Origin of the sequence: Streptomyces sp. NPDC047072 (assembly GCF_040643855.1) — a bacterium.
In the GTDB taxonomy this organism is placed as follows: domain Bacteria; phylum Actinomycetota; class Actinomycetes; order Streptomycetales; family Streptomycetaceae; genus Streptomyces.
This window is the reverse complement of the sequence record NZ_JBEYVC010000039.1, coordinates 1-55,331: the sequence shown is the minus strand read 5'-3', so window position 1 is coordinate 55,331 and position 55,331 is coordinate 1. Positions and strand designations below refer to the sequence as shown.

General features: G+C 71.3%; 55 protein-coding genes and 1 pseudogene (1 of these 56 running past the window's edge). 31 read left to right on the top strand and 25 right to left on the bottom strand.

Annotation, left to right across the window (positions count from 1 at the left end; translation table 11 throughout):
• The 3 genes from ABZ896_RS19170 to ABZ896_RS19160 form a co-directional block, all read right to left on the bottom strand.
• On the bottom strand, positions 1–399 hold the 5' end (the start) of the coding sequence (locus tag ABZ896_RS19170) for an ABC transporter ATP-binding protein (RefSeq protein ID WP_360929893.1). Its footprint begins 417 nt before the window's first position; 399 of the gene's 816 nt are visible here — the first part of the coding sequence; it begins with the start codon at positions 397–399; its stop codon lies beyond the left edge, outside the window.
• 116 nt (positions 400–515) lie between these two features.
• Positions 516–1,529 carry an iron ABC transporter permease gene (locus tag ABZ896_RS19165; protein WP_360929890.1) on the bottom strand — a complete coding sequence of 338 codons (1,014 nt, stop codon included), beginning with the start codon at positions 1,527–1,529 and terminating at the stop codon, positions 516–518.
• Positions 1,526–2,518, bottom strand: coding sequence for an iron ABC transporter permease (locus ABZ896_RS19160; RefSeq protein ID WP_360929941.1), 993 nt, complete (start codon positions 2,516–2,518; stop codon positions 1,526–1,528). Before ABZ896_RS19160 ends, ABZ896_RS19165 begins: the two co-directional genes overlap by 4 nt.
• A 187-nt stretch (positions 2,519–2,705) precedes the next feature.
• On the opposite strand from ABZ896_RS19160, the gene ABZ896_RS19155 reads away from it, so the two are divergent.
• The gene (locus tag ABZ896_RS19155) at positions 2,706–3,530 is read left to right on the top strand and encodes a (2Fe-2S)-binding protein (RefSeq protein WP_360929887.1); all 825 of its coding nucleotides are present in this window, start codon (positions 2,706–2,708) and stop codon (positions 3,528–3,530) included.
• On the opposite strand, the gene ABZ896_RS19150 is transcribed toward ABZ896_RS19155, so the two are convergent.
• On the bottom strand, positions 3,527–3,919 hold the full coding sequence (locus ABZ896_RS19150) for a cupin domain-containing protein (protein WP_360929884.1): 393 nt from the start codon (positions 3,917–3,919) through the stop codon (positions 3,527–3,529). The genes ABZ896_RS19155 and ABZ896_RS19150 overlap by 4 nt on opposite strands.
• 30 nt (positions 3,920–3,949) lie before the next feature.
• On the bottom strand, positions 3,950–4,273 hold the full coding sequence (locus ABZ896_RS19145; protein ID WP_360929881.1) for a carboxymuconolactone decarboxylase family protein: 324 nt from the start codon (positions 4,271–4,273) through the stop codon (positions 3,950–3,952).
• A 165-nt stretch (positions 4,274–4,438) separates the two neighbouring features.
• Between ABZ896_RS19145 and ABZ896_RS19140 the strand changes: the two genes are divergently transcribed.
• The 3 genes from ABZ896_RS19140 (at position 4,439) to ABZ896_RS19130 (ending at position 7,430) form a co-directional block, all read left to right on the top strand.
• Complete coding sequence (locus ABZ896_RS19140) at positions 4,439–5,329, top strand: helix-turn-helix transcriptional regulator (protein WP_360929878.1); 891 nt, start codon at positions 4,439–4,441, stop codon at positions 5,327–5,329.
• A 44-nt stretch (positions 5,330–5,373) separates the two neighbouring features.
• Positions 5,374–6,378 carry an aldo/keto reductase gene (locus ABZ896_RS19135; protein WP_360929875.1) on the top strand — a complete coding sequence of 335 codons (1,005 nt, stop codon included), beginning with the start codon at positions 5,374–5,376 and terminating at the stop codon, positions 6,376–6,378.
• Between the two features lie 173 nt (positions 6,379–6,551).
• Positions 6,552–7,430, top strand: coding sequence for an amidohydrolase family protein (locus ABZ896_RS19130; protein ID WP_360929938.1), 879 nt, complete (start codon positions 6,552–6,554; stop codon positions 7,428–7,430).
• 45 nt (positions 7,431–7,475) lie between these two features.
• Here the strand turns inward: ABZ896_RS19130 and ABZ896_RS19125 are convergent, their stop codons facing one another.
• A complete protein-coding gene (locus ABZ896_RS19125; RefSeq protein ID WP_360929872.1) occupies positions 7,476–8,693 on the bottom strand; it encodes an MFS transporter in 1,218 nt (405 codons plus the stop codon).
• Positions 8,694–8,827: 134 nt separating this feature from the next.
• On the opposite strand from ABZ896_RS19125, the gene ABZ896_RS19120 reads away from it, so the two are divergent.
• A complete protein-coding gene (locus ABZ896_RS19120; RefSeq protein WP_360929869.1) occupies positions 8,828–9,733 on the top strand; it encodes a helix-turn-helix transcriptional regulator in 906 nt (301 codons plus the stop codon).
• Here the strand turns inward: ABZ896_RS19120 and ABZ896_RS19115 are convergent.
• A complete protein-coding gene (locus ABZ896_RS19115) occupies positions 9,666–9,983 on the bottom strand; it encodes a hypothetical protein (RefSeq protein WP_360929866.1) in 318 nt (105 codons plus the stop codon). The two genes, ABZ896_RS19120 and ABZ896_RS19115, sit on opposite strands and share 68 nt — an antisense overlap.
• A complete protein-coding gene (locus ABZ896_RS19110; RefSeq protein ID WP_360929863.1) occupies positions 9,895–10,242 on the bottom strand; it encodes a hypothetical protein in 348 nt (115 codons plus the stop codon). Before ABZ896_RS19110 ends, ABZ896_RS19115 begins: the two co-directional genes overlap by 89 nt.
• 180 nt (positions 10,243–10,422) lie before the next feature.
• Between ABZ896_RS19110 and ABZ896_RS19105 the strand changes: the two genes are divergently transcribed.
• The 13 genes and pseudogenes from ABZ896_RS19105 to ABZ896_RS19045 all read left to right on the top strand — a co-directional run bounded on the left by ABZ896_RS19105 (position 10,423) and on the right by ABZ896_RS19045 (position 22,604).
• The gene (locus ABZ896_RS19105) at positions 10,423–10,887 is read left to right on the top strand and encodes an NADAR family protein (RefSeq protein ID WP_360929860.1); all 465 of its coding nucleotides are present in this window, start codon (positions 10,423–10,425) and stop codon (positions 10,885–10,887) included.
• A 19-nt stretch (positions 10,888–10,906) separates the two neighbouring features.
• Positions 10,907–11,761, top strand: a complete 855-nt coding sequence (locus ABZ896_RS19100; protein WP_360929857.1) for a YwqG family protein — start codon at positions 10,907–10,909, stop codon at positions 11,759–11,761.
• 137 nt (positions 11,762–11,898) lie between these two features.
• Entirely contained in the window at positions 11,899–12,465 is a 567-nt protein-coding gene (locus ABZ896_RS19095) for a dihydrofolate reductase family protein (RefSeq protein ID WP_360929854.1), read from the top strand.
• Positions 12,466–12,777: 312 nt separating this feature from the next.
• Positions 12,778–13,821: an alcohol dehydrogenase catalytic domain-containing protein gene (locus ABZ896_RS19090; protein ID WP_360929851.1), complete on the top strand. Its 1,044-nt coding sequence runs from the start codon at positions 12,778–12,780 to the stop codon at positions 13,819–13,821.
• 50 nt (positions 13,822–13,871) lie between these two features.
• Positions 13,872–14,516 (top strand): (2Fe-2S)-binding protein, encoded by a 645-nt coding sequence (locus tag ABZ896_RS19085; RefSeq protein WP_360929848.1) that lies wholly within the window; start codon positions 13,872–13,874, stop codon positions 14,514–14,516.
• Positions 14,517–14,519: 3 nt separating this feature from the next.
• Positions 14,520–15,500: a xanthine dehydrogenase family protein subunit M gene (locus ABZ896_RS19080; RefSeq protein ID WP_360929845.1), complete on the top strand. Its 981-nt coding sequence runs from the start codon at positions 14,520–14,522 to the stop codon at positions 15,498–15,500.
• Positions 15,497–17,692: a xanthine dehydrogenase family protein molybdopterin-binding subunit gene (locus ABZ896_RS19075; RefSeq protein WP_360929842.1), complete on the top strand. Its 2,196-nt coding sequence runs from the start codon at positions 15,497–15,499 to the stop codon at positions 17,690–17,692. The genes ABZ896_RS19080 and ABZ896_RS19075 overlap by 4 nt, the downstream gene beginning before the upstream one ends.
• An 83-nt stretch (positions 17,693–17,775) precedes the next feature.
• On the top strand, positions 17,776–18,903 hold the full coding sequence (locus tag ABZ896_RS19070) for an XdhC/CoxI family protein (RefSeq protein ID WP_360929839.1): 1,128 nt from the start codon (positions 17,776–17,778) through the stop codon (positions 18,901–18,903).
• Positions 18,904–19,257: 354 nt separating this feature from the next.
• Positions 19,258–19,418 (top strand): annotated as a pseudogene (locus ABZ896_RS19065) (oxidoreductase); the annotation flags it as partial.
• 112 nt (positions 19,419–19,530) lie between these two features.
• Entirely contained in the window at positions 19,531–20,616 is a 1,086-nt protein-coding gene (locus ABZ896_RS19060) for an S-(hydroxymethyl)mycothiol dehydrogenase (protein WP_360929836.1), read from the top strand.
• On the top strand, positions 20,616–21,245 hold the full coding sequence (locus ABZ896_RS19055) for an MBL fold metallo-hydrolase (RefSeq protein WP_360929833.1): 630 nt from the start codon (positions 20,616–20,618) through the stop codon (positions 21,243–21,245). The genes ABZ896_RS19060 and ABZ896_RS19055 overlap by 1 nt, the downstream gene beginning before the upstream one ends.
• On the top strand, positions 21,235–21,609 hold the full coding sequence (locus ABZ896_RS19050; RefSeq protein WP_360929830.1) for a DUF4180 domain-containing protein: 375 nt from the start codon (positions 21,235–21,237) through the stop codon (positions 21,607–21,609). Before ABZ896_RS19055 ends, ABZ896_RS19050 begins: the two co-directional genes overlap by 11 nt.
• Positions 21,610–21,689: 80 nt before the next feature.
• Entirely contained in the window at positions 21,690–22,604 is a 915-nt protein-coding gene (locus ABZ896_RS19045; protein WP_360929827.1) for an SDR family oxidoreductase, read from the top strand.
• Here ABZ896_RS19045 and ABZ896_RS19040 read toward each other — a convergent pair.
• Complete coding sequence (locus tag ABZ896_RS19040; RefSeq protein ID WP_360929824.1) at positions 22,595–23,128, bottom strand: hypothetical protein; 534 nt, start codon at positions 23,126–23,128, stop codon at positions 22,595–22,597. The genes ABZ896_RS19045 and ABZ896_RS19040 overlap by 10 nt on opposite strands.
• A gap of 49 nt (positions 23,129–23,177) precedes the next feature.
• Here ABZ896_RS19040 and ABZ896_RS19035 point away from each other — a divergent pair, with 49 nt between their 5' ends.
• A complete protein-coding gene (locus ABZ896_RS19035) occupies positions 23,178–23,975 on the top strand; it encodes an SDR family NAD(P)-dependent oxidoreductase (RefSeq protein WP_360929821.1) in 798 nt (265 codons plus the stop codon).
• A 2-nt stretch (positions 23,976–23,977) separates the two neighbouring features.
• On the opposite strand, the gene ABZ896_RS19030 is transcribed toward ABZ896_RS19035, so the two are convergent.
• Positions 23,978–25,363, bottom strand: coding sequence for an aminotransferase class I/II-fold pyridoxal phosphate-dependent enzyme (locus tag ABZ896_RS19030; RefSeq protein WP_360929818.1), 1,386 nt, complete (start codon positions 25,361–25,363; stop codon positions 23,978–23,980).
• 122 nt (positions 25,364–25,485) lie between these two features.
• On the opposite strand from ABZ896_RS19030, the gene ABZ896_RS19025 reads away from it, so the two are divergent.
• Positions 25,486–26,181, top strand: a complete 696-nt coding sequence (locus ABZ896_RS19025; protein WP_360929815.1) for a L,D-transpeptidase family protein — start codon at positions 25,486–25,488, stop codon at positions 26,179–26,181.
• A 35-nt stretch (positions 26,182–26,216) separates the two neighbouring features.
• Here the strand turns inward: ABZ896_RS19025 and ABZ896_RS19020 are convergent, their stop codons facing one another.
• From ABZ896_RS19020 to ABZ896_RS19005, 4 genes are read right to left on the bottom strand one after another with little or no spacing between them, the layout of a single operon-like run.
• Positions 26,217–27,416 (bottom strand): Gfo/Idh/MocA family oxidoreductase, encoded by a 1,200-nt coding sequence (locus ABZ896_RS19020; RefSeq protein ID WP_360929812.1) that lies wholly within the window; start codon positions 27,414–27,416, stop codon positions 26,217–26,219.
• Between the two features lie 26 nt (positions 27,417–27,442).
• Complete coding sequence (locus ABZ896_RS19015; RefSeq protein ID WP_360929809.1) at positions 27,443–28,783, bottom strand: extracellular solute-binding protein; 1,341 nt, start codon at positions 28,781–28,783, stop codon at positions 27,443–27,445.
• A 10-nt stretch (positions 28,784–28,793) separates the two neighbouring features.
• Positions 28,794–29,708, bottom strand: a complete 915-nt coding sequence (locus tag ABZ896_RS19010) for a carbohydrate ABC transporter permease (RefSeq protein WP_360929806.1) — start codon at positions 29,706–29,708, stop codon at positions 28,794–28,796.
• A gap of 16 nt (positions 29,709–29,724) precedes the next feature.
• Positions 29,725–30,627 (bottom strand): sugar ABC transporter permease, encoded by a 903-nt coding sequence (locus ABZ896_RS19005; RefSeq protein WP_360929803.1) that lies wholly within the window; start codon positions 30,625–30,627, stop codon positions 29,725–29,727.
• 167 nt (positions 30,628–30,794) lie between these two features.
• On the opposite strand from ABZ896_RS19005, the gene ABZ896_RS19000 reads away from it, so the two are divergent.
• The 3 genes from ABZ896_RS19000 (at position 30,795) to ABZ896_RS18990 (ending at position 33,110) form a co-directional block, all read left to right on the top strand.
• A complete protein-coding gene (locus ABZ896_RS19000; RefSeq protein ID WP_360929800.1) occupies positions 30,795–31,955 on the top strand; it encodes an ROK family transcriptional regulator in 1,161 nt (386 codons plus the stop codon).
• Between the two features lie 107 nt (positions 31,956–32,062).
• Positions 32,063–32,221: a hypothetical protein gene (locus ABZ896_RS18995; RefSeq protein ID WP_360929947.1), complete on the top strand. Its 159-nt coding sequence runs from the start codon at positions 32,063–32,065 to the stop codon at positions 32,219–32,221.
• 64 nt (positions 32,222–32,285) lie between these two features.
• Positions 32,286–33,110, top strand: coding sequence for an EamA family transporter (locus ABZ896_RS18990; RefSeq protein WP_360929797.1), 825 nt, complete (start codon positions 32,286–32,288; stop codon positions 33,108–33,110).
• Positions 33,111–33,122: 12 nt separating this feature from the next.
• Here ABZ896_RS18990 and ABZ896_RS18985 read toward each other — a convergent pair whose 3' ends face one another.
• Positions 33,123–34,487 carry a S1 family peptidase gene (locus ABZ896_RS18985; RefSeq protein ID WP_360929794.1) on the bottom strand — a complete coding sequence of 455 codons (1,365 nt, stop codon included), beginning with the start codon at positions 34,485–34,487 and terminating at the stop codon, positions 33,123–33,125.
• 188 nt (positions 34,488–34,675) lie between these two features.
• Between ABZ896_RS18985 and ABZ896_RS18980 the strand changes: the two genes are divergently transcribed.
• Entirely contained in the window at positions 34,676–35,056 is a 381-nt protein-coding gene (locus ABZ896_RS18980) for a PPOX class F420-dependent oxidoreductase (RefSeq protein WP_360929791.1), read from the top strand.
• Between the two features lie 58 nt (positions 35,057–35,114).
• On the opposite strand, the gene ABZ896_RS18975 is transcribed toward ABZ896_RS18980, so the two are convergent.
• On the bottom strand, positions 35,115–37,853 hold the full coding sequence (locus ABZ896_RS18975) for a hypothetical protein (RefSeq protein ID WP_360929935.1): 2,739 nt from the start codon (positions 37,851–37,853) through the stop codon (positions 35,115–35,117).
• 212 nt (positions 37,854–38,065) lie between these two features.
• On the opposite strand from ABZ896_RS18975, the gene ABZ896_RS18970 reads away from it, so the two are divergent.
• Complete coding sequence (locus ABZ896_RS18970; protein ID WP_360929788.1) at positions 38,066–39,424, top strand: Gfo/Idh/MocA family oxidoreductase; 1,359 nt, start codon at positions 38,066–38,068, stop codon at positions 39,422–39,424.
• 9 nt (positions 39,425–39,433) lie between these two features.
• On the opposite strand, the gene ABZ896_RS18965 is transcribed toward ABZ896_RS18970, so the two are convergent.
• The gene (locus ABZ896_RS18965; RefSeq protein ID WP_360929785.1) at positions 39,434–39,847 is read right to left on the bottom strand and encodes an OB-fold domain-containing protein; all 414 of its coding nucleotides are present in this window, start codon (positions 39,845–39,847) and stop codon (positions 39,434–39,436) included.
• 137 nt (positions 39,848–39,984) lie between these two features.
• Entirely contained in the window at positions 39,985–40,659 is a 675-nt protein-coding gene (locus ABZ896_RS18960; RefSeq protein ID WP_360929782.1) for a TetR family transcriptional regulator, read from the bottom strand.
• A gap of 178 nt (positions 40,660–40,837) precedes the next feature.
• Here ABZ896_RS18960 and ABZ896_RS18955 point away from each other — a divergent pair, with 178 nt between their 5' ends.
• Entirely contained in the window at positions 40,838–41,509 is a 672-nt protein-coding gene (locus ABZ896_RS18955; protein ID WP_360929779.1) for a peptidoglycan-binding domain-containing protein, read from the top strand.
• Between the two features lie 9 nt (positions 41,510–41,518).
• Positions 41,519–42,010 carry a flavin reductase family protein gene (locus ABZ896_RS18950; protein ID WP_360929776.1) on the top strand — a complete coding sequence of 164 codons (492 nt, stop codon included), beginning with the start codon at positions 41,519–41,521 and terminating at the stop codon, positions 42,008–42,010.
• Between the two features lie 18 nt (positions 42,011–42,028).
• On the opposite strand, the gene ABZ896_RS18945 is transcribed toward ABZ896_RS18950, so the two are convergent.
• The 4 genes from ABZ896_RS18945 to ABZ896_RS18930 form a co-directional block, all read right to left on the bottom strand.
• Entirely contained in the window at positions 42,029–44,347 is a 2,319-nt protein-coding gene (locus ABZ896_RS18945) for a SpoIIE family protein phosphatase (RefSeq protein ID WP_360929932.1), read from the bottom strand.
• A gap of 186 nt (positions 44,348–44,533) precedes the next feature.
• Positions 44,534–45,100 carry an antibiotic biosynthesis monooxygenase gene (locus ABZ896_RS18940; protein WP_360929773.1) on the bottom strand — a complete coding sequence of 189 codons (567 nt, stop codon included), beginning with the start codon at positions 45,098–45,100 and terminating at the stop codon, positions 44,534–44,536.
• 60 nt (positions 45,101–45,160) lie between these two features.
• Positions 45,161–45,547 (bottom strand): hypothetical protein, encoded by a 387-nt coding sequence (locus tag ABZ896_RS18935; protein WP_360929771.1) that lies wholly within the window; start codon positions 45,545–45,547, stop codon positions 45,161–45,163.
• 317 nt (positions 45,548–45,864) lie between these two features.
• Complete coding sequence (locus ABZ896_RS18930; RefSeq protein WP_360929768.1) at positions 45,865–46,788, bottom strand: MurR/RpiR family transcriptional regulator; 924 nt, start codon at positions 46,786–46,788, stop codon at positions 45,865–45,867.
• A 170-nt stretch (positions 46,789–46,958) separates the two neighbouring features.
• On the opposite strand from ABZ896_RS18930, the gene ABZ896_RS18925 reads away from it, so the two are divergent.
• Both ABZ896_RS18925 and ABZ896_RS18920 read left to right on the top strand, forming a co-directional pair.
• Positions 46,959–47,120 (top strand): hypothetical protein, encoded by a 162-nt coding sequence (locus ABZ896_RS18925; protein WP_360929766.1) that lies wholly within the window; start codon positions 46,959–46,961, stop codon positions 47,118–47,120.
• Between the two features lie 6 nt (positions 47,121–47,126).
• Positions 47,127–47,528, top strand: a complete 402-nt coding sequence (locus tag ABZ896_RS18920) for a DUF3662 domain-containing protein (protein WP_360929763.1) — start codon at positions 47,127–47,129, stop codon at positions 47,526–47,528.
• Between the two features lie 14 nt (positions 47,529–47,542).
• Here the strand turns inward: ABZ896_RS18920 and ABZ896_RS18915 are convergent, their stop codons facing one another.
• The 3 genes from ABZ896_RS18915 to ABZ896_RS18905 all read right to left on the bottom strand — a co-directional run bounded on the left by ABZ896_RS18915 (position 47,543) and on the right by ABZ896_RS18905 (position 52,251).
• On the bottom strand, positions 47,543–49,219 hold the full coding sequence (locus ABZ896_RS18915) for a phospholipid carrier-dependent glycosyltransferase (protein WP_360929760.1): 1,677 nt from the start codon (positions 49,217–49,219) through the stop codon (positions 47,543–47,545).
• A 93-nt stretch (positions 49,220–49,312) separates the two neighbouring features.
• The gene (locus tag ABZ896_RS18910) at positions 49,313–51,235 is read right to left on the bottom strand and encodes a phosphatase PAP2 family protein (protein WP_360929757.1); all 1,923 of its coding nucleotides are present in this window, start codon (positions 51,233–51,235) and stop codon (positions 49,313–49,315) included.
• Between the two features lie 107 nt (positions 51,236–51,342).
• Positions 51,343–52,251, bottom strand: a complete 909-nt coding sequence (locus tag ABZ896_RS18905) for a BadF/BadG/BcrA/BcrD ATPase family protein (RefSeq protein WP_360929754.1) — start codon at positions 52,249–52,251, stop codon at positions 51,343–51,345.
• 309 nt (positions 52,252–52,560) lie between these two features.
• On the opposite strand from ABZ896_RS18905, the gene ABZ896_RS18900 reads away from it, so the two are divergent.
• Positions 52,561–53,682, top strand: a complete 1,122-nt coding sequence (locus ABZ896_RS18900) for an ROK family protein (RefSeq protein WP_360929751.1) — start codon at positions 52,561–52,563, stop codon at positions 53,680–53,682.
• Positions 53,683–53,958: 276 nt separating this feature from the next.
• The gene (locus tag ABZ896_RS18895; RefSeq protein WP_360929748.1) at positions 53,959–55,281 is read left to right on the top strand and encodes an extracellular solute-binding protein; all 1,323 of its coding nucleotides are present in this window, start codon (positions 53,959–53,961) and stop codon (positions 55,279–55,281) included.
• The last annotated feature ends 50 nt before the right edge of the window (positions 55,282–55,331 follow it).

The window sequence follows — 55,331 nt, the reverse complement described above, 5'->3', positions numbered from 1 at the left end:
GGCGGTGCCGGTGCGCTCCAGAGCCTCGTCGACCGCCTTCTGGTCGGCCGCCGACCATGGGCTGAGCAGCCGCTGGTGCGGATACCGGCCGAGCCGTACGAGCGCCTCCACGGTGATCGCCTCGGGCGTGACCGGCTGCTGCGGCAGCAGGCCCATCCTGAGGGCCAGCGCGCGGGCGGACATCCGGTGGATGTCGGCGCCGTCGAGCGTGACGCTGCCCGCGGCCGGGGCGAGCAGGCGGCTCAGCCCTCGCAACAGAGTCGACTTCCCACAGGCGTTGGGGCCGACGATCGCGGTGACCGCGCCGCCGGGCAGCGTGAGATCGAGCCCGCCGACGACGAGCCAGTCGCCGTAGCGCAGATCGAGGGACCGGGTGGACAGCTGGTTGGGCGTGGACACCCGGGGCTCCTCTGCGGGGGGCTGCGGCGATGCCGTCCGGTTTTCTACGGGGGACCACGGCGGTGCCGCCCGCTCTTCTACGAGGGGCTGCGGCTCTGCCGGCTTCTCTGGGGCGGTCATGCGTGACTCCTGCGGACGGGCGAGCTCTGGCGGAACATCAGGACCAGCAGCCAGGGCGCGCCGAGCGTGGCGGTGACCGCGCCGACGGGCAGCCCCTCGACCGGCAGCAGATGCTGCACGACCAGGTCGGAGGCGAGCAGCAGTACCGCGCCGGTGAGCGAGGCGAGCGCCAGGGACGCGGCGGTCGGCGGCCCCGTCAGGAAGCGCACGATGTGCGGCACGGCGAGCGCCACGAACGTCACCGGACCGGCGAGCGCGGCGGCCAGCGACGCCAACACCACGGCGATGAGCAGGAGTTGCAGACGTGCTGTGGAGGTCCGCAGTCCCAGCGCGCCCGCCGAGTCGTCGCCCAGGTCGAGCACCGCGAGCCTGCGGTGCAGGACGAGGGCGACGGTGAGCACGAGGACCATGGCGCCGCCCGCTCCCCACACCTGGGTCCAAGTACGGCTGTACACCGAGCCGGTGGTCCACTGGAGCGCCGAACCGGCCAGCTCCGCGGGGAAGCGCACGATCATCAGGTTCACGGCCGCCGCGAGTCCCGCCTGGACGGCGAGCCCGGTCAGCACCAGCCGGGTCACGGCCAGCCCCGAGCGCCAGGCGAAGACGCCGAGCAGGAGCGCGGCGAGCAGCCCGCCGGCCAGCGCGCCGACCGGGATCAGGGTCTGCGAGGCCCCGGCGGCGATCAGGGCCACCGCACCCAGCGAGGCGCCGCCGGTGACGCCCATGACGTCGGGGGAGGCGAGCGGATTGCGGAACAGCCGCTGCAACACGCACCCGGCCGCGCCCAGCCCGGCACCGGCGACGATCGCCGCCACCGACCGGGGCGCCCGGAACTGCTGGACCACCAGCACGTCCCCCGGGTCCCCGAGCCCGACGAGCGCCCGCAGCGCGGTGGTCGCGGGGATGCGCATCTCCCCGGTCGTCAGGGAGACGGTGAGCAGTACGAACAGGGCCGCGACCCCGATGCCCGCGTACAGCAGCGTTTTCCTGCGGCCGGTGGCGTACGTCATCGGGCCACCTTCCGGGCCAGCAGGGCGAGCAGGGGCGCGCCGAGGAACGCGGTCACGATCCCGACCTCCAGCTCCGAGGGGCGGATCACCATCCGGCCGAGCACATCGGCCGACAGCAGCAGGAGCGGACCGGCGATCAGGCAACCGGGCACCAGCAGCCGGTGGTCGTTGCCGAGCAGCGGCCGTACGAGATGGGGTGCGGCGAGCCCGATGAAGGCGATCGGACCGGCGACGGCGACCGCCGACCCGGCGAGCAGGACCACCGCGATGCCGCCCGCGAGCCGGATCCGCGCCACCGGGACGCCGAGCGACTGCGCCGAATCGTCGCCCAGGGCAAGGGCGTTGAGGGCGGGGGAGAGGGCGAGGGCGATGACCAGGCCCAGTACCAGCGTCGGCAACACCGGCCACAGGACGCCGAATTCACGGCCCGCCAGCGATCCGGCGAGCCAGAAGCGGGCCTCGTCGAGGGTGCGCTGGTTGAGCAGCATCACCGCCGAGGTCCAGGAGAGCAGGACGAGTTGGAGCACCGTCCCGCCGAGCGCCAGCCGCACCGGGTCGATGTCCCCGGCCCGGCGGGCCAGCGCCTGGGCGAAGAGGGCGGCGCCCGCCGCCCCGGCGAACGCGAACCAGACGTACTGGGCCGGGCTGTCGAGCTTCAGCGCGTAGATCGCGACGACGACCGCGAAACCGGCGCCCGCGTTGATGCCGAGGGTGGTCGGCGAGGCGAGCGGGTTGCGGGTGATTGCCTGCGCAACGACACCGGCGACACCGAGCGCCGCGCCCACGGCCAGGCCGATGACCGTACGCGGCAGCCGCAGCCCGGTCACCACGAGCGCGTCACGTCCGTGGGCGTCGCCGAACAGCGCGTCGGTCACCGTGGACAGAGGTACCGAACGCGCGCCGAGGGCGAGGCTCAGGGCGGCGCAGAGCGCGAGGGCGCCGAGGCCGACGAGGAAGAGGGGCAGGTGCCGGAAGGCAGGCGAGGGCATACCTGTGGCAGGAGCGCCCTGTGGGGTCGCAGTCACGAGCCGTGAGCTTAGGTTAGCCTTCCTTTAGATTTCAACCTTCCGTGTGGATGCTTTGACATGGGGATACCTTGATCGCTCGCACTCCATCTTAGAGGTAAGGTGAGGCTTACCTATCCACTTCTCTGTGGAATGTCTGTGCGGGAGAGCCATGTCCCTGACTCTGAAGACCGAGCCGGTCGACGCGGTCGCCCGTGCCCTCGGTGACGTCTACCGGCGGTTGACGGACGTCTGTGAGGCGCTGACCGTCCGGATCGCGGAGCCGGGGAAGGTGGGAAGGGGCGTGACGGCGGCCGAACTGGCGGCGGACCGGGATGCGCTGGACGCCTTCGTCGAGGCGTCGGCGGTCCGGATTCGCGATCGCTACGGCGTCCAGGTGCGTCCGGATGTCGCCGCCTCACGTGCCCTGCACGACTACGCCTGGACGATCGGGGTCCTGATGGGCGGCCCGTGGTACCTGGAGCGACGCGTCCCCCGCATCCACCCCGAGGACCTCCGTCTGGACCTCGCGTCGGCGACGTACACGATCACGCCCGGAACGTCACTCGCCTGCCTGCCCGACGACTCGCTGGCCGCCCGCCCCGATGTACTGACACTCCCTCAGGAAGGGCTGCTGTGCGCGCAGTTGCGCATGGCGGTGGCCGACCACATGCGCCCGTTGCTGGCCGCGATCGCCCCTGTGGCCCGCCGTCGCTCCCGGGCGCTGTGGGGCATGGTCGGCGACGACCTGGTCTCCGGGATCTGGTATATGGGCCGCATGCTGGGCGAGGAGGCGAAGGCGGTGAGTGCGGCGACGGAGGTCCTCCCGGTCGCGGTCCCGCCGTACCCGGACGGCGCGTCCTTCCGGGAGCTGGAGGGCGGCCACCCGACCCGGACCCGCACGGGCTGCTGCATGTTCTACGCGATCCGCCCGCAGGAGGCGTGCGTGACCTGCCCGCGCACAGGTGATACCGAGCGTCTGAGGAGACTCTCCTAGACGGTCGGCGGGCCGCCGTACTCGGCGTCGGTGACGTGTTCGAGCCAGTCGACCTCGTCGGTCTCCCACAGGGCGATGTGCGTCATGAAGTGGTCCGGGGCGGCGCCGTGCCAGTGCTCCTCGCCCGGCGGCGTCCAGATCACGTCGCCCGGACGGGCCCGGAGGATCTCGCCGCCGCGGGACTGGACCAGGGCGATTCCCTCGACGATGTAGAGGGTCTGGCCCAGGCCGTGGCTGTGCCAGGCGGTCCGCGCGCCGGGTGCGAAGCGCACCGCGTTCGCCCGGGCACGGGAGGGTTCCTCACCGCGGTAGATGACGTCCGCCCACGCGTCTCCGGTGAACCACTGGGCGGGGAGCTTGATCGTGGGCGGCTTGTCCAACAATTCCATGGGTGGAGCCTTCTTGTGTAGGTGGCGTGGTCAGGTGGCGGTCCGCTCGTCGGCGATCCGCTGGAGCTGGGTGATCGCGGTCATCGCGTTGGGCCAGCCGGCGTAGAAGGCGAGGTGCGTGATCGCTTCGGACAGTTCCTCCACGCTCAGCCCGTTCTCCAGCGCCGTGCGCAGGTGGTAGCCGAGTTGCTCTCCGCGGTACAGCGCGGCGAGCACGCTCACGGTGACCAGGCTGCGGTCCCGCGGGGAGAGCCCGGGCCGTTCCCAGACGTCACCGAAGAGGACCTCGTCGGTGACCTCGACGAGCTTGGGCGCGATGCCGGCCAGCTCCTGGGGTGCGGACTGTTTCGCCATGGGACGACTCCTTCGCTGACGCACGGTGTGTGACCCGGGCGGCCCGGGAGCCGCGGCAGCGGCCACCACCGAGGGAACCGCAGGTCCCGCGCGTGCGGAAGGCACGGCTGTTCCAGGTACTGACAGAGCCCCCCTCGTCCGCGACGGCCCGCCTAGCCTGGAGGCGTGAGTACCCAGAGCGACATCCGCGAGTTCCTGGCCTCCCGCCGCGCCAGGATCACCCCGCGGCAGGCCGGGCTGCCCGCGTACGGCGGCAACCGGCGCGTGCCCGGGCTGCGCCGTGAGGAAGTCGCGATGCTCGCCGGCGTCAGCGTCGACTACTACGTCCGCCTCGAACGCGGCCACCTCGCCGGAGCCTCCGAGGAAGTCCTCGACGCCGTCGCGGGGGCCTTGCAATTGGACGAGGCCGAACGCGCCCACCTCTACGACCTGGCCCGGGCCGTCGCCCGACGTCCCGCCCGCCGCACCAAACGCACCCGCGGCCCGATCCCGCAGAGCGTCCTGCGCGTCCTCGACTCCATGACCGGCTCCCCGGCCTTCGTCCGCAACGGCCGCCTCGACATCCTCGCCGTCAACCGCCTCGGCCGTGCCCTGTACTCTCCGCTGTTCACCGAGGGCGCGCCGCGCCCGGTCAACATCGCCCGCTTCCAGTTCCTGGACCCGCACGGCCGGGACTTCTTCCCCGACTGGGAGCAGTCCGTGCACACGACCGTCTCCTTGCTGCGCACCGAGGCCGGACGGGCTCCCGGTGACAGCGACCTGACCGAGCTGATCGGCGAACTCGTCACCCGCAGCGAGGAGTTCCGCACCGTGTGGGCCAAGCACAACGTGCGCCTGCACCACACCGGCCGCAAAGGCTTCCGGCACCCGGTCGTCGGTGAGATCACCCTCGACTTCGACGCCATGGAGCTGCCCGCGCAGCCCGGCCTGACCCTGACCGCCTATAGCGCCGAACCTCATACCCCGGCCCACGACGCACTACAGCTGCTGGCCGCCTGGGCCGCCACCGAAGACGCCTCCACGACCGCGGATCCGGACCGCACCGGCAGCCGCTGAACCGTCCCCCCGCCGGACCTCGATCACCGCAAGGAGCCACCACCATGCACACCCGCATCCTCGGCCAGGGCGGCCAGGGCGGCCAGGGCCTCGAAGTCTCGGCCATCGGCCTCGGCTGCATGGGCATGTCCCAGAGCTACGGCCCCAATCCCGGCACCCGGCAGGACATGATCGCCGTGATCCGGGGCGCCGTCGACCGCGGCATCACCTTCTTCGACACCGCCGAGGTCTACGGCCCCTACGTCAACGAGGAACTCGTGGGCGAAGCACTCGCCCCCGTGCGCGACCAGGTCGTCGTCGCGACCAAGTTCGGCTGGCGCATCGAAGACGGCAAGTCCGTCGGTCTCGACAGCCGGCCGGAGCAGATCAAGCGGGTGGCCGACGCCTCGCTGCGCCGGCTGCGCACGGACACGATCGACCTCTTCTACCAGCACCGGGTGGACCCCGACGTGCCGATCGAGGAGGTCGCGGGCGCCGTCGCGGAGCTCGTACAGGCAGGCAAGGTGCGGCACTTCGGCCTGTCGGAGGCGGGGGCCGCGACGATCCGCCGTGCGCACGCCGTCCACCCCGTCACGGCCGTACAGAGCGAGTACTCCCTGTGGACCCGGGACCCCGAACCCGAAGTCCTGCCCACGCTCGCCGAACTCGGCATCGGATTCGTACCGTTCAGCCCGCTCGGCAAGGGCTTCCTCACCGGCACCGTCGACACCACGACCGCGTTCACCGAGGGCGACATCCGTACGACCATCCCCCGGTTCGACCAGGACAACCTCGCCGCCAACCAGGCACTGATCGACCACGTCACCGTCCTGGCCCGCGCGAAGAACGCCACGCCCGGTCAGGTGGCCCTGGCCTGGCTGCTCGCCCAGCACCCGTCGATCGTGCCGATTCCCGGCACGCGCCGCATCGCACGGGTGGAGGAGAACGCCGCCGCCACCCAACTCGCCCTGTCCGCCGACGAGCTGGCGGACCTGGACGCGCTGGCCACCCGCATCGGCGTCCGCGGCAACCGCTACAACGAGGTCCACATGAGCCTGGTCGGCAAGTAGCAAGGGGCCCGCGCGGGCCGGGAGCGGTGGCTGCGGTGACGGATTCCTCACGCAGCCAGGCGGACGGGGGTGGACGCGCTCCCTCGCCAGGGCTGATCGTGGGAGGCGTGAACGATCACCGTGAGGAACCCGTCAGCCGCACGAGTTCGCGAGCCGCGACGAGTGATGTGACCTTGGAAGCGGAGGCCGGTGAGATCCGCCGGTTCCGGGAACGGCTCGGTCTGCCCGGACTGGTCGACGTCCACACGCACTTCATGCCCGAGCGCGTCCTGCACAAGGTCTGGGAGTACTTCGACCGGCAGGGGTCGCTGACCGGTGGCCTGGCGTGGCCGATCAGCTACCGACAGGAGGAGGCGGAACGGGCCGCTGTGCTACGGCAGTTCGGCGTCCTGGCATTCACCTCGATGCTCTACCCGCACAAGCCCGGCATGGCCCGGTGGCTGAACGGCTGGGCCGCCGACTTCGCCCACCGCACCCCCGACTGCCTGCACACCGCCACCCTCTACCCCGAGCCGGGCGTCGAGTCGTACGTGCGCGAGGCCGTCGAAGCGGGCGCGCGCGTGTTCAAGGCGCATGTGCAGGTCGGCGCGTACGATCCGGCCGACGAACTCCTGCAGCAGGCCTGGGGGTTGCTGGCCGAGGCCGGGATCCCCGTGGTGATCCACTGCGGCTCCGGGCCCGCGCCCGGCAAGCACACCGGCCCCGAGCCGGTCGAACGGGTGCTGGCACGCCATCCGAGGCTGCGGCTGATCGTCGCGCACCTGGGGATGCCCGAGTACGAGGAGTTCCTGGGCATCGCCGAGCGGTACGGGCAGGTCCGGCTGGACACCACCATGGCGTTCACCGACTTCACCGAGGGGTTCATGCCGTTCCCGCGCCACGCCCTGCCCCGGCTCGCCGCGCTCGGCGATCGCATCCTGCTCGGCTCCGACTTCCCCAACATCCCTTATCCGTACGTCCATCAGCTGCACGCCCTGGAGCGGCTCGGCCTCGGTCCGGACTGGCTGCGAGCCGTGTGCCACGGCAACGCGACGACGCTGTTCGGACTGTGACGCAGGGCCCCCTTCAGAGGGCACCGGACGTGTCGCCGTACACCCTCAACGGCGTGTGCGGGCGAGGGCGATCGTGGGGATGAGCGTGAGCGCGGCGATGCCGGTCCCGACCATCGCGGGCCCGGTGGAGCCGAGTGACGAGTCGAGGGCGAGTCCGGCGACCCAGGAGCCGGCCGCGGTGCCGAGGTTGAACGCCGAGATGGTGAGGGCGGAGCCCAGGGTGGGTGCCCTGCCCGCGAAGCGGACGGCGAGGGCGATCAGCACCGGGTTGGCACCGAGCCCGAAGAAGCCCAGCAGAGCGATCAGCACGACCGTGGGCGCCGCGAAGCCGGAGAACAGGCAGATCGCCAGCAGCAGGAGTGCGGTCAGCGCGGCTGCCGTGATCGTCGTCATGTGCGGGCGGGTGTCTCCCAGGCGGCCTCCGATGACCGAGCCGGCCAGGGCTCCGACGCCGAAGCCGACGAGGACCAGCGGCACGAGCCCGGCGGCGATACCGGCCCGGTCGGTCAGCAGCGGCGCGATGTAGGAGTACGCCGACAGCACCCCGCCGGTCGTGGTCGCGCAGGCGGCCAGCGCCAGCCACAGGCGCCCGGAGCGCAGTGCGGCCAGTTCGGTCCGGACCGACACCGTCTGCCGACCGGCGTCGTCGTGCGGGACGGTACGGGCGATGAGTGCGATGGCCGCTGCGGCGAGGGCCGCCAGCGCCCAGAACGGGCCGCGCCAGCCGACGAGTTGACCGGCGAACGCCCCGAGCGGCACCCCGACGACGTTGGCGAGCATCGCTCCGGCGCCCACCAGGCCCAGAGCACGTGAACGCGCGGCCGGGCCCGCGGCGCGGGTGGCGACCACGTTGGCCACCGCCCAGAACGCCCCGGTCGCCAGTGCGGTCAGGAAGCGTGCCACCAGCAGCAGGGCGAAGCCGGAGCCGACCGCGACCACGACATGTCCGACCGCGAAGACGGCCAGGGCCAGCATCAGGGTCAGGCGCCTGGGCAGCCGTAGCGTCAGCATGGCCATCAGCGGCGCACCGACGATCATCCCGACCGCGAAGACGGTGATCAACAGCCCGGTCCGGGCCACGCCGACCTGGAGGTCGTCCGCGATCTCCGGCAGTAGACCCGCCACCACGAACTCGGTCGTCCCCATCAGGAACGTGCCGAGCGCCAGCACGTGGACGACGACCGGCAACCGGGCGGGGGTCTGCTGACCCTCCTCCGCGCGTGTATCCGTGGGTGTGTCGAGGACAGGTCCTCGCGCCGTCATACGTCATCTCCGTCGGCGGTTCGATCGAGGTACGCGTCCCAGGAGACCGGGTTCCTCGGGCCCGAGGAAGGTCGGGTTTATGGGGGGTACAAGCTCGACCTCCCTCAGTGGCGACCGATGGCTACCGTGGAGGCATGGACGAGCGATCCGACAACCGTGCCGAGATCCGGGACTTCCTCGCCAGCCGCCGCGCCAAGATCACCCCGGAGGACGTCGGGCTGCCCACCAGCGGCAGGCGCCGCGTCCCGGGACTGCGACGTGAGGAAGTCGCGGTTCTCGCGGGTGTGAGTACCGAGTGGTACACGAGGCTGGAGAAGGGCCACATCAGCGGGGTGTCCGAGGACGTCGTCGAAGCGGTCGCCAAGGCCCTCCAACTCGACGAGGACGAACGCACCTACCTCTTCGACCTCGCCCGCGCCGCCAGGCCGGCCGGCCGTAAGCCGGCACGCCGTAAGGACGTGCCCGTACCGCCCCGGATCCAGTGGATGCTCGACTCGATGACCCTGTCCGGCGCGTTCGTACGCAACGGTCGTCAGGACATCGTCGCCGCAAACCCGCTGGCCCGAGCCCTGCACAAGCCGATCTTCGACAGCGATACCACCGACAGGCACGGGCGCCCCAACATCGCGCGCTACATCTTCCTCGACCCCGGCTCCCGGCACTTCTTCGTCGACTGGGACCAGGCCGCCCGTATCACCGCCGCACTTCTACGCGCGGAAGCCGGACGCGAGCCCCATGACCGGGCCCTGCGTGACCTCATCGGTGAACTGTCCACGCTCAGCACAGAGTTCCGCACCGTGTGGGCCGCCCACGACGTCCGCATCCGTCACGACGGCGCCAAGCGGCTACGGCATCCCGATGCCGGTCCCCTGGACCTGACGTACCAGTCCCTGGACCTCCCGATCGCCAACCGGGTGCTCCACGGCCTGGTCATCTACACCGCCGAACCGGGCACGCCCTCCGAGGACCGCCTCAAACTGCTCGCCAGCTGGGAAGCCACCCGCCGCGAGGCGGCAGAACCCACCCGCGATCCGAGCTGATCCGGGTGGACAGGGGCAGCAGCAGGGACTGGTAGGTCAGTTCCAAGGGACCGACCTCGGGGTGCCGGAACTTCTTGACGCCGTAGTGACGGACGCGGACGTCGTGAGCGGCCCGCAGGGCACGGAATTCCGGACTGAGCGTGGACAGGTCGCCGATGAGGTCACGCAGGGCCCGGTCGTGGGGCTCGCGTCCGGCTTCCGCGCGCAGCAGCGCGGCTGTGGTGCCGGCCCCGCTTGTTGGTGGTGGCACTGTCGAACAGCGGCGAGAACAGCGCTCGGGCCAGCGGGTTCTCGGCGACGACGTCCTGGCGACCGTTCTGTACGGACGCCGAGGCCATCGTCATGGAGTCGAGCATCCAGTGCACGCGGGGCGGGACCGGGACGTCCTTGCGGCGGGTGGGTGCGCGGTGGGCAGGTCTGGCGGCGCGGGCGAGGTCGAAGAGGTAGGTGCGTTCGTCCTCGTCGAGCTGGAGGGCCTTGGCGACCGCTTCGACGACGTCCTCGGACACCCCGCTGATATGACCCTTCTCCAGCCTGGTGTACCACTCGGTACTCAGTGCGGCCTCTGCGCGGTGGCTGCCGCGGGACGATATCGATGGCGTCGATCGGCAGGTCCGTGATTGGCTCGCCGGCATCGGCTGAGCGCGCGCACGGCCGGCGGACACGGGCAGGTCGGGAGTGAGGTTGTCATGACGGTCTACTTCTACGGTGCCGACGAGGTCCCGTACGGATGCTTCTCGAACTTCTCCGATCACGGCTTCGACCTCGACGGGCTGTGGTGGCCCACCTCGGAGCACTACTTCCAGGCACAGAAGTTCGCAGGCACCCGTCACGCCGAGCTCGTCCGACGCGCTCGCACCCCACTGCGGGCGGCGGAACTGGGCCGTGAGTCCTCCAGACCGCTGCGGCGGGACTGGGAGCGGGTCAAGGACGACGTGATGCGGCGCGCGGTGGCGACCAAGTTCCGTACGCACGCCGACATCCAGGAGATCCTGCTCTCCACCGGCGACGAGGAGATCGTCGAGGACACCACCACCGACCATTACTGGGGTCGCGGCAGGACCGGGACCGGCAAGAACATGCTCGGCAAGATCCTGATGCGTACGCGAGGCCGACTCCGCGCGGAACTCGCCGAAAGCCTCAGCGCCGACTGAGTCGGAAATGATGGATGCCATGACTGACGGGCCGTACTCCCGACTTGCCGCCGAGCATCTTCCCGACGATCTCGCTCAGCGCTGGACAGCACTCCTGCACCCGTGCGTACGTCTACGCCGAGCCGAAGCTGATGAGCAGGTCGTGGCCGTCCTCGGCGGGGCCCCGGAGCTTCCGGCCGGAGTCGCCTGGCCCGAGTGGCCCGGATACGGCCCCTTGTGCTTCGTCGCTTCCGTGCGGTGTGCCGCGCTGCCCCGAGACGGACTGGTCGAGGAGTTTCCCCGGGACGGAACCCTGCTCTTCTTCTACTTCGACGGCCAGGCGGACGAAGACGCCTTCGTGTCCGTCGACGACCCCGAGACCCGGGCCGGGGCCCAGGTGCTGTACGTCCCGGAGAACACCCCGGTCCTGCCGGCGGACACGCCCCCCGTTCTGGAGGCGTTCCCGAGGGTGGAACTCGGTGCGGACGCAGAGCAAAGCGCCCCGGACCTGTGGCTGCCCCAGGCCCGGCGAGCGCTGCTCGGCGACAGCCGGCAGTGGCCCCGCCCCCGTGACACTCCCGCCGAGCTCAAACCGTTCCTCCGCGGCTTCGGGCGGCTCCGCACCCGGATCGACCACCAGATCGGCGGCCATGCGGTGCCGGTCCAGGGCCCGGTGGAGTACGAGATCGCGAACGCGGTGCTCGGCGGCATGTACGAGTGGGGCGACGAACCGTTGGATCGGGAAGCCGAACGTTGGGTGCTGCTCGCCCAGTTCGGCAGCGACAGCGAGGCGAAGATGACCTGGGCCGAAGAGGGCGCCCTCTACTGGCTCATCCGCTCCGAAGACCTCACCGCCCACCGATTCGACCAGGCCCGACTGACGATGCAGAGCTAGGGCCTGTCTGGTGCCGTGAACAGTGGTCGGGGCATGAGGATCACCCCGGGTACCGAACGGGCCCGGAGCGCGCACCGATGAGTTTTCGACGCCGCGCCGGTCCCTACGCCGAACACCCACGGACGGAAGGCCTGCCCATGCGGAAACTGATCTACGGCATGAACCTGACCCTGGACGGCTACATCGCCGCGGCCGGCGACGACATCGGCTGGGGCGGACCGCCGAGCGACGAGCTGTTCCAGTGGTGGCTCGACCAGGAGAAGGCGAGTGACCTGACGCTGTACGGGCGCAAGCTGTGGGAGACGATGAGCTCCCACTGGCCGACCGGCGACCAGCAGCCGGGCGCCACCCCGGCGGAGATCGAGTTCGCACGGAACTGGCGGGACACGCCGAAGGTGGTGTTCTCCTCGACGATCGACAAGGTCGACTGGAACACCCGCCTGGTCACCGGTGACGCGATCGCCGAGATCGCCCGGCTCAAGGCCGAGGACGGCGGCCCGATGAGCATCGGCGGCGCGACGCTCGCCGGGGCGGCCATGCGCGCCGGGCTGATCGACGAGTACGTGATCGCCACCCACCCGGTCCTGACCGGCGGTGGCACGCCGTTCTTCAGCGCGCTGGACGGCTGGGTGAGGCTGAGCCTGCTGGAGACGCGGACGTTTCCCGACGGGGTGCTCGTCACCAGGTACGAGACGCGGCGCTGAGCGGCAGCGCCCGACGGGGTGAGCGTGATGGGGTGACAGCCCCGCGGGGGCAGCGTGGTGGTCGGCGGCCGATGACCCGGCGCGCGAGACGTTCGGCGCGAGCTTCGGCCGCCCCTTTGGGGGGTTGACGTTATACCCCCCATAAACACGACCTTCCTCCGCTGCGGCGAGGGCGGTTGTGTGGGGTCGACCGCATGCCGGCACGCCGGATCGAAGACCCGTGCACCGGGTCGCGGGCAGACCCGCCCCTCCTCTACGGCGGCCGAGAGCGGGCAAGCACCCGGATCACGTACCACCATCGGAGAACACATCATGCGCGCAACCCTCATGTACGGCGCCGGTGACGTCCGCGTCGAGAACGTCCCGGACTCCGTCGTCAAGCACCCCACCGACGCGCTGGTCCGCATCACCGCCTCCTGCATCTGCGGCAGCGACCTGTGGCCGTACGCCTCGATGACGTCGGAGGGCGGCCCGGCGCGGATGGGGCACGAGTTCCTCGGCGTCGTCGAGGACACCGGCTCCGAGGTCACCACCGTCACGCGGGGCGACCTGGTCGTCGCCCCCTTCGCCATCTCGGACAACACCTGCGCGTTCTGCCGCGAGGGCCTGCACACCTCCTGCGCCCACGCCCAGGCCGACTTCTGGGACGGGGTGCCCGACGAGGGCGGTCAGGCCGAAGCGGTCCGGGTCCCGCTCGCCGACGGCACCCTCGTCAAGCTCCCGGTCGCCGCGGACTCCGCCCTGATCCCGTCCCTGCTGACGCTGTCGGACGTGTTCGGCACCGGCTACCACGCGGCCGTGGCGGGCGGTGTCAGCGAGCGCACCAGCGTCACGGTGATCGGCGACGGGGCCGTCGGCCTGCTGGGCGTGCTGTCGGCCAGGCGTCTGGGCGCCGAGCAGATCATCCTGATGGGCCGTCACCAGGCGCGCACCGACCTCGGCCGGGAGTTCGGCGCCACCGACGTGGTCTCCGCACGGGGCGAGGAAGGCATCGCCCAGGTGCGGGAACTGACCGGCGGACACGGCACGCACGTGGTCCTGGAGTGCGTCGGCAACCTGCCCGCCTACGAGCAGTCCGTCGGCGTCGTCCGACCGGGCGGTGTCATCAGCCGGGTCGGCGTCCCGCAGTACGAGGAGGCCCCGATCGGCTTCGGCAGCCTCTTCCGCCACAACATCCGGCTGGCCGGTGGCCCCGCGCCGGTGCGCGCCTACATCGAGGAACTGCTGCCCGAGATCCTCAGCGGAGCCATCGAGCCCGGCAGGGTCTTCGACGTCACCACCGGCCTCGACGGTGTCCCGGGCGGCTACCAGGCCATGGCCGACCGCAAGAGCCTCAAGGTCCTCGTCAACAGCTGATCACCCCTCCTCCCTGCCGCCGAGCCGCCCCGTCACGCGAAGGAGCACCTGTGTCCACTGACTCCGTGTCCGCCGTACCGCCCCCCACCGAACCGGACGCGTCCCCCTCGGCGCCCACCCGGCGGACCTTCATCGCCACCACGACCGCGGTCGGTGGCGTGGCCGTCGCGGGCGGGGTGATCGGCGGGTCCGTCCTGGCCGGTTCGCAGGACGCGGCGGCCGCCGTGGCGTCGCCGTCCAGCCGGGTGTCCCTGACGGTGAACGGCGCCCGGCGGACCGTGACGGTGGACAATCGCACCTCGCTGCTGGACCTGCTGCGTGAGCACCTCGACCTGACCGGTTCGAAGAAGGGGTGCAACGCGGGTGCGTGTGGGGCGTGCACGGTGCTGGTCGATGGGCGGCGGGTGAACTCCTGTCTGACGCTGGCGGTTCGGCTCGAAGGTGCGGAGGTCACCACGATCGAGGGTCTGGCCGAGGGGGATCAACTGCACCCGTTGCAGCAGGCGTTCATCGACGAGGACGCCTTCCAGTGCGGTTATTGCACGCCGGGGCAGATCATGTCTGGGGTCGGTTGCATCCAGGAGGGCCACACGGGTTCCCCGGAGGAGATCCGGGAGTGGATGAGCGGCAACATCTGCCGGTGCGGTTGCTACGTAAAGATCGTGCGCGCGGTCGAACAGACGGCGGGGAAGTGAACCATGCAGCCCTTCTCGTACACGCGTGTCTCCACCACGCGCCAGGCCCTCGACGCCGGTCACCGCGGCGGGCGTTACATCGCCGGCGGCACCACGCTCGTCGACCTGATGCGCGAGACCGTCGAACGGCCCGACACCTTGGTCGACATCTATGGCCTTCCCCTGCGCGAGGTCAGAGCCACCGAGGGCGGTGGGCTGCGGATCGGCGCACTGGTGACGATGGCCGAGACCGCCGCCCATCCCAAGGTGCGCTCCCTGTTCCCGGTCGTCTCCGAGTCGCTGGAGCTGAGCGCGTCGGCCCAGCTCCGGAACATGGCCACCATCGGCGGCAACATCATGCAGCGCACCCGCTGTACGTACTTCCGCGATGTGACCGCCGACTGCAACAAGCGTGAGCCGGGCTCGGGTTGCGCCGCGCTGAAGGGTCACAACCGCACCCACGCGATCCTCGGCACCTCCGACGCCTGCGTGGCCACGCACCCCTCCGACGTCGCCGTGGCCTTCGCCGCGCTGGACGCGACGGTGCATCTGCTGGGCCCGGACGGGGAGCGCCGTATCCCCTTCGCCGACTTCCTGCTGCGGCCCGGCAACACACCCAACCGTGAACAGGCGCTCCGACGCGGCGAGTTGATCACGGCGGTCGAACTCCCGGCCCTGCCACGCCCGTTGAAGTCGGGCTATCTGAAGGTGCGCGACCGGCAGTCGTACGAGTTCGCCCTGACGTCGGCAGCAGTCGCCCTGCACGTACGCGGCGGGGTGATCCGTGAGGCCAAGGTCGCCGCCGGAGGCGTGGGCACCGTGCCGTGGAAACTGCCCGCCGTCGAGCGCGCGCTCATAGGGGAGCGGCCGTCGAACGCCCTGTGGACCAAGGCCGCCGAGCGGGCTGCCAACGGGGCGCGAACCCTCCAATACAACGGTTTCAAGCCCGAGTTGCTCAAGCGGACCGTCGAGCGTCAGCTGCGTGTCGTGGGAGGTACGAAGTGAGTCCCCAGCCCCGGGCGGCCGTCGGCGCCCCGCTGTCCCGCGTGGACGGGCGACTCAAGGTCACCGGTAAGGCCCAGTACGCAGCCGAACACGACGTCGACGGCGTCCTGCACGCCGTCATCGTCGACGCGAGCATCGGCCGGGGCCGCATCACCTCCGTCGACACCGGTGCCGCCGAGAGGCATCCCGGCGTACTCCGCGTGATCCATCACCGCAACGCGCCGAAACTGCCGTACCTCGACAACCCCGGGTCGAACAACCCGGAGGGCCGGCGGCTACGGGTCTTCCAGGACGACAAGGTCCTCTTCCACGGCCAGCCCGTCGCGGTCGTCGTCGCCACCACCCTGGAGGCCGCGCAGCACGGCGCGAGTCTGGTCAGGGTCGGCTACGAGGCGACGAAGCCCTCGACCGAGATGGCCGAGGCGGAGCCGGACGAGCCGACCACGTACGCGCGCGGCGACGCCGAGGCGGGGTTGCGTGCGGCGGCCGTACGACTCGACCTCGACTACCGCATGGCGCGCAACCACCAGAACCCGATGGAGCCGCACGCCACCATCGCCCGCTGGAACGGCGACAAGCTGACCGTCTGGGACAAGACCCAGTGGGTGGTGGGCACCCAGACCGAGCTTTCCACCGTGTTCGACCTGCCCATGAAGTCGGTGCGGGTCATCTCGCCGTTCGTCGGGGGCGGTTTCGGCAGCGGGCTGCGCTGCTGGCCGCACACGGTGGTCGCCGCCCTCGCGGCGCGCGAGTTGAAGCGTCCCGTCAAGGTCGTCCTGAGCCGCAAGCAGATGTACTTCGGCACCGGCTTCCGCCCCTCCTACGACTACCGAATCCGGCTCGGCAGCGACCGGCGGGGCCGACTCGCCGCCATGGTGCACGAGATGGACGCGGAGACGTCGTCGTACGAGAAGTTCGACGAGGCCATCATGCTCGCCGGCCAGATGTTCTACAGCACCCCCAACGTCCGTCAGGCGTACCGCAAGGTGCCGCTGGACGTGAACACTCCGATCTGGATGCGCGGTCCGGGCTTCGCGAGCGCGTCCTTCGCCATCGAGTCGGCCATGGACGAACTCGCGAACCGGATCGGCGTCGACCCGATCGAACTGCGGCTGCGCAACGAGCCGCCCGAGGACGAGTCGAACGGACTGCCCTGGTCCACGCGTCGGCTGCGTGAGTGCTACACCGTCGGCGCACGGGAGTTCGGCTGGGACCGGCGCAACCCGAAGCCCCGCTCGACGCGGGACGGCGACTGGCTGATCGGGCTGGGCATGGCCGCGGCCGTGTACGACCCGGGTCGCTTCCCCGCGCAGGCCCGGGTCCGTCTGGACGCCGACGGCACGGCGGTGGCCGAGGCCGCCACCATCGACATGGGCCCGGGCACCTACACCTCCCAGACCCAGGTCGCCGCGGACGCCCTCGGGCTGACCATGCGTAACGTGACCTTCCGGCTCGGCGACTCCCTCTACCCGCCGACCCCGCCGCACGGCGGCTCGATGACCATGACGGTCGTCGGCTCAGCTGTCCTCGACGGGTGCAACAAGGTCCGCGACCGGGCGATCCAACTGGCCGTCGAGGACGAGGAGTCGCCGCTGTACGGCGTCCGGGCCGAGGACGTCGTCGTCCGCAATGGGCGACTGCACGTCCAGGGCAACCCGGCCCGCGGCGAGACCTACCAGCGGCTGCTGACCCGCAACAAGCTCACCCACATCGAGGCCGTCGGCGCCTACGCCGGGGCGCCGGAGCCCGCGCGCCACTCGTACTTCTCCTACGGCGCGGTCTTCACCGAGGTCGGCGTGGACGCTCGCCTCGGCCTGGTCCGGGTACGGCGGATGCTCGGCGTCTACGACGTCGGCCGCATCGTCAGCCCCAAGCTGGCCGACAGCCAGGCGCTGGGCGGCATGGTCGGCGGTATCGGCCAGGCCCTCCTGGAGCACACGGTCACCGACCACCGGGACGGACGGATCGTCAACGCGAGCCTCGCCGACTACCTCGTCCCGGTGAACGCCGACATCCGCGACCTCAAGGCCATCTACCTGGAGGGTGAGGACCCAGACGCCGACCCCCTCGGGGTGAAGGGGATCGGAGAGGTCGTCCAGGTCGGTGTGGCGGCCGCCGTCGCCAACGCGGTCTACAACGCCACCGGCCGCCGCATCCGCGAACTCCCCATCACCGCGGAGGCGTTGCTCTGAGCCGGGTGCCCTGGGGCACGGAGGAGAAGCCCGGCCCCGGGGCACCCCGTGCCCGCCCTTCCCCACACCCACGGAGACAGGCCATGTTGAACATCGCGGACACACTGCACAGTTGGTGCCGCGAGGGCCGCCCCTTCGCCCTGGCCACCGCCGTTGACGTCACCGGCAGCGCACCCCTGCCCATCGGTACGTCGGTTGCGGTGGACATGGACGGCAACGCGGTCGGCAGCATCTCCGGCGGCTGCGTCGAGGGCGCCGTCTACGACCTGTGCCGTCAGGTGCTCGATGAGCAGGGCGCCCCGCAACGCGCCTGGTTCGGCTATTCCGACGACGACGCCTTCGCCGTGGGACTGACCTGCGGCGGCGAACTCGACGTCCTGGTCCAGCGCGTTGACCCGGCAGCGCAGCCCCACCTGGCCGCGGCCCTCGCGGAGTCCGTGTCAGGCCGGCCAGCGGCCGTGGCACAGGTCGTCGACGGACCCGAGGAACTCCTCGGCCGTACGGTGTGCGTCCTCGGTGACGCGGCCCAAGGGGCCCTGGGCGACGGAGAGTTGGACCGGCTGGTGACGGCACAGGCCGGTGCCCTCCTACGGGCCGGACGTACCGCCCGCGTCGAGGTCGGCGGCGACGCGTCCACCTGCCCCGAACAGCTGTCGGTCCTCGTCCATGTCCACGCGTCCCGGCCGCGCATGCTGATCTTCGGAGCCGTCGACTTCGCCGCCGCGCTGAGCCAGGCGGGCAGCTTCCTCGGCTACCGGGTCACCGTCTGCGACGCGCGTCCCGTCTTCGCCACCCGGACCCGCTTCCCGCACGCGGACGAGGTGGTGGTCGACTGGCCGCACCGGTATCTGGAACGAACCGAGGTCGATACCCGTACCGCGATCTGCGTCCTCACCCACGACGCCAAGTTCGACATCCCCCTGCTGCGGCTGGCCCTCGATCTGCCGGTCGGCTACGTCGGTGCGATGGGATCCCGCCGCACCCATGACGAACGCCTCGACCGCCTGTGCGAAGTCGGCCTCCCCCAGGACCAGTTGGCCCGACTGCGCTCCCCGATCGGCCTGGACCTCGGCGCCCGCACACCGCAGGAGACGGCGATGTCCATCGCCGCGGAGATCATCGCCCACGCCAACGGGGGCACCGGCCTGCCGCTGTCCCAGCGCACCGGCCCCATCCACGGGAACGCGGGTCACGCGCTGGCCGCAATGTGAGCAGCACGGCCCTGAGCGTGGCGGCACGTGCCCATCGACACTCACGGCCGGATACGCACCTGACCCCCGTCCGCTACGTCGGCCTGGGATGGATCAGACGGCCGTGCAGGTTGGATGAGGGACGCGGCCTGTTTGATGCGCCGTACGCGGATGCTGACCACTGACTGCAACGGCGAACGCCACCTCGGCATGCCGGGCGAGTTGCTCACCGGCGCCTTTGAGAGCCGCGGGGGCGACGCGCGGCCAGATGGTGCAGCGGCAGGGGTGAACACGGCGGCTTGAGGGGCGGGTCATTGTCCGTGCCCGGGGACGACGACCCGCGCCCGCGCGTGGCAAGAGACCAACCACGGCCGTCTGCTGATCAACAACGCGGGGGTGATGAACCTCCCGGAGTCCACCACCAAGGACGGCTTCGACGGGCAGCTCGGAACCAACCACCTCGGCCACTTCGCGCCGACCTGAACCTGACCGGCGAGTACGGCCCCGTCACCGTCTACGGCCAGTCCAAGCCGGCCCTGCACGCGGCGGTCGCCCAGGGACGGGCCGGGACTTCCCGCGCTGAGGTTACTGATCAGTCACCCATAGGGTCGAGGGGACGTGCATCAGGCGAGGGAAGGGGTCAGGGTCATGGCGCAGGAGGTACGCGGAGTGATCGCCCCCGGCAAGGATCAGCCGGTCCGGGTGGAGACGATCGTGGTGCCGGACCCGGGACCGGGCGAGGCCGTCGTACAGGTGCAGGCGTGCGGCGTCTGCCACACCGACCTGCACTACAAGCAGGGCGGGATCAACGACGAGTTCCCGTTCCTGCTGGGTCACGAGGCCGCGGGTGTCGTGGAGTCGGTCGGCGAGGGCGTCACCGACGTTGCGCCCGGTGACTTCGTGATCCTCAACTGGCGTGCGGTGTGCGGGAATTGCCGGGCCTGTCTGCGCGGCCGCCCCTGGTACTGCTTCGACACCCACAACGCGAAGCAGAAGATGACGCTCACCGACGGCACCGAACTCTCGCCCGCCCTGGGCATCGGCGCCTTCGCCGAAAAGACTCTCGTCGCCGCCGGACAGTGCACCAAGGTCGACCCGGCCGTCGCGCCGCAGGTCGCCGGTCTGCTCGGCTGCGGGGTCATGGCGGGCATCGGCGCCGCCATCAACACCGGCAACGTCGGCCGCGGTGACTCCGTCGCCGTCATCGGCTGCGGCGGTGTCGGCGACGCCGCCATCGCCGGGTCCCGCCTGGCGGGCGCCGCGCAGATCATCGCAGTCGACATCGACGACCGGAAGCTGGAGAAGGCCCGCAGCATGGGCGCCACCCACACGGTCAACTCCCGCGAGACCGACCCCGTCGAGGCGATCCAGGAGCTGACCGGCGGTTTCGGCGCCGATGTCGTCATCGAGGCGGTCGGCCGCCCGGAGACGTACAAGCAGGCTTTCTACGCCCGCGATCTCGCCGGCACCGTCGTCCTGGTCGGTGTGCCGACCCCGGAGATGAAGCTGGAACTCCCGCTGCTGGACGTCTTCGGCCGCGGCGGCTCCCTGAAGTCGTCCTGGTACGGCGACTGCCTGCCCTCCCGCGACTTCCCGATGCTCATCGACCTGCATCTGCAAGGCCGCCTGGATCTGGGGGCGTTCGTCACCGAGACCATTCAACTCGACGAGGTGGAGAAGGCGTTCGAGCGGATGCACGGCGGAGACGTCCTGCGCTCGGTGGTGGTGCTCTGATGGCCGCCCGCATCGAACGCCTCGTCACCAGTGGCCAGTTCAGCCTCGACGGCGGCACCTGGGACGTCGACAACAACGTCTGGATCGTGGGCGACGACCACGAGGTGATCGTCATCGACGCCGCCCACGACGCCGACGCCATCGCCGAGGCCGTGGGGGACCGGCGGCTGACCGCGATCGTGTGCACCCACGCCCACAACGACCACATCGACGCGGCCCCCGCCCTGGCCGACCGCACCGGTGCCACCATCTGGCTGCACCCCGACGACCTGCCGCTGTGGAAGCAGACCCACCCCGACCGCGACCCCGACGCCCACCTCCTGGACGGCCAGGTGATCGAGGCCGCGGGCGCCGACCTCACGGTCATCCACACCCCCGGCCACGCACCGGGCGCGGTCTGCCTGTACGACCCGGCCCTGGGCGCCGTCTTCACCGGCGACACCCTCTTCCAGGGCGGCCCCGGCGCCACCGGCCGCTCCTTCTCCCACTTCCCCACGATCATCGACTCGATCCGCGACCGGCTGCTCGGCCTGCCGCCCGAGACGAAGGTCCTCACCGGCCATGGCGACCCGACCACCATCGGCGCCGAGGCCCCGCACCTCCAGGAGTGGATCGACCGTGGCCACTGACGACGTCGTGCCCCTGCACGGCGTGAACGTCCTGCACTGCGCCCCCGACGGCCCGCCGCTGGACGGCGAGCGGGCCGCCCTCGACCTGATCGGCGACGCGATGGGCCGCGACGCCCAGGTGGTCGCCGTGCCCGTGGCGCGGGTCGGCGAGGAGTTCTTCCGGCTGCGATCGGGCGTCGCCGGCGCGGTCATGCAGAAGTTCGTGACCTACCGGGTCCGTCTCGCCGTCGTCGGTGACGTCACCCGTCACACCGACGACAGCACCGCCCTGCGCGACTTCGTCCACGAGACGAACCAGGGCGGCCACATCTGGTTCCTGCCGGATCTGGACACCCTGGACGAGAAACTCCGCGCGACAGGATGACCCTCCCGTAAATCACGACAGAGGTTGTCTGGCTTCCCCGCCATGATCGTAGAGACATCGGGCACAACGGGAGGTCGGACATGTCACAGCCGCTTCAGGGCAAGGTCGCACTGGTCGCCGGAGCGACCCGGGGAGCCGGCCGCGGTATCGCCGTGGAACTCGGGGCGGCGGGTGCCACCGTCTACGTCACCGGACGCAGTACCCGGACCCGGCGGTCGGAGTACGACCGTCCCGAGACCATCGAGGACACGGCCGACCTCGTCACCGCCGCCGGCGGCCGCGGCATCGCCGTCCCCACCGACCACCTGGACCCGGCACAGGTCCGCACGCTCGTCGACCGCGTCGCGGACGAGCAGGGCCGCCTCGACATCCTCGTCAACGACATCTGGGGCGGCGAACACCTCTTCGCGTGGGACAGCCCGGTGTGGGAGCACGACCTCGACAAAGGCCTGCGACTGCTCCGGCTCGCGGTCGAGACCCACGCGATCACCAGCCACCACGCCCTGCCCCTGCTGCTGCGCCGACCCGGCGGCCTGGTCGTCGAGATGACCGACGGGACCGACGCCTACAACCGCGAGAACTACCGCGTCTCCTTCTTCTACGACCTCGCCAAGACGTCCGTGCTGCGCATGGCCTTCGCCCTCGGCCACGAACTCGGCCCGCGCGGGGCCACCGCCGTGGCGCTGACCCCGGGCTGGCTGCGCTCGGAGATGATGCTCGACATCTACGGAGTCCGCGAGGACAACTGGCGCGAGGCCCTCGCACGCGTCCCCCACTTCGCCATCTCCGAGACCCCGCGCTACGTCGGCCGGGCCGTCGCCGCCCTCGCCGCCGACCCCGACGTGGCCCGCTGGAACGGCGCGTCCCTCTCCAGCGGCGGCCTCGCCCAGGTGTACGGCTTCACGGACCTGGACGGCAGCCGGCCGGACGCGTGGCGGTACCTGGTGGAGGTACAGGACGCGGGGAAGCCGGCGGACACGACGGGTTACCGCTGAGGGAATTGGAGGGGCCAGCGCGCGGAGTGGCCGGGAGGCAGGGCGAGATCGTCGCGTACGGCCGCGTAGTACCCGGCGCGTCCGGCGCGGTGCCGGTCCACCAGGGCCTGCCAGGCCGCCCGGTCCCGTGAGTCCGAGCGCAGGAAGGCCTCCATCTCCATCAGGGTGACGACCCACTCCCGGGCCCGCTCCACCACCTCCGGGCTGCCCAGCAGGATCAGCGCCTCCCCGGCCGGGTCCCGTTCGGACGTGGCCTCGGTCAGGAGCGGTCTCGCCTCCTCCGGGGTGAGGGGGTCCGGGTGCCGGTCGATGCCGAAGTGGGCGGCGGCCCGGTAGGCGAGGGTGACGGATCTCTTCAGCACCCGCGCGTAGTCGGCGTACACCGCGAGCTTGCGCTCCTCCCACCGCGCCGCCTGCTCGCGGCCGAACCGAACCCGGTCGCCCCGCACGACCGCCAGATAGGAACCGAGCGCACCGATGACGACGCCTATGAGCGCGGGGAGTTGCTGTATGAACGCGGACATGGGCGCACGGTATCTGTCCTGTTGATCATTGAGGAACTATCTTCGGCCCATGACCCACACACAGCGCTTCGAGGGACATACCGCTCTCGTCACGGGCGCGGCCCGCGGCATCGGCGCGGCGGCCGCGCGCCGGCTCGCCGAGGAGGGCGCGAGCGTGCTGCTGACCGACCGGGACGGGGAGGTGGTGGAGGAGACCGCCGCCGGGCTGCGCGAACAGGGCCTGTCCGTCCGGGCGTCGGCGTGCGACGTGGGGGACCGGGCGGCGGTGGAGGCGGCCGTCGCGCACGCCGTCGAGGCCTTCGGCGGGCTGGACGTCCTGGTCAACTGCGCCGCCCGGTGCACCCGCATGACCCCGCTCTTCGAGGACGAACCCGACGACGCGTGGGAGCAGGACCTGGACATCACGCTGAGCGGCCCCTACCGCTGCTCGCGCGCGGCCCTCCCGCACCTGGTCGCCTCCGGACGCGGCGCGATCGTCACCATCGGCTCCGTCAACGGCCTCCAGGACTTCGGCAACCACGCCTACAGCGCGGCCAAGGCGGGCCTCGGCTCCCTGACCCGCACCCTCGCCGGACACGCGGCCGCGCGCGGGGTGCGCGTCAACATGGTCGTACCCGGCACGGTCCGTACGTCCGCCTGGGAGGGCCGGGACACGGAGATCTCCCGGATCGAGAAGCTCTACCCCCTCGGCCGGGTCGGCGAGCCCGAGGACATCGCCGCCGCCGTCGCCTTCCTCGCCTCCCGCGACGCGGCCTGGATCACCGGCACGACCCTGGTCGTGGACGGCGGTCTCACCGCGGTCAACACCGGCTTCCACACGGCCGTGCACTCGATGCGGGAGGCCTGACGTCACAGAGCCGCGCGCAGAGCGCCGACCACCCGCCGCACGTCCCCCTCGGACGTCCGCCAGTTGCTGAACGCCGCCCGCAGCCCCGGCACCCCGCCGTACACCGTCGGCGTCAGGAACGTCTCCCCGGACTCGGCGACCGCCCGCGCCAGCGCATCGACCCGCTCCTGCGAGGGATCCCCGGCCAGGGTGAAGCAGACGACGTTCAGCCGCACCGGCGCCAGCAGCCGCAGCCCCTCCAGGGCCGCGACGCCCTCGCCCAGGGCCCGCGCGAGGGCGACGTTCCGCTCGACGATCTCGCGATGCCCCGCACGGCCGTACGCCACGAGGGAGAACCATGCCGGAAGCGCCCGCAGCCGCCGGGAGTTCTCCGGGGTGAGATGCACGAAGTCGGGTTCTCCGGTGGGCAGTCCGAGGTACGGCGAGGCGTTGTGGAAGACGGCGATCTGGAGGTCCCGGCGGCGGGTGAACTGGACGGCCGAGTCATAGGGAACGTTGAGCCACTTGTGGAGGTCGACGCAGACCGAGTCCGCCGCGTCGAGCCCGGCGACGAGGTGCGCGTGGTCGGGGGAGAGGGCGGCGAACCCGCCGAACGCGGCATCGACATGGAGCCAGAAGTCGTGCCGCTCCTTCAGGGCCGCGATGGCCCGCAGATCGTCGAAGTCGACGGTGTTCACGGTCCCGGCGTTCGCCACGACGATCGCCGGCCGCCCTCCGCGTGAGGAGAGCGCGGCATCGAGCGCGCCGACGTCCACGGCCTCCCGGTTCCCGCCGAGCAGTGGCACCTGCCGCAGCCGTTCCCGGCCGATGCCGAGCATCGACAGCGCCTTGCCGATGCTGGAGTGCGGGCTGCCGGAGAACACCTCGACCGGCCCCAGCGCGGCGGCCCCCTCCCGCGCCACGGACACCCCGAGCCGCTCCCCGACCCACTCCCGGCCGACGGCCAGCCCCACGGTGTTCGACATGGTCGCCCCGCTCACGAACGCCCCACTGTGCGCGGCGCTCAGCCCGAACACCTCCCGCAGCCAGTCCACGGTCTCCCGCTCCAGCGCGGCGGCCCACGAACCGACGGCACCGGACCCGTTCTGGTCGTACGCGGTCGTCAGCCAGTCCCCGGCCACGGCGGCGGGAGTGGCACCCCCGGTGACGAACCCGAGGTACCGGGGCCCGGCCGACCCGGAGAACCCCGGCGCCCAGTGCTCGGCGAACCGGGCCAGCGCGGCCTCGGCCCCGGCACCCTCTTCCGGTACGGGCCCGGCGTCGGGCGCCTTGCCGAGCCACGCGACGGGACGGTCGTCCAGCCCGGCGAGTTCGCGCGCGGCAAGGTCGCGTGCGGACTGGAGAAGGTCGGGAAGACGGGCCAGGTCGTCGCCGAGGGTGGGATGCATGCGGGTCAGCGTAGTTTTCCTTTGTCACCGTTTCGTACCGGCCCGTGCCGCCGTACAACGAAAGGACACGCATCAGCGGTCTAGGTGGTGAGATCGCAAAACCGTACGGAGGGGGAACACCCATGGGGGACATACGCAGACGCGGTGCCGTGGCGATAGGCGTCACCGCACTCGTCGCACCGCTCACACTCGCACTCGGCTCCACGCCCGCCCAGGCCGCGAGCTGCACCACACAGGCCGGCCCGTACCAGAAGCAGGTCGAGAAGTTCCTCGGCCGCCCGGTCGACGGCAGGCAGTCCACCGCCGACTGCAAGGCGATCAAGGCCTTCCAGACCAAGCACGGCATCAGCCCGAACAGCGGCTACGCGGGATCCGTCACCTGGGGCGTGATGGACCTCATGAACAAGCAGAAGGCCGTGGGCGACAACCCCAACAGGGACGGCAAGTGCCCGACGAACAAGGGCCGCATCGCCTGCGTGAACCTCACCCTCCAACTCAGCTGGATCCAGGACGGATCCAGGCTCGTCTACGGCCCCGTCCCGGTCCGCACCGGCCGTAACGGCTACGAGACCCGCACCGGTCTGAAGAAGATCTACTGGCGCGACAAGAACCACGTCTCGTCGATCTACAACGTGCCGATGCCCTACAGCCAGTTCTTCGACGGCGGCCAGGCCTTCCACTCGGTGAACCTCTCCATGTGGAACCCGCCCGGCTCCCACGGCTGCACCAACATGACCCCGAAGGACGCCAAGAAGTACTGGTCGCTGCTGAAGAAGGGCGACGACGTCTTCGTGTACGGCCGCAAGCCGGGCACCTGATCGACAGGCACCCGGCAGCACGGCTACGGCCGCTGCTACTGAGGCGCGTCCCCGAAGTCCGGGATCTCCAGCCGCGCTCCACCCTGTCGCGCCGAGTCGTGCGCGACGATGCCCGGCAGGGTGTAGCGGGCGGCCACCCACGCGTTGACCGACGGCAGCGACCGCGTGTTCACGGCGGTCACGAAGTCGTCGACGAGGAAGTGGTGGCTGCCCTCATGCCCGTTGTGCAGGTTGTCGAACGCGCGAGGCAGCCGCTCCCGGTCGTGCACCGGCGCCGACCCGGAGGTGAACGCGGCCCGAAGGTCCGGCGCGATGTGCTGAAGTGACGGATCGTCAGGAGACATGGTGGGCTTCGGCTCCAGCAACTCGCTGATGTCCTTCACCCCCTTCTTGTCCTGCCAGAAGGCGACCGTGGCCAGCTGCTCCATGCTCGCCTCGGTCCCGAAGAACCGGAAGCGGGACTCCCGGATGTGGGACGGGTAGCCGACCCGCCGGAACTCGTTGGTACGGAACGACCCGCCGCCCGCCACCTCGAACAGCGCGGTCGCGTTGGAGAAGTCGTTGCCGAACTGGCTGACCTCCTTGTCGAACACCCCGTCCCCGCGGTCGTCGACCACGCCGATCGCGGACACGCTCACCGCGTGCGTCTGCCAGGCACCCAGCACCCCGCCCACCGAGTGGGTCGGGTAGAGCAGCGGGGGATAGCTGGCGGTCTCCTTCCAGGTCTCGCCGCCGCTGTACTGGTACGCCTCGTAGAACCCGAGGTCCATGTCGTGGACGTAGTCGCCCTCGGCGTAGAAGAGCCGCCCGAAGGCGCCCTCGGCGATCTGGTTGCGGGCGTGCACGGTCGCCGGGTTGTACTGGCTGGTCTCACCCATCATGTAGGTCAGGCCGGTCGTCCTGACCGCCTCGATGATGGCCGCGATCTCGTCCGTGGTGATCGCCATGGGGACCGCGGAGTAGACGTGCTTACCCGCGTTGAGACCGGCCAGCACCAGCGGCCCGTGCGTCCAGCGCTGGGTGAAGATCGCGACCGCGTCGACCTCCTTCGACTCCAGCATCGCCTCGTACGACGGGAAGGTGCCGGCGAGTTCCTGCGCGGCGGCGAGCTGCTCGGCCCGCTCGGGCAGCAGATCGGTGACATACACGTCACCGACGCCGGGATGGGCCTGGAACAACGTGGCGAACTGGCCGGAGAACTGGCCGGCGCCGACGATGCCGAGAGAGAACGTCATGGAAGGCATGCCCTTCGAAGGTCGATTCACTGGTCGAGAATCAGATTGATCTGGTCGGTGGTCTGGTCGAGGCTGTTCACGGACTTGCCGTTGCCGTAGATGTCCTGCATCTCCGGATGCATCAACGCGTACACGTCCGCCGCGTAGTTGGTGATGGGATAGGAGAAGGTCGTGAAGTCCTTCTTGTCGGCGACCGGCTCGGTGAACGCCGTGACGTCGATGCCCTTCTTCTTGTACGCGGCGACCGCGGCCGCCGTGCCGTCGGGCGTGGCCGGGAAGACGATGCCGTAACTCCCCACCGTCTTCTGGCACTCGTCGGACGACAGGTACTTCACCCATTTCAACGCCCCCGCTTTGTTGCGGGCGTTCTTGGTGACGGAGTCGGCGAGGCCGTTCATCATCGTGGCGCGCTTGCCGGTGGGGCCCTCGGGTGTGACCGCGGTGGCCATCTTCATGCCCTTGAACCCGGCGTACGTCGAGATCATCCACGCCCCGTCGAGAGTGGCCGCCGCCTTGCCCGCGGCGACCTGGGCGTTGCCGGGGCTGGACTGGATGTTGTAGTCGGTAAGGGGCGCCATGTAGCCCTTCTTCGCCAGCCCGAACCACCAGTCGATCACCGACTTGAACGTCCTGCTGTCGTACCGGTACTTGGTGCCCCACCGCTGCTTGTCGGTGTAGGTCCAGCCCGCGGAGGCGGCGAAGCTGCTCCACTGGGTCTGGCCGTCGCCGTCCCCGCCGCCGTTGCTGGCGAGGCCGTAGACCTTGACGTGGTTCTTGTCGAAGCCGGGTTCGTCGCCCCGCTTGCCGTTCCTGTCGACGGTGAGATGGGCGATGGCCTTCTCGAAGCTGCCGCCGTCCTTGGGGTTCCAGGACAGGTCGTTGAGCTGTGCGGCGGTGAGACCCGCGTCCGCCGCCGCCTTCTGGTTGTAGAAGAGGGCGACCGTGTCCCAGTCCTTGGGGGCGCCGTAGCGGCGGCCGTCCTGGCCGATCCAGTTGTCGGCGAGGCCCTTCTGGTAGGCGTTCGGGTCGATGCCGAGGTCGTCCAGCGGCTCCAGCACCTTCAGGTCGGCGAACTGGCCGAACTTCTGGATGTGGTCGGTGAAGACGTCGGGCTCGGTGCCGGCGATGAAGCTCGCGGTGAGCTTGGTCCAGTAGTCGTCCCAGCCCAACTGGGTGATCTTCACGTGCAGTCCGGGGTTCTCCCGCGCGAAGTCCTTGGCGCACGCCTGGTAGGCGGGCAGCTGGTTGGAGTCCCACAGCCAGTACGTCACCGTGCCCGACGAGGAGCCTGCGGAGCCGCTCCCGGCGCACCCCGTCAGACTCAGGGCCAGTGCACCGGCCAGTGCGGTCAGCGTACGAAGTCGCATCACGAGTCCCTCACTTGATCCCGGTGAAGCTGATGGAGCCGACGATGCGGCGCGCGAAGAACCCGAAGAGCGCGAGCATCGGGAGGGCGGCGATGAGCGTGGCCGCCATCAGGCCCGACCAGTCGGTGCCGGTCTGCGGGGTCTGCGCCCGGAAGATCGCGAGGGCCACGGTCAGGACGCGGGAGCTGTCGCTGTAGGAGACCATCAGCGGCCAGAAGTAGTCGTTCCAGGCGGTGATGTACGTCAGGACGGCGAGCGTCATGACCGGCGTGGACGCCATCGGCAGCAGCACCCGGAAGAAGATCCGCACCTTCCCTGCGCCGTCGAGCAGGGCGGCCTCCTCGACCTCGCTCGGGATGTTCATGAAGAACTGCCGCAGGAAGAACACCGCGAACGGCGTCATGAACATCGTCGGCAGCGCGATGCCCAACAGGTTGTCCACCAGGCCGAGTTGCTTGATGAGGACGAAGTTCGGCAGCAGGGTGAAGATGGCCGGCACCATCAGCCCGGCGAGGAACAGCCCGAACACCTTGTCCCGGCCCCGCCAGCGCAGCCGGGCGAAGGCGTAGGCGGCCATCGCGGAGAAGAAGATCTGGCAGACGGTGATCAGCGTCGAGACGACCACCGAGTTGAGCAGATAGCGCCAGAACTTCAGCCCGCCGCCCGCACCGCCCTGCGCGATCGCCTCCTTGGTCGACTGGAGGCCGAGCGCCCGCTCGAAACCGCCGGTGGTGAGGTCGACGGGCAGCGGGTCGCCGGGGTGGGCGGCGAGGCCGGAGTTGGTGGACAGCGCGGTGCGCAGGATCCAGTAGAACGGCAGCAGGGTGACGAGCACGATCGCGGTCATCACCGCCCAGGCGACGATCCGTCCGGGCGAGAACCGGCGCCCCTGGGGCCGTACATGAGTCGTGGTCACGGCAGCCATGTCGGTCTCCTCTCCCTCAGCCGAGGTCGCTCTGACCGGCACGGGTGATCCGGTACTGGAGGACGGTGATGGCGCTCAGCACCACGAGCAGGGCCACCGACATCGCCGAGGCGTACCCGAACTGGAAGCGGCCGAAGGCGGCGCCGTAGATGTAGTACTGGAGGACGTTGGTCGCGTTCGCCGGACCGCCGGCGGTCGTCACCGCGACCGTGTCGAACACCTGGAACGAACCGATCACCGTCATGATCAGCACCACCGCGAGGACCGGCCGGAGCAGTGGCATGGTGATCCGCCAGAACATCCGCCACTCGCTCGCGCCGTCCACCTTGGCCGCCTCGTACATGTCGTTCGGGATGGCCTGGAGCCCGGCGAACAACAGCAGCGCGGTGTAGCCGACGTGCCGCCACACGTTGATCAGGGCGATGGTGGGGATCGCCCAGGTCTCGTCCGCGAGGAACGGGATGCGGTCGAAGCCCAGCGCCGCGATGATCTCGTTGCCGATGCCGAGCTGGTTGTCCAGCATCCACAGCCACACCAGGCCCGCGACCACGTTCGACATCAGATACGGAGTCAGCACGATCCCGCGGAGCGTCGCCGACTGGGTCAGCCGCTGGAGCAGGACGGCGATGGCGAGGGCCGACACTGTCTGGATGCCGATGTTGATGACCACGTACTCGACCGTGACCGCCAACGAGTCCCAGAAGATGGGGTCGTGGACCATCCGGACGTAGTTGTCCAGGCCCACCCACTCGGCCGGGGTGAGCAGGTTGAAGCGGGTGAAGCTCAGGTAGATGCCGCGCAGCGTCGGCCAGAGCAGGAAGACCGTGAAGCCCAGCAGTGCCGGGGCGATGAACACCGCAGCCAGCCGACCATCCCCTCGTGGGAGGCGTGACGGAGGGCTGTTGGAGGCAATGGTCATCGGGAGACTCCCTTGTCCGTGGCGGCTCGTCCTCGGCCACTTACTTTTGTAGCGAAAGAATCCAGGCGTCAAGGGTCCAGCGAACATCTTTTCCGTCCGGCCGTGAAGGCCGTACGATGGTCATGTTGCTTTTATGGCGAAAGAAATCATGTGGGAGTCTGACCTTCATGACCGCAGTTGCCGCCAGCTGGCTACCCCTGAGCACCGGCGAACGTTCGGTGGCGATCGAGGTGCTCGTCCACGGCCCGCTGTCGCGCACCGAACTCGCGCGCCGGCTGAACCTCTCCCAGGGCAGCCTCACCCGCCTGACCAAACCGCTCATCGAGTCCGGCCTGCTGGTCGAGGTCCCCGAGGCGGGCACCCCGGCCGAGGCCCGCCAGGGCCGCCCCTCGCAACCGCTGGACGTCGTCGCCGAGTCCCGGTCCTTCATCGGCTTCAAGGTCACCGAGGACATGGTCTACGGCGTCGTCACGACCCTGCGCAGCGACATCGTGGCCCGCCACGACCGGCCGCTCACCACCCATGACCCGGACGAAGTCGCCGCCCTGCTCGCGGAGATGACCGCCGAGCTGGCTCAGGAGTACCCCCGGCTCGCCGGGATCGGCATCGGCGTCGGCGGTCTCGTCCAGGAGCGCGCGGTCGTCGGCGAGTCGCCGTTCCTGCACTGGCGGGACGTGCCGCTCGCCGAACTCGTCGAGGAGCGCACGGGGTTGCCGGTCGTCGTCGAGAACGACGTGGCCGCGCTGGTCGAGGCGGAGACGTGGTTCGGCGCCGGTCGCGGGCTGGACCGGTTCGTGGTGCTCACCATCGGCGCCGGCATCGGCTACGGCCTGGTGCTCGGCGGTCGGCGCGTCCCCTACGCCGAGGAGGACCGCGGCTTCGGGCGGCACTGGATCATCGACTCCAACGGCCCGCTCACGCCCGACGGCACCCGTGGCAGCGCCGTCTCGCTCCTCACCGTCCCCAGCATCCGCTACCAGGTCCGGGCCGGTACCGGCCGCGACCACGGCTACGACGAGATCCTCGCCCTCGCCGCCGCCGGTGAGCCCATGGCCGCGCGGGTCATCGGCGAGGCCGGACGCGCCCTCGGCATCCTGGTCGCGCAGATCGCCAACTTCGCCATGCCGCAGAAGATCCTGCTCGCGGGGGAGGGGGTCGGGCTGATGGACGTGGCGGGGAAGACCGTCGCGGAAACCGTCCGGGCCCACCGGCACCCACTGGCCGCCCCGATCGACCTGGAGACCAAGGTGTCCGACTTCCACGACTGGGCGCGCGGTGCGGCGGTCCTGGCGATCCAGGTGCTGGTGCTGGGCGCGGCCGAGGCATGAACGCGGGCTCTTTACACGAGGACGTGATCAGTAACACGGTCCGAAATGCCCTATTTATTCCTGATTACTCACGGCGCCTTCACTTCCGGAGTTCTATGCTTCACACCATGTCCACCACTGTTGAACCCGCTACCGATCGCTCGGCTGACGAGGTCAACGAGGAGATCCGGGCCCTGTGGCGCCGGTCGGGCGGGACACTGAGCGGCGAGGAGCGCGAGGCCTACCAGCGACTCGTCCTGGAGTGGGCCGCCGCGGTCCCCGCCTGATCCGGACGCGTCACCGGCCTGATCCCGGCGCATCACCGCCCCCTCCCGGGGCACCCCTGACGGGATGGGCCCTCTCCTCGCACTGGCCTCGGCCGTCGTCTACGGCATCGTCGACTTCACCGGCGGCCTCCTGTCCAGACGCGCGCACTTCGCCGCCGTCACGCTCTTCGGCCAGCTCGGCGGGCTGCTGCTCGCCACCGCCGCCGCTCTCCTCCTGCCCGCCGACGCCGTCCGCCCCGCGGATCTGCTGTGGGGCGCGCTGTCCGGCATCGGCAGCGGCGCCGCCATGCACTTCCTCAACCGGGGCCTCAGCCATGGCGCGATGAGCGTGGTGGTGCCGGTCAGCGCCGTCACGGGGGTCGCGCTGTCGGTGGTGTGCGGAGTCGTGCTCGGCGACCGTCCTACGGCCGTCGCCTGGATCGGCATCGCCGTCGCGGTCCCCGCGCTCTGGCTGGTCTCCGGCGGCGCCGGTGCCGACGACTCCGGGGGAGTCCCCGACGGTCTGCTGGCCAGCGCGGGCGTCGCCGTGCAGTACATCGCGCTCGCCCAGGCGGGCGCGGCGAGCGGGGTGTGGCCGGTGGCGGCGGGGCGGCTCGCCGCCGTCCTCGTCCTGCTCCCCACGGCCGTACGACACCGTCGTCGCCTACGACTGCCCCCGGCCCGCTGCCTCCAGTCGGCGCTGGTCGGCGCGGGCGCCGCCCTCGGCCTCGTCCTCTATCTCCTCGCCGCCCAACGCCAGTTGCTGGCCGTGACCGTCGTCCTGGCCTCGCTGTACCCGGCCCTCCCGGTGATCCTCGGCCTGACACTCCTGCACGAGAGGCTCACCCGGAAGCAGCTCACGGGTCTGACGGCAGCGGCCGCGGCGACGATCCTGCTCAGTCTCGGCTGACCGGGGCGCCGCTCAGCTCCAGGTCGCCGAGTAGTACCGCTGATACGCCTTGCGGTCCTGTTCCGCGCGGATGTACCGGGTCGCCACCAGCGCGATCATGCTGCCGCCGACGACCAGCAGACCGGGGCCGACGTTCCGGGTGTCCGTGAGGCGGGTCAGGAGGGGTTCGCCGGCGGCTCCGGTGACGGGGGCCGAGGAACCGGGGGAGGTGGAGCCGGGTGCGCTCGCGCTCTGGGTGCCCGTCGGGGCCGGCGAGGGGGAGCCGTTCGCGCCCGCCGCCGGGGTCGCCACGATCAGCCGCACCCCGAGGTCGGAAAGGGCCTGCGTCACCGGCTGGAAGAACGTCGTCCCGCCCTGCTTGCAGTCGCCGCTGCCGCCCGAGGTGATGCCGAGCGCGATCCCCTCCGAGAACATCGGCCCGCCGCTGTCCCCGGGCTCGGCGCACACGTTCGTCTCGATCAGACCGGTGACCGTGCCCTCCGGGTAGTTCACCGTGGAGTCGACGGCCGTCACCTCGCCGTCGCGCAGCCCACTGGTGCTGCCGCTGCGGAACACCCGCTGCCCGATGGCCGGCACGCCCGCCCCGGTGATCTGCACGCCCTTGCCGTCGCCGATGGACACGACGCCCGCCCCGTCACCGGCCTTCCCGTTCGCGTACTGCACGAGCGAGTAGTCCTTGCCGGGGAAGTTCTGCGCGACGGTCCTGCCCAGCTGGTTGGTGCCCCCGGTGTCCGCGAACCAGGTCGAGCCGGTCGGCCCGCAGTGCCCGGCGGTGAGGATGAAGTCGCTCTGCCCGTTGGTGACGTTGAACCCCGCCGAACAGCGGCCGCCGGTCGACAGGATCGGCAGCGCCCCGTTCAGGAACGGCGTGAAGGTGCCCGAGGTGCGCTCCGTGCGGACGAAGGTCCCGATGCCGTCGGCGACCTTCGTCATCGCCGACCAGTCGGCCGCCGACACGGTGCTGTCGCCCTGGACCACGATCTGGTTGGTCCGGTAGTCCATCGACCACGCCGTCCCCGCCACCCGGGGCGCCGAACGCAGCGTCTTCGCCGCCGACTTGAGATCCTCCATGCTGTGCCGGACGACCTTGGCCTCGGCCCCCGCCTTCTTCACCTCCGCGGCCGTCCGCGCGTCGGTGACCGCGACGACCGGCTTGCCGTCGGCGCCGATCCAGGTGCCCGCCGTACGGGCGGCGCCGAGCCGCGCCACCAGATCCGCCCCGGTCTGCTCGGCCTCCTGTGCGTAGATGCGCGGTACGGCGGAGGCGGGAGGCTCGCTCGCGACGGCCCGGGTGACCATCGTCCCTCCCAGGAGGATCCCGCCGACGGCCGCCAGTCGTGTCACTCGCCGGACGACCCGTCGTCGTGCGTGCCTCATGCATGGCTCCCGAACCCGAACAGGCGGTGTCGCGTCAACACCGCGGGGCCCTCCGGTCGTTGAGCGCCCACCTTCAGTACGTGTCCGGGTGCGCGGGTGTTCAGGGAAGCGGGTGATCATCTGCCGGTACATCAGAAGACCGCCCCGTCCCTACGGCGGTCCGCGCGCCGGCGCCTAGACTGCCCGCCATGGACGACACGGCCCTGGACCGACTGGGCGCGGGCAAGTACCTGCTGCTGACCAGCTTCCGCAAGAACGGCACCCCGGTCGCCACCCCCGTGTGGGTGGTCCGGGACGGCGACAGCCTCGGCGTGTGGTCGGCCGCCGACGCCTGGAAGGTGAAGCGGATCCGGGCCCGCGGCGACGTCCTCGTCGGCCCCTGCGACCTGCGCGGCAACCCGACCGGCGACCAGATCCCGGCGACCGCCGAGATCTGCGACCGCGAGACCACCGCCCACTTCCGCACGCTGCTCGCCCGCAAGTACGGCCTGCTCGGGCGGCTCTCCCTGCTGGGCAGCCGGCTGCGCCGCGGCCTGGACGGCACCGTCGGGATCCGCGTCACCCTGTGAGCGCGGAGGAGGGGCGCGGACCGAACGGCCCGCGCCCCCGTCGTCGTACCCGAGCGCCCTACGACGCGTCGAGCACCGTTCCCGTCAGCGCCGGACGGTCCGGCAGCGGTTCGGCGTCGTAGTCGGTGAGCACGAGGCGCATCGTCTCGGTCGGCTCGGCGATCTGGTCCTGGATCGTCCGTACCTCGAAGTCGGTGCTGGTGCTCCCGGCCGGGATGTTCATCCACACCCACAGGTTCGCCTGCGACAGCGGGCGCTCCGGGTCGGGCACGTCACCGGCGTAGTCCATCAGCCACTGCGGGTCGACGTCCTTGGTGGACAGCTCGGCGCCCTCGGTGACCGGGACGACCCGGACCGGCTGCCAGATGTCCACGGCCGCGGGCTCGGCGAGCGACAGCCGCCAGGTCAGCGTCTGCCCCTCGGTCACCCGGTCGGTGACCGGCGTCAGGGTGACGACCGGTTCGGGGTCGTCGTTGAGGACCCTGATCCCGCCGCGGTGCGCGCCGACGACGGCGTGGTGGACCGCCTTGACGGCGATGTCGTACTGCTTGTCGTAGTCGAAGGTGGTGTCCCCCTTCACCTCGACCGGCACGTCGATGACATCGCTGCCGGGCCGTACGGTGACGAGCTTCTCCGTGGCGGTGCCGTTGTCCGAGTCGAGGACGTACACACGGACCTGGCCGCTGCCGTGCCCAGTGACACCGACGGGGATCCTGTAGGTGCGGGTGCCCGAGTCGCCCTCCTCGACGGTGACGCGGCCGACGTCGACCCGCGGCAGCGCGGCGGCCTTCACCGCCGGAGTGCCGGGGGCCCAGCCCCAGGCGTCCATCAGCCAGGCCTGGCCGGAGCCGGAACGCGGGGTCAGCTCAAGGGACTTGACGTGCCCCAGGTCGAGCCCGGCCTTGGTCGCCGCCGTCAGCGGCAGCCGCAGCTCGCGCGCCCAGTAGGAGGACGTACGGTCGGATCCGGGCAGCCCGTCCACCTGGACGCGGCCCAGCGAGACCCGGCGGTTCGAGGCGTCGGTGACGGCCACGTCGAGCTTGGTGCCGGTCGTGTTCGGCGGGACGAAGACCCTGAGCGCCAGCTGTCGCGCACCGCTCAGGGACAGCGGCTTCGGCGGGGTGATCCGTGCCGCCGTGCCCGGCGCCGACCACTTCAGCTCCACGGCGCTGCGGCCGACCTCCCGTCCGGTCTCCCACCACGCGAAGTGCGGCGAGCCGCCCGGGGTGTCCGACGGCAGACAGGCCACGGCCGGATCCGGGTCGATCGCCGAGCACAGCCGGGCGCCGGTCACCTTCACCGGGGCGTCGGGCAGGAATCCTCCGGTACGGCGCCCACCCACCGCGTGGGTCAGCACCCGGGCCGGGTCGGCGGAGGGCGCCCGCTTGCCGGAACCGTCGAGCAGCGGCCGCACGCGGTCGTCACCGGCCAGGAACAGCCGGGCCGCGGCGGCGATGTAGGTGGAACCCGCCTTGTGCTGCTGGTCGGCGGTGAGCCGGGTCGGGGCACCGGGCGTGCACACCGGGTCCGGGGTGTCGGCCTCCCAGAAGTCGTCCGAGGAGGGTGCCTCGGACTGGCCCGGGGTCCACTCGCTGTTGAAGTAGTTGTGGTTCGCGCCGACCACGTAGACCGCGCTGTGCAGCGCGCTGCCCCGGCTGATGGCGCGCGTCCCGTCGACGTACGCCTCGCCCTGGAGGTCGGAGACGTCGCCGTCGCAGCCCGGCAGCAGGGTCACGGACGGTACGTCCGCGACCGGATTCTGGCCGAAGATGGTCGGTCCGATGAGCACGGTGCCGCGGATCTTCCAGCGCACCGGGCCCTTGTAGCCGTCCTGGGCGGCCGGCGGGGGGTACAGGCTGTCCATGGCGGCCCGGTTGACGCCCTCGCCGCCGCGCGAGTGCCCGACGAGCAGCACCTTGGACAGATCGGCCTTCGGAGCCTTCCGCACGACGGCCGGGGCCGTGCCCGGGTGGGCGGCCCACTCGGCCCAGCGGGCGAGGTGCTGCCGTACCAGCGAGGAGCGCGCCTGGGCGCCGGCGTCGTCGGCGTCCGCGTCCTGGGCGTTGATGCCGTTCGCCGAGATCGACACCGTCACATAGCCCTGGGAGGCCAGCAGTTGCTGGTCGCGCTCGTAACCCCGGTAGCTGGGCACCGACTTGTAGCCGTCCGCGCAGGGCCAGGCTCCGGTCACGTCCTCCTCGCCGCCCGGCTTGTAGCAGGTGTAGTGCCGGCCGTGCAGGAACAGCGCGAGCGGGCGCGGGCCCTTGGCGTTCTTCGGGGCCACCACCTCGGCGGTCATCTCGATGGGGGTGGCGTACCCGGGCAGCTTCACCGGGTCGAGGTCGTACTCACCCTTGACCGTGCGGTACGAGCCCGGCCTGCCGGGGGCGACGCCGTTCGCCGGCGCCTTCGCGGGAACACTCGGCTTCCCCGCCGCGTCACTTTCGTCGGGCGCGGCCGCGTCCAACCGGCGCCCCGCCGCCGTCACTTGGAGGTCGGTCAGCCGACCAGAGTCCGCCTTCTCCAGGTCCAGGCGGAAGGTCCGCCCGTCCTTCGCCTGCTCCGGAACCCCCAGCAGCCGGTTCCCGGCGCGGAACTCGACGCGCGCGTCCCCCATGGGGACCTCCCGCGGAGCACGCCAGACCAGCTCGCGTCCCGCCCCCTTCCCGTCGATCCGCCAGCCGGGCGGCAGCCCGCCGTCGTCGCTCGCTCTCAACGGCCCCGCCTGGGGCGGCTGTTGGGCCTGTGCCAGTCCGGGCGAGCCCGCCAGGGCCGCCAGTACCGCCACGGCGGTCACACCTATTCGCCGGGCACGGATCAATGCCTCGTCTCCTCAACACCCGATGCGCAGACGTCCCGTCGGTCCCGGGAGCCTCTCGCGTCACGGAGGACGGCCGAGGGACGTCTGTGGGTTTACTGTGAGCGCCCATGTCCTGTGGCCGAGCGATGTGATCAAGCCAATACGCTCGCGCGGGAGTTGGCCCCCGTACGACGGGAAAGGCCCCGGAGATGAGCCGAACTCCCCTTCTCCGCGCGGCAGTCGTCGGCACCGGCCACCGCGCCCAGATGTTCACCCGCGCCCTGGCCGCCCGCCCCGGCCACCGGGTCGCCGCGCTGTGCGACCCGAACCCGACGCGCATCGCCTTCCACAACCGGCTGCTCGCCGAGGCGGGCGAACCCGCCGCCGACGCCTGGGACCCCGACCGCTTCGCCGACCTGCTCGACAAGGAGGGGATCGACGAGGTCGTCGTCACCACCGTGGACTCCGCGCACGACCACTACATCGTCCCCGCCCTGAAGGCCGGCTGCCGGGTGGTCACCGAGAAGCCCATGACCGTCGACGCCGAGCGCTGCGCCCGCATCCTGGACACCGTCAGCGAGACCGGCACCTCCCTGACCGTCGCCTTCAACTACCGCTTCAACCCGGTGCACGAGAAGGTCCGCGCCCTGCTCGCCGACGGCGCGATCGGCGAGGTCCTCTCCGTCCACTTCGAGTGGCTCCTCGACGTACGGCACGGAGCGGACTACTTCCGCCGCTGGCACCGCGAGAAGCGGCACAGCGGCGGCCTGATGGTCCACAAGTCGAGCCACCACTTCGACCTCGTCAACTGGTGGCTCGCCGACACCCCGCAGGAGGTCTTCGGCTACGGACGCCTCGGCTTCTACGGCCCTGAAGCGGGCGAACGCCACGGACTGCGCCGCGACTACACCCGGGCCCACGGCGCCGCTCCGGCCGCCGACGACCCCTTCGCCCTGGAGCTCGCCGCCGACGACACCCTGCGCGCCCTCTACCTCGACGCCGAGGGGGACGACGGCTACCACCGCGACCGCAACGTCTTCGGCGGGCCCGTCACCATCGAGGACGACATGGCGGTCCTCGTCCGCTACACCGGGGGCGCGACCATGACCTACCACCTCACCGCGTACGCGCCGTGGGAGGGCTACCGGGTCATGTTCAACGGCAGCGCCGGGCGGCTGGAACTGGAGGTGGAGGAGAGCCGGTGGCAGGCGCCCCGGACCCGGATCACCTCCGCGAGCGGCGCCCTGCACGGGGACACCGCGGCCGACCACGCGGGCGGTGCCCGTCTCACCCTGCGACCGCTCTGGCAGCCCCCGGCCGAGGTCCCGCTGGTGACCGCCCACGAGGCGCACGGCGGGGGAGACCCGCGCATGCTCGACGCGCTCTTCGGGCCGGTTGCCGGGGGAGCGGCGACCGATACGGGAGCCGTGACCCATCCGACCGCCACGGAACGCGACGGCGCCCTGGCGCTCGGGGTGGGACTCGCCGCCAACCGGTGCTTCGAGACCGGGCGGCCGGTGCCGGTGCGCGATCTGATCCCCGGGGTGTTCCCCGGAGCGGTGGACTGACCGGGGCGGTCAGCTCCAGGCGCGGTAGGGCTCGTCCAGCAGCTGGAAGACCGGCTCGCCGCGCACCGGGTCCTTGACCGTCGACAGCCGTACCCGGTCGCCGCTGTGGATCGCGGCGGCCGGGCCCATGACCCGCCCGCGCACCACGCAGCCCTCGGCCAGCTCGACCAGCGAGACGTTCCGCGCGGCCGGGGTGTTGCGGTGCACCACCGTGGAGTGCCGGACCGTGCCCGTGCCCTCGCTGCGCTCCGTGCGCAGGTCGCCGCACTGACAGACCGGGCAGAGCAGCCGGTGGTACATCGCCGTGGCGCACCAGGTGCAGCGCTGGAAGAGGATGGCGTCGGAGGGCTGTCCCACGGGATCGAGCAGCCCCGTCCCGGAGCCGGCTGCCTGGCGGGCAATGCTTCCCGAAGAGTGGTACACGCTGGTCAACTCCCTGCGCTCGGCCGGAAACCCACGTGCGCGGTCGCCGTGCCACCGTGCACACGCCCAGCGTATGGCACTCAGTGCCAGACGTAAAGGCACTGCGTACCCATGATTTCGGCCGTCCGGCGGTCGGCTCAGTCGCGTCCGATCGCCGACTCGATCTCCTGGACCACGCGCCACAGCGGCGCACCCCGCCGGGAGACGAGCACCACGACGTCCTCGGTCGGGGCGGCCGAGGTGCCGAAGGACGACTGCACGTACCCGAGCGCGTGGTCGAGCCGCTCGACGGCCTCCCCCTGTCCGTCCGAACGCAGCCAGGAGCGCAGCGCGTTGTTGTGCGCCGCGACCACCGCCGCGGCGATCACGTCGGCCTGGAGCGTGCCGTCGGTCCGCCCGGACAGGCGCCGGCGCAGGTACTCCGCGAAGGCCCGCTCGTAGCGCCACACCACGGACAGCTCGTAGGCGCGCAGGCCGGGCACCTGCTTGGTGAGCCGGTAGCGCTGCACGGAGAAGGACGGGTTGTCGGTGTACATCCGCAGGACGAGCCGGGCCGCCTCGCAGACCCGCTCCAGCGGCTCGCACCCGGGGTGGCTCGCGGCCAGGAACGCCGTCATGTCGGTCAGGCAGCGCTCATGGTCCGGGAAGACCACGTCCTCCTTGGACGGGAAGTACCGGAAGAACGACCGGCGCCCCACCCCGGCGAGCGCCACGATGTCGTCGACGGTCGTCTGCTCGTACCCCCGCTCCACAAAGAGCTGGAAGGCCGCAGCGACCAAGGCGTCCCGCATGGGGGGCTTCGTGGAGCTCATGGTCGGGAACGTAGCACCCGGACGGACCGGATGGCACTCGGTGCAGCGATGTGAGGGAACTGAGTGCTCTCGATGGGTGTGCCGTGCCCGTGCTGAACATTCGGGCCCCGTCGCCCCGTATCACTCCCCGGGGAGACGCCGTGCGGGCCCGTGGTGCACGGGACGGAAGGAGACCAGGATGCCGACACCGTCCGAGCGGGGGCAGGAGCCGGACAATGAGCCGATCGAGCCGATCCGCGTGCTGCGACCGCGGCGCACGGACGCCCTCGCCGAGCTGATGAAGGACATGCCGCGCCGGCACACCGGATTCGAGTCGATCACCCTGAGCGGCCGGTCGCCGGCCTCCGAGGGCGCGACCGAGGAACTGCCCCCGGTCAAGGACGCCCACGCCGCGTCCGCCGCGCGGCACGTCCCCGTCGACCGGGTGCCGGGCCTGCGCCGCACCGTGCTCGCGGCAGCCTTGACCGTCGCCGCGGTGATCGGCTTCGGCTGTGCGCTGCTGCTCTCCGGGCGGGGCGACGCCCGCGCCGACGACACCCCCGTCCAGCCCGCCCCGACCAGCGCCGCGGCCTCCGCGCCCCCGTCCCGGGCGGCCACCGGCGACGTCGACCCGGACGGCGCCGGCACCCTGCGCGAGGGCGACAGCGGCCCGGAGGTGACCGACCTCCAGGAACGCCTGCTGCGCATCCCGGACGTCTACTCCCACGGCTCCACCGACGGCACCTACGACGCCACCCTCCGCGCCGCCGTGGCCCGCTTCCAGCTCTGGTACGGGATCCGCGGCGACGAGGACGGCGTGTACGGCGACGACACACGGCGCGACCTGGAGTCCCGCACGGGCGGCGGGTGACCGGCGAGGATGGCGGGCATGGACGCCTTCATCGACCGGCTCGACCCCGAGATGTGCGTGGTGACCGCCGCCGCGGACGGCGAACTGGCGGGCTGTCTCGTCGGATTCGCCTCCCAGTGCTCCATCCACCCGCTCCGGTACGTGGTGTGGCTGTCGAAGGTCAACCACACCTACCGAGTGGCCCGCGCCGCCGAACGGCTCGCCGTCCACCTGCTCACCCGCGAACAGTGCGACCTCGCCGAGCTGTTCGGCGGGCGGACCGGGGACCGGACCGACAAGTTCGCCGGGGTTCGCCGGCGGGAGGAGGGCGGTGGGGCCGTCGTACTCGAGGACGCCGCGGCGTGGTTCGTCGGCACGGTCGTCCTGCGCGTCGACGGCGGCGACCACGAGGGCTTCGTGCTGGAGCCCGTGGCCTGGGGCGAGCGGGAGAACACGCGCGAGACTCCGTTGCTACGGCTCTCCGCGGCGAGCGGCATCGAGCCCGGACACCCGGCGGACTGAACCTCCGCAGGTGGGCGGTCACTCCGGCGTGGCCGGCACCCGGATGTCCACCACGCACACGTCGTCGCGCCGCTCGCCGTCCAGCACCGAGGTGAGCAGCGGCACCAGGGAGCCGGGCTCGTCGCAGGGATGCTTGGCGACGGCCTCCGCCAGCCGCTCCAGGCCCCGGTCGACGCCCTCCGCGCGCCGCTCCACCAGGCCGTCCGTATACAGGAGGATCCGGTCGCCCGGCTCCAGGAAGCAGCGCGCCGCCCGGAACTCGGGGGCGGCGCACGCCCCGAGCAGGATGCCGTCGGGGCGGCCGAGATACCCGACCTCGCCGTCGCGCACCAGCAGCGGCGGCGGATGACCGGCCTGCGCCCACTCCAGGCAGCGCTCCTTGGGGTGGTAGCGGGCCAGGACCATGGTCGCGGTGCCGTGCGAGTCGCGGGAGTGCAGCAGCAGGGTGTTGAGCCGGGCCAGCGCACCGGTCAGCGACGAGCCGGTGATCACCATGCCCTTGGCGGTGAACCGCAGCTGGGCCATGGTGGCCACCGCGTCGATGCCGTGTCCCGCTACGTCGCCGACCACGAACAGGGCGTCGCCGTCGGGCAGTTCGATCGCGCTGAACCAGTCGCCGCCGACATGGATCCCCGACTGCGCGGGCAGGTAGGCGACTTCGACCCGCAGCCCAGCCAGCCGGACCGGCCGGGTCGGCAGCGGCAGCAGTGCGTGCTGGAGCCGGGCGGCCATCTCCCGCTCGGCGCGCAGCAGGTCGTGCTGGGTCATGATCGCCTGCTCGCTCTCGACGAGCGCGAGCTCCGTGGTGCGCTGCGCGGTGAGGTCCTGCACGAAGCCGTGCACCTCGACCGGCCGGCCCTCGGTGTCCGCGACCGCCTCGGCGACCATCCGCAGATGGCGGGTCCCGGCCCCGGTGCGGATCCGGAAGGGCACGTCGAACTGCCGTCCCGTGTGCAGGAGTTCCGTGACGGCCCGGGAGAGCGCCGGGGCGTCCTCGGGCAGCGCGAGCCCGGCGAGGCCGTCGAGCCGGACCGGCCCGAGCGCGGGGTCCCGGCCGAGCACGGCGAAGACCTGGGAGGACCAGCTGACCTCGTGGGTGACGAGGTTCCAGTTCGCCCAGCCCAGGTTGCCCAGCCGCTGGACGTCCGCGAGCCGCTGCTCCTGGCGGTCCGAGGAGTCGTGCCGGACCCAGGTGACGACCAGGGCGGCGCCGAGCCGCGCCGCGTGGATCGCGTACGTGGACAGTTCGGCGCTGCCCGCGACCATCTGCTGGTGGGCGAAGGGTTCGCCCCCGAAGGACTCGCCGGTGGCCAGGGTGTGCAGACAGCCCTGCCACAGCGCCTCGTCGGCCATGCTCGGGAAGCACTCCAGGATGCGCCGCCCGAGCAGTGACCGGCCGGTGCGGCCGACGACGTCGACCGCCTCCGGAGTGGCGGCGTCGATGCGGTAGTCCTCCGTCTCGCCGGAGGGGCCGCGCAGCGGGGTGAGCAGCATCGCCGCCCCGGGCAGCGAGTCGAAGACCGGCTGGGTCGCGGCGGTCGGCACACCGGCGCCGGCCTCGGCACGGGCGGCGGACGAGCGCAGCCAGCCCGCGCAGAGCCGGGCGACGGCCGGCAGCAGCTGCCGGGTGCGCGGAGTGAACGGCGCGCCGGTGGCCCGCAGGACGCCGATGCAGACGTCGGGCCCCGACCCGGCCGCTACGGGCAGCCAGGCCCGGGTCAGCCAGCGCTCGGGCGGGTCCCCGATGAGCAGATACCGCTGCTGGTCCGCCTCGGGGTCCTCCAGCCAGCGTGGCTCGCGGGCCCGCAGCGCGTCGAGCGCGGTGATGCCGGCGAGCGGCGGGACCTGGCTCCACTGGGCGGCGAGGGTGTCGTCGATCCCCGCGTGCCCGATCAGCTCCAGTCCGCCGGCCGGCAGCGCCCGGAAGAGCATCACGGCGTCCGCCTCGGCCTCCGACGCCAGATGCTCCAGCAGGCAGCGGGCGAGGTCGGCGGGTGTCCCGACATGCACGAGCGCCTTGCCAAGCCGGCCGAGCACGGTGAAGCCCTCGTCCACGCCGGAGGATTCGTCGGCGCGGGCCTTCTCACCGGCGCTTTCCTTGTCGACACGGGCCTTCTCATCGGCACCCGCCGTCCCGCCGGTCCCGCTGTGCGGCGGGGGCACCAGGGTGCCGAGGGTGATCCAGCACTCCTCCAGGAGGGTGCGGTTGCCGGCCTTGGCGCGCTGGAGCAGCTCCTCGCCGGCCGCGTCCGGGGTGCATCCGGTCAGCGCCATGAGGGCGCCCTTGGCCCGCTCCAGCACCGCCGATGTGGCGGCCTGGTCGCGCAGCCGGTCCATCTCGGCGCGTTGGCGGGCCACGACCTTGGCGAGAGTCGCCGTGTCGGGCGCGGTTTCGGCCTGGGAGGTGTCGGCGGGCTCGCTCGTCACGGGTTGAGCATCCCACACACGGAACACGACGATCGTGGTCTTGGGCCCACGGATCCCACACACCGGTGACCCCTCGTGTTGACGCGGTCGGCGCGGTCAGTCGTCCCGGGGCGGATACAGCCACCTTCGCAGGCCGCGGCTGAGGAGGGGCATCACGAGATAGGTCAGCACCGGCAGCAGCACCACCGGGAAGACGGCCGCGCGCAGCGGCAGGGGCCAGGAGGCCGTACGGGGCGTCGCCAGCCACTGGATCAGCAGGACGCAGGGATAGGCGCCGAGGAACGTGGTGAGCACCATCTTCCAGCGGACCGGGGGCCGCACCGTGGTGCCGGGCAGGCTGAACCAGGTCTCCATCCCTGTCGTCGACTGCCGTTCGCTGCCCAGTTCCGTGGCGATGCCCTCGATGCGGGCGTGCCAGTCGGCCCGCTCCTCGGACTCCAGCCAGGCGGAGAGCCGGTGGGCGTCGGACCAGCGCAGCACCGCGTGGAACCGGTGCCCGTCCTCGGGACGCAGCCACGAGACGCCCTCGTTGCCGGGGAAGCGCCTGGCGCAGCGGGTGATGCCGAGCGTCCAGCGCTCGAACTCCTCCTCCCGGCCGGGTCGCACCTGCCAGGTGAGGACCGTGGTGACGGGATCGCCCCGCCGGACTTCCGTGGTGCCCATGGTCACCACGGGTGCCACGGACGGCCGCGGTCATGCCCCGCGGGCGCTCCGGCCGTCGGGTCAGCGGCCGTGATGGCTGTCGACGAGGGCCTGGGTGACCGCGCGGACGCTGCGGGCGATGTGCTGGAGCTGGAGGACCTCGGCCGCGTACAGCTTGATGGTGTGCTCGATGACCGACTCCGGAAGGCCCAGCGCGGGCAGGTCGGCGCGCGCGGTCTGCAGGGCGGTGCGGGCGACCCGGATCTCGTTCTGGACCTGGATGTGCGCGTGCCGGGCGAGCAGGACGGGGTGCCTGATCAGGGCCGGGTAGCTGGCGTACCGCGCGGGCACCAGCTCGCGCAGCCACTTGGCCGCCGAGCGCTCCCAGTCGTAGCTGCCGGGGACCTTGACCTGGCAGGGCCAGTCCTGGCCGGTGCGGGTGGCGGTGTGCGTGGTCGTCACGGTCATGGTGATCGCTTCCGGGTGTGCGGCGTCGTGCGGGGTGGTCGACGGTTCGGGCGGCCCCGGTCTAGGGGATGACCGGGGCCGCTCATGGGCGCTCGCACAGGCGATGCCCGACCGAACACCCTTGGCGCCGACGCGGGTAGGAGACGGCGGCACGGGGTGTTCGCCCTGGACGCCCCGGCAGGCGGGGCGGACCGTGAGAAGTATTTATATATGCCGTCCGCTTTGCAAGGCGTATGAAAACATTCATGTGTGCTGTGAGCGGATGGGTCCCGTTGTGAACCGGTTCGACCGGGGGTGGTGGGCTCGGTCCCCGAGGCTCAGTCCCTGAGGAAGAAGTGGTGCTGGTCGGAGATCTGCTCGTACTCCTCGAGCCGCGCCTGGGTGCGCTCCGGATCGGCGTCCGTCATGGCCTGGAGCAGGGCGGCGGCGAGCACTCCGGGGGCCGCGTAGGAGTCGAAGACCAGGCGGGAGCCGGTGCCGGTGGTCAGCACGACATCCGCCTCGTCGGCCACCGGCCCGAGGGTGAGGTCGGTGACCAGGGCGACCTTCAGCCCGGCCGAGCGGGCCACGCGGATCGCCGTGAGGGTCTCCTGGGCGTGCCGCGGCATCGAGAAGGCGAGCACCCAGGTGCCACCCGCCTCGCGCGACTGGAGCAGGGCGTCGTAGGCGACGCTCCCGCCGCGCGTCACCAGCCGTACGTCGGGATGGATCCGGCGCGCCGCGTAGGCGAAGTACTCGGCCAGCGACGCCGAGATGCGCAGGCCCAGGATGGTCAGCGGGGTCGACTCGGAGAGCCGTCGGCCGGTGTCGACGACCTGGGCGGGGTCGCCGAAGTCGCGGCGCAGGTTCTCCAGGTTCTCGATCTCGGCGTCGACCGCGGCCTGCAGTTCGTTGCCGCGGCTCTCCTCGTCGGCGTGCGGTCCGCCGGCGAGGCTGCTCAGCGCGATGGCCTGGAGCCTCTCGCGCAGGGCGGGATAGCCGCTGAAGCCCACCGCCGAGGCGAACCGCGTCACGGAGGGCTGGCTGACGCCGACGCGCTCCGCGAGATCGGTGATCGACAGGAACGCCGCTTCGTTGATGTGCTCGATCAGGTACTGCGCGATGCGCCGCTGTCCCGGGGAGAGCCGGGGCCGGTCGAAGAGCGACCTGAGCCGGGAGGTCGGGGCGGCCTCCTCCTCCGGGACTGTCTTGCCCGAGGTGATCGCGGAGGCCTGCGCGCGTGCCTGCTGCGACGATGGCACCGAGGCTCCTCGTTTGTCTCCCACGGGGACTCAACATAGCTCACGCACCTCGGTGACCAGCGCTTGTACGAAGGCATCCGGCAACTGCCCAGGAGGGCGGATATCCGGCCCCGGTACGGGAACCCGCCGCTCGGACACCCTGTACGACGAACACCGAGGAGCGCTCCGGCATGACGGTGCCCGAGGAGAACCGGCCCAGGACGCACACCACCGACGACCTCCTGGAATCCCGTGGGGAGACCACCCCGAGCAGTACCGGCGGCAGCGGTCGCACCCTGCGCGAGGCCTTCGAGGAGGCGGACGTGAGCCCCGACGACTTCGCCGAGGAGTGAGCTGGAATGAGTGGGCTCAGCACCCTCGAACAGGCCCTGGAAAACCGGTGGGAAGCGCTGTGGGCGCGGGTCTTCGACCGGGAGCCGGTCGAGATCGTCGAGGCGTTGCGGCGCGAGTGCGACAGTAACGTGGTCGTGTGCAGCGAGCGTCGCGTGGTGGTTCCGAACGCGTACGACGTCGAACTCGCCGATGCCGTGCACGACGAACTCACGCGCCGCGACAGTGAGGTGGGCCAGGCCCTCGCCGACAGCCTGGCCCGCCACGGCGAACGGCACGGCTACGAATGGGCCGGACCGCTCACCGTGCACATCACCAAGGCCCGCGAGGTGCCCAACGGCCGCTACCGCATTGCCAGTCGGGTGATGCGGCATGTGAGCGCCGACGGGTTCGAGCACGCGACCCGGTGAGGCCAGGTCCGAACTCAGCGGCGGTAGATCGTGATGGAGTGGCCGACCTCGTCGACCGCGCGGCTGCCGTCGATCAACTCGGCCAGTTTTCCCTTCGCTTTGGCGACCGAGGAGTCCGAGACGACCAGTAGCCCCCGCACATCCGCGACCGGCTCCTTGAGCGGATCGGACGCCTCGATGCCGTACGCGGCGGGCGCCCCGCTGCCCTTGTAGACAAGCCAGACCCGCTCGTCGGGGTAGCGCTCGCGCAGCCGGTCCGCGAGCCGGCCGAGGTCCTGCCCCCAGTCGACGTTGGAGTCGTGCAGCCGCAGATGGGTGCGGGACGGCCCGCCGAACGCCTCGTTGGAGTACGGCAGATAGTAGGGGAACGTCCGCACCGAGCTGACCGCGACGAACAGCACCAACGCCGAGGTCGCGACCACCGCCCACCGCCTGCGCAGCGCCAGGACACAACCGGCAGCCACCGTGAGGAACATGGGCAGGAAGAGCGTGTACCGGGTGCCGAAATCGCGGGACCCCGTCATCGCCACCGCGAGCAACACCCCTGCGGGGACCAGCAGATAGGGCGCCGCGGGCCGCAGTCGCCGTACCGCCACCACCACGACCGCGCCGGCGGCCCACAGCGCGAGCAGGCCCAGCGGGGTCTTCACCAGGATCGCCGCGGGCAGGTAGTACCAGAGGTGCCCGGTGTACACCCGCCCGAACAGGAAGCCCTGCCACGGGTAGTTCTCGAAGTGGAACTGGATGCGCATCCCGTTCCCGTACGCCGACGGGAACGGGAGCAGGTCGATGAGCGTGCCGCGCAGGCCGTGGACGGCCGGAAGCGGGTCCGGAGAGGTCCAGCGCAGCCGCGGGTCGACGACCAGGTACGACGCCCAGACGACGGCGGTCGCGGTGACGGCGGCCACCGCCACCGCGCCGAGCACCCTGACCACGTTCCTGCGGGCGTGCCACACGGAGAGGGCGGCCAGCACCAGGACCACCGGTACGGCGGCCAGTGCGCTCATCTTGGTGGCCAGGGCGGCGCCGAGCGCCAGACCGGCGAGCGGGACGTACAGCCGTGGGCGCAGACGGGCCCGCCAGAGCAGCCAGACCGAGGTGAGCAGGAAACCGGCCAGGGGCACATCGAGCGTGGCCAGCGAGCCGTGGGCGACGAGGTCGGGGGAGAAGGCGTAGAGGGCGAGGGCGGTGAGACCGGCCGCCCGTCCGGCGAGTTCGCGAGTGAAGGAGAAGACGACCAGCCCGAACAGCAGGGTCAGCAGGATCACCGGCAGCCGGGCCCACAGCATCAGCCGCCAGGGGTCGTTGCCCGACTCGTACAGCAGGTGCGGGCCCAGGTCGATCTGCGGGCCGTCGAAGGAGGTGTCGACGTGCGGGTCGGCGATCGCGACCCCCACGGCCACGATCAGCTTGCCGAGGGGCGGGTGCTCGGGGTTGTAGCGGATGCCCTGTCCGTGCAGGTACTCGGCGGCGGTCGCCACGTAGACCGGCTCGTCGATGGTCGGGGTCTGTTGTACCGCGGTGGTGACCATCGCGACGGCCATCTGGCCGAGCAGCACGACGACGAGGAGCGGCACCAGCCAGCGCCTGGCCGGTCCCGCGGCCTTCGGCCCCTTGGGGCCCGGCCGCGGGTGCTCCTCGTCGTCCTGTGGTCCGGTGTCGAGGACCGTCTGCTGTTCGCTCGCCATCATCCGCCCTGCGGCGACACCGACCGGGCGGCGGCGGGGGCGATCCGGAGGAACCTCATGGGGCCCACTCTGGCATCCACCCCCGCCATGGGGGTGTCACCGCTTCAGGAGTCGTACCGACAGACCTTCCGCCGTGTAGACGGGTACGGCCCGCAGCGTGTCGGAGTTCAGCTCGATCCGGTCGAACTGGCCGCGCAGCGCCGACGCGCCGAGGACCCGGACCGTGCTGCCCGCGGCGGGCGGCTTCTCGGCGTCGAGGTGCAGGGAGAGCGCGCTGCCCTTGCCGAGCACCGCGCGCCGCGTGACCTCCAGGGCGGGGCCGCGGCCCGAGCGCAGGGTGACGTCGAGGACGGCCGACTCCTGGGCGTAACTGCCGTGGACTTGGACCGTCGACCTGGTCGCCACCTGGAGGGTGCCGCCCGTCACCCGCACGTCGCCGTGGCCCAGGGCGTGGGCCGAGGCGGCGACCAGGGTGCCGGCCTCGACCGAGGTGCCGCCCGTGTAGGAGTTGTGGCCGGTCAGGGTGAGCGTGCCGCTGCCCCGCTTGGTCAGACCGCCGCACCCGTCGATGTCGTTGCGCCAGCTGTCGGCCGCCTTGAGGCCGCCGGCCGCCGCGTCGAGGGTGACGGTGACGTCGGAGTCGAAGGCGCCGTAACCGTCCGCCGCCAGGAAGAGGTTGAGCCGGCCCCACTGCTCGAAGCCGTCGAGGAGGACGTACCCGGAGGGCAGCGCGGTGGTGCGCAGCACCTCACGGCGCTGGTCGGCGCTCAGGTACGGCTGGCGCGTCTCCAGCAGGACCTCGGCGCCCTTCGGCACGGTGAACGGCTTGCTGCGGCCCTCGCGCTTGAGGATGTAGGTCAGCCGGGGCGTGAGGGACTCCTTGTTGGCGTCCCGGTCCGCGTAGGCGTCGGAGGCGTCCGCGTGGGCGTAGGAGAAGAGGGTGTCGGCCGTGGTGCCGGTCTGCTGGGTGAAGTACGCCAGCGCCTGGGCGCGGGCGGCGGCCTTCAGGTCCGCGTTCGCCGGGTCGGCCAGCGTCGCTGCGGCCAGCGCGGTCGCCATGATCCGGCCGCCCATCACGTCGACCGTCGAGTGCATGCCCGCCATGATCCGGGTGTGGCTCAGCTCGAAGGCCCGGGTCACCAGCTCCTGGAAGCGCTCCGGCACGGCGTAGGCGAAGGCCAGCGCCGCCAGGTGGAAGGCGTTGGTGTGGCCGCTCGGGAAGCCGCCGTCGTCCACCGGCGACGTGCTGCGCTGCCGCAGCAGCTGGGCGGCGACGACGACCTGGGAGTCGTAGACCGGATAACCGAGCGCGTCCGTCTTCCCGGTGTCGACGACCTCGCTGTCCTCGTTCATGCGCCACGGCCGCGGGTACTGGAAGGCGTACTTGCCCGGGTTGCCGGAGGCGTAGGGGCCGCGCACGGTGTCGACCAGCTTGGCCACCAGGCCGAGCGAGGAGTCGTAGGAACCCGCGCCGATCGCGGAACCGGCCGGGGCGCCCGCCGGCACGGCGTCGCTGATCGTGGTCGCCGGGGTGGTGTCCGGGGCGCTGGTGATCGAGGTGACCGCCTTGGCGCCGGAGCGGTAGAGGTCGGCCAGCGGGCCGAGGCCGCCGATCATGGCGTAGCTCTGGTGCTGACGGTCGTAGACGAAGGCCTCCTTGGCCTCGGCCTCGGTGCGCGCCTGGGTGACGCGGGCGCAGTAGCGCATGTTGGCGCGCAGGATCTCGGGCCGCAGCGGGGTGCCGGTGTTCCAGGCGGCGCCGGTCTTCCACACCTCGGACATGCCGCCCAGGACCCGCACCACGGCGTTGGTCTCGGGCGTCAGGTTCGCCATGACATTGGACTTGTAGTCGTCCACGAACGCGGCGGGGGCGGTCGCGGCCTTGGCGTCCGCGGCGGCCAGCCAGGTGACGAACGTGGGGGCGGCGAGGACGCCGGCCGAGGCGCCGAGGGAGGTCTTCAGGAACCCCCGTCGTCTCATGGTGGGTGCGGCGGAGTGCTGCCCGGCGGATGACGGCATGGGTGGAGCCTCTCTTGAGTTCTGCGGCCGTACGGCCGGGAGTCCTACGAGCGAAGATCTACGGGCGGGTCATGTCGGAGCGGGGGAGACTCGACGACCGGAACATGTCATACGAGTGAACGGGCCATCGCTACGGCACCCTCGACGGGCGCCGCCCGCAGAGGCTGGGTCCGGGCCGTGGGAACGCCGTCGGCCAGGGCCGACACGAAGGCGTCGTACAGCGAGGACTGGGCGAGGACCGTGCTCCCCGCGACGACGACGTCGTCGACCACCACCCCGCGCGCGGCGAGCCGTTGGACGAGCGCGGCCAGTGCGCGACCGGCCTCGGCCACGACCGCGCGGGCGAGATCCGAACCGGCCTCGGCGGCGGCGAACACGGCCGGAGCGTGCCGGCCCCATTCGGCGGAGGGGGCGGTGGCAGCCTCAAGTGCCGCACCGAGCCCGGGTACTTCGGGAACGTCGAAAGCGGCGAGCAGGCCGAGCGCGAGGGCGTCGGGCTGTTCACCGCGGTCGTGTGCCGCCCATACGGCGCGGACGGCCTCGCGGACGAGACCGGCGGCGCCGCCCTCGTCGCCGAGGAGCGCGCCCCAGCCGCCGACCTGGACGGCGGTGCCGTCGGGGAGACGGCCCACCGCGACCGAACCGGTACCGGCGACCAGGCCAACCCCCTTGTCCAACCCCGCGGCGGGCACGAGGAGTTCGGCGTCGCCCACGACCAGCGCGGGGACGTCGAAGTGGAGTTGGAGAGCGGTGCGGATCTGCGCGCACTGACGCGCGGTCTCGCAGGCATGGGCGCCGACGGCCAGCGCGGAAGGGCGTACGCCCTTGGGCAGGGCCTCGGTGAGCAGGGCCGCCAGCCAGCCGGCGGCGGCCACGGGGTCGCAGGGCCGCCAGCCGCTGCTGGGACGGACGTGATCGGCCACGACGGTGTCGCCCGTGAGCGCGCGGAGCTGCGTCTTGGTGCCGCCCACGTCGATGCCGACCACCAGAGGGCCAGACAAAGGGGTGTCCTGCACGGATCCTCTTTCGTCGGTGCGCTGTGTGCTGCGACGGCGGGCGAACCGTGTCTGGAGGCAAGGCAGTTGATGCATAACGAAGCCCCGGGACAGGCTTCTGACGGACCACGGCAGGCGAGTACCGTGACGTTCGTTAGGAAGTTAACTAACGAAGTACAGTGCGTGTCAATAGGCGTCACGCACTCGGCTTCCCCGGCCCCCCGTCCGGGCCGGGAACGTATGACGCCAGGGCAACCCATCGCCGCCTCCCGCCGAGCCGACCCGGCGCGGGGGAGCGGCCTGTCACCTGGGGGAAGTGTGGAACACGACGTGGTAAGAGCCCCCCGTCTGACCGAGAGCGCGAGCGCTGTATTCGCCGTGCTGGCCCAGGCGGGCACCGCGACCCGCCCGCAGCTCGCGAGCCTCGCGCGGCTGTCCAAACCGACGGTCTCCTCCGCCGTCGCCGAACTGGAGGGCGTCCAGCTCGCGGCCCACTCCGGCACCTCCTCCGGCGGTACGGGCCGCAGCGCCGCCGTATACCGCCTCGGTCCGGCCGCGGGCTCCGTGCTCGCCGTCGACCTCGGTCCCGCCGTCACCCGGGTGCGCGGCTGCGCCCTGGACGGCAGCCTGCTCGCCGAGGCCACCGGACCCCGGGAGGACGCCGCCGACGTCGTACGGGAGGCGCTCTCGGCCCTGCCCGCCGACGCCCCGCTGCGCACGATCGTGGTGGCCGTCGGTGACGTCACCGCGCCGCAGCGGATGCGTCCCGCCACGGCCAAGGCCGGTCCCGTCTTCGACGCGGTGGCCGTCGCGCTGCCGCCCGGAGTCCCCGTCCACCTCGAGAACAACGTCAACTGCGCCGCCCTCGCCGAGCTGCACGAAGGCTCGGCCCGGGGCCGGCACACCTTCGGCTATCTGCGGATCGGCGTCGGTATCGGTCTCGGCATCGTCGTGGGGGGCCAGGTGCTGGCCGGGGCCAACGGGGCGGCCGGAGAGCTCGCCCGGCTGCCGTACCCCTGGGACGACGACCTGGAGCCCCGCCACGAGGCCCTGGAGGAGTACATCGGCTCCCGCTCCCTGCTGCGCCGGGCCGCACAAGCGTGGCCGGAATCCGACGTTTCATGCCCTCGTACCGCCGATCGGCTCTTTTCGCTCGCCGGCGAGGGCAGTGCCGCGGCCCGCGCGATCGTCGACCGGCACGCCGTGGACGTGGGCCGGCTGGCCGCCGCGGTGACCGCCGTACTGGACCCCGGGCTGCTCGTCCTGGGCGGCAGTACGGGCGCGTTTCCGCAGCTCCTGCCGGGTGTGCGGGCCGAGCTGGAGCGGCTCAGCTGGCCCACCGAGGTGGTCAGTAGCACGCTGGGAGAACTGGGCACCGTGGTGGGCGCCGCCCGCCTCGCGGTGGCCAGAGGAGTCCAAACCGTGACCGAGGCGGCGCGGACGAAGGATTGACGGTTTCGGACTCGGTCTGCCAATGTCCGGACAAGCGCTTTCTAAGTCGGCCGGGACGCCGGCTTGGGGCGAGCGTCCCGCCCGTACTCGACGTACGGCAACCGCACGAGGGCGTGCCCGTGCGGTGACGGCCAGACCGGCCGGGGACCTCACTCCGCGTGGACGACGCGGCCGGGCGAGGCCGCGCCCCCGGAAAGCGACTTTTCCTGCAAAATGCCCCCGTACCGCTCGGTCGGTGCCGGGCACCGTCTCCTACGACGAAAAAAGGGATCGAAGATGACCACTGTGGGTGTACGGCGCTCGCGCCGGCTCGGCCGCGGCGGTATGCGCCGCATGGTTCCCCTCGCTGCCGCTGTCTCGGCAGGAGCCCTGCTGCTCACCGCCTGTGGAGGGGACTCCGGCTCCGGCGGTACCTCCAAGTCGCTGACGTTCTGGATCTCCACGGTTCCGGGGCAGGATGCGGGCTGGAAGAAGATGGTGGCGCAGTACAAGAAGGAAACCGGCGTCAACCTCAAGCTCGTCAACATCCCCTACGACGGCTACACCACGAAGCTGCACAACGCCGCGCAGGCCAACTCCCTGCCCGACGCCGCGGCCGTGCCGGCGCTGGACCCGATCTGGTCGAACAAGCTGATCGACCTCAAGTCCATCGCCAACAAGAAGAGCAACAACATCAACGCGAACTTCATCGCGAAGGACTCGTCCGGGAAGGTGCTGGCGATCCCCTCGGACGTCACCGCCTCCGGCCTGTTCATCAACAAGTCGCTCTTCGAGAAGGCCGGTGTCTCCTTCCCGACCGACCCGGCGAAGACCTGGACCTGGACCGACTTCATCGCCGCGGCCAACAAGGTCCGCGAGAAGACCGGCGCCAAGTACTCCCTGACCTTCGACCAGTCGCCGTCGCGACTGCGCGCCATGGTGTACGAGATGGGCGGCCAGTACGTCCACGCGGACTCCTCCGGCAAGTTCTCGGTGGACGCGGCGACCAAGAAGGCCGTGAACACCTTCGTCGGCTGGAACGACGACAAGACCATGCCGAAGTCGGTGTGGACGTCCGGCGCCGACCCGTCCGCCATGTTCCAGAGCGGTGACGTCGTCGCCTACTGGTCCGGCGTGTGGCAGGTGCCCGCCTTCGCGGACAGCATCAAGAAGTTCGAGTGGGCGAGCGTCCCGACCCCGGCCCAGCCGGTGCAGGCCAGTGACGTCAACAGCGGCGGCATGGTCGTGGGCTTCAACAACAACAGCGACGCGGCCACCGCCGCGACGAAGTTCCTGTCCTGGCTGTACGAGCCGGCCCACTACCAGGCGCTGTGCGAGGCGTCCGGCTTCCTGCCGGTCGAGAGCGGTCTGAACCCGACGTACCCCTTCAAGTCCGAGGCGGCGCAGGCGGCGTTCAAGCTCTACAACCAGGAGATCCCGCTCTACGCCCCGATCTCCGGCTACTTCAACGGCGCGCAGACCGCCTGGGTGCTGAAGGGCAAGAGCCTGACCGAGGACCCGACCAAGACGGAGCTCGGCAAGGCGATCAACGGCCAGCAGTCGGCCGACAAGGCCCTGCAGAACATCGTGGACGGCTACAACCAGCAGGTCGGCGGCTGACGTAGGCCCAGGGGCCGGGCGGCGGTGTCCCAACACCGCCGCGTGGAAGG

Excerpts from the sequence above, each read along its gene's own strand:
- ABZ896_RS19165 (WP_360929890.1), bottom strand. The coding sequence starts at position 1,529 with ATGACGTACGCCACCGGCCGCAGGAAAACGCTGCTGTACGCGGGCATC.
- ABZ896_RS19160 (WP_360929941.1), bottom strand. The coding sequence starts at position 2,518 with ATGCCCTCGCCTGCCTTCCGGCACCTGCCCCTCTTCCTCGTCGGCCTC.
- ABZ896_RS19155 (WP_360929887.1), top strand. The coding sequence starts at position 2,706 with ATGTCCCTGACTCTGAAGACCGAGCCGGTCGACGCGGTCGCCCGTGCC.
- ABZ896_RS19150 (WP_360929884.1), bottom strand. The coding sequence starts at position 3,919 with ATGGAATTGTTGGACAAGCCGCCCACGATCAAGCTCCCCGCCCAGTGG.
- ABZ896_RS19145 (WP_360929881.1), bottom strand. The coding sequence starts at position 4,273 with ATGGCGAAACAGTCCGCACCCCAGGAGCTGGCCGGCATCGCGCCCAAG.
- ABZ896_RS19135 (WP_360929875.1), top strand. The coding sequence starts at position 5,374 with ATGCACACCCGCATCCTCGGCCAGGGCGGCCAGGGCGGCCAGGGCCTC.
- ABZ896_RS19125 (WP_360929872.1), bottom strand. The coding sequence starts at position 8,693 with ATGACGGCGCGAGGACCTGTCCTCGACACACCCACGGATACACGCGCG.
- ABZ896_RS19120 (WP_360929869.1), top strand. The coding sequence starts at position 8,828 with ATGGACGAGCGATCCGACAACCGTGCCGAGATCCGGGACTTCCTCGCC.
- ABZ896_RS19105 (WP_360929860.1), top strand. The coding sequence starts at position 10,423 with ATGACGGTCTACTTCTACGGTGCCGACGAGGTCCCGTACGGATGCTTC.
- ABZ896_RS19100 (WP_360929857.1), top strand. The coding sequence starts at position 10,907 with ATGACTGACGGGCCGTACTCCCGACTTGCCGCCGAGCATCTTCCCGAC.
- ABZ896_RS19095 (WP_360929854.1), top strand. The coding sequence starts at position 11,899 with ATGCGGAAACTGATCTACGGCATGAACCTGACCCTGGACGGCTACATC.
- ABZ896_RS19090 (WP_360929851.1), top strand. The coding sequence starts at position 12,778 with ATGCGCGCAACCCTCATGTACGGCGCCGGTGACGTCCGCGTCGAGAAC.
- ABZ896_RS19080 (WP_360929845.1), top strand. The coding sequence starts at position 14,520 with ATGCAGCCCTTCTCGTACACGCGTGTCTCCACCACGCGCCAGGCCCTC.
- ABZ896_RS19070 (WP_360929839.1), top strand. The coding sequence starts at position 17,776 with ATGTTGAACATCGCGGACACACTGCACAGTTGGTGCCGCGAGGGCCGC.
- ABZ896_RS19060 (WP_360929836.1), top strand. The coding sequence starts at position 19,531 with ATGGCGCAGGAGGTACGCGGAGTGATCGCCCCCGGCAAGGATCAGCCG.
- ABZ896_RS19055 (WP_360929833.1), top strand. The coding sequence starts at position 20,616 with ATGGCCGCCCGCATCGAACGCCTCGTCACCAGTGGCCAGTTCAGCCTC.
- ABZ896_RS19045 (WP_360929827.1), top strand. The coding sequence starts at position 21,690 with ATGTCACAGCCGCTTCAGGGCAAGGTCGCACTGGTCGCCGGAGCGACC.
- ABZ896_RS19040 (WP_360929824.1), bottom strand. The coding sequence starts at position 23,128 with ATGTCCGCGTTCATACAGCAACTCCCCGCGCTCATAGGCGTCGTCATC.
- ABZ896_RS19035 (WP_360929821.1), top strand. The coding sequence starts at position 23,178 with ATGACCCACACACAGCGCTTCGAGGGACATACCGCTCTCGTCACGGGC.
- ABZ896_RS19030 (WP_360929818.1), bottom strand. The coding sequence starts at position 25,363 with ATGCATCCCACCCTCGGCGACGACCTGGCCCGTCTTCCCGACCTTCTC.
- ABZ896_RS19025 (WP_360929815.1), top strand. The coding sequence starts at position 25,486 with ATGGGGGACATACGCAGACGCGGTGCCGTGGCGATAGGCGTCACCGCA.
- ABZ896_RS19020 (WP_360929812.1), bottom strand. The coding sequence starts at position 27,416 with ATGACGTTCTCTCTCGGCATCGTCGGCGCCGGCCAGTTCTCCGGCCAG.
- ABZ896_RS19015 (WP_360929809.1), bottom strand. The coding sequence starts at position 28,783 with ATGCGACTTCGTACGCTGACCGCACTGGCCGGTGCACTGGCCCTGAGT.
- ABZ896_RS19010 (WP_360929806.1), bottom strand. The coding sequence starts at position 29,708 with ATGGCTGCCGTGACCACGACTCATGTACGGCCCCAGGGGCGCCGGTTC.
- ABZ896_RS19005 (WP_360929803.1), bottom strand. The coding sequence starts at position 30,627 with ATGACCATTGCCTCCAACAGCCCTCCGTCACGCCTCCCACGAGGGGAT.
- ABZ896_RS19000 (WP_360929800.1), top strand. The coding sequence starts at position 30,795 with ATGACCGCAGTTGCCGCCAGCTGGCTACCCCTGAGCACCGGCGAACGT.
- ABZ896_RS18995 (WP_360929947.1), top strand. The coding sequence starts at position 32,063 with ATGTCCACCACTGTTGAACCCGCTACCGATCGCTCGGCTGACGAGGTC.
- ABZ896_RS18990 (WP_360929797.1), top strand. The coding sequence starts at position 32,286 with ATGGGCCCTCTCCTCGCACTGGCCTCGGCCGTCGTCTACGGCATCGTC.
- ABZ896_RS18985 (WP_360929794.1), bottom strand. The coding sequence starts at position 34,487 with ATGAGGCACGCACGACGACGGGTCGTCCGGCGAGTGACACGACTGGCG.
- ABZ896_RS18980 (WP_360929791.1), top strand. The coding sequence starts at position 34,676 with ATGGACGACACGGCCCTGGACCGACTGGGCGCGGGCAAGTACCTGCTG.
- ABZ896_RS18970 (WP_360929788.1), top strand. The coding sequence starts at position 38,066 with ATGAGCCGAACTCCCCTTCTCCGCGCGGCAGTCGTCGGCACCGGCCAC.
- ABZ896_RS18960 (WP_360929782.1), bottom strand. The coding sequence starts at position 40,659 with ATGAGCTCCACGAAGCCCCCCATGCGGGACGCCTTGGTCGCTGCGGCC.
- ABZ896_RS18955 (WP_360929779.1), top strand. The coding sequence starts at position 40,838 with ATGCCGACACCGTCCGAGCGGGGGCAGGAGCCGGACAATGAGCCGATC.
- ABZ896_RS18950 (WP_360929776.1), top strand. The coding sequence starts at position 41,519 with ATGGCGGGCATGGACGCCTTCATCGACCGGCTCGACCCCGAGATGTGC.
- ABZ896_RS18945 (WP_360929932.1), bottom strand. The coding sequence starts at position 44,347 with ATGGACCGGCTGCGCGACCAGGCCGCCACATCGGCGGTGCTGGAGCGG.
- ABZ896_RS18940 (WP_360929773.1), bottom strand. The coding sequence starts at position 45,100 with ATGGGCACCACGGAAGTCCGGCGGGGCGATCCCGTCACCACGGTCCTC.
- ABZ896_RS18935 (WP_360929771.1), bottom strand. The coding sequence starts at position 45,547 with ATGACCGTGACGACCACGCACACCGCCACCCGCACCGGCCAGGACTGG.
- ABZ896_RS18925 (WP_360929766.1), top strand. The coding sequence starts at position 46,959 with ATGACGGTGCCCGAGGAGAACCGGCCCAGGACGCACACCACCGACGAC.
- ABZ896_RS18920 (WP_360929763.1), top strand. The coding sequence starts at position 47,127 with ATGAGTGGGCTCAGCACCCTCGAACAGGCCCTGGAAAACCGGTGGGAA.
- ABZ896_RS18915 (WP_360929760.1), bottom strand. The coding sequence starts at position 49,219 with ATGATGGCGAGCGAACAGCAGACGGTCCTCGACACCGGACCACAGGAC.
- ABZ896_RS18910 (WP_360929757.1), bottom strand. The coding sequence starts at position 51,235 with ATGCCGTCATCCGCCGGGCAGCACTCCGCCGCACCCACCATGAGACGA.
- ABZ896_RS18895 (WP_360929748.1), top strand. The coding sequence starts at position 53,959 with ATGACCACTGTGGGTGTACGGCGCTCGCGCCGGCTCGGCCGCGGCGGT.